General features: G+C 67.2%; 53 protein-coding genes and 2 pseudogenes (1 of these 55 only partly in view). 18 read left to right on the plus strand and 37 right to left on the minus strand.

All coding sequences use genetic code 11. From position 1 onward, the window contains the following. Window positions 1-56: 56 nt before the first annotated feature. From QMO14_RS15105 to QMO14_RS15115, 3 genes are all read right to left on the minus strand, one after another. On the minus strand, window positions 57-809 hold the full coding sequence (locus QMO14_RS15105) for an alpha/beta fold hydrolase (RefSeq protein WP_301508027.1): 753 nt from the start codon (window positions 807-809) through the stop codon (window positions 57-59). Window positions 810-898: 89 nt separating this feature from the next. Then, a complete protein-coding gene (locus QMO14_RS15110; RefSeq protein WP_301508028.1) occupies window positions 899-1,477 on the minus strand; it encodes a DUF1569 domain-containing protein in 579 nt (192 codons plus the stop codon). A 63-nt stretch (window positions 1,478-1,540) separates the two neighbouring features. Beyond that, window positions 1,541-2,086: a MarR family winged helix-turn-helix transcriptional regulator gene (locus QMO14_RS15115; protein WP_301508029.1), complete on the minus strand. Its 546-nt coding sequence runs from the start codon at window positions 2,084-2,086 to the stop codon at window positions 1,541-1,543. A 327-nt stretch (window positions 2,087-2,413) separates the two neighbouring features. Between QMO14_RS15115 and QMO14_RS15120 the strand changes: the two genes are divergently transcribed. The 6 genes and pseudogenes from QMO14_RS15120 to QMO14_RS15145 form a co-directional block, all read left to right on the plus strand. Next, the gene (locus QMO14_RS15120) at window positions 2,414-3,382 is read left to right on the plus strand and encodes a LysR family transcriptional regulator (protein ID WP_301508031.1); all 969 of its coding nucleotides are present in this window, start codon (window positions 2,414-2,416) and stop codon (window positions 3,380-3,382) included. Between the two features lie 635 nt (window positions 3,383-4,017). Then, window positions 4,018-4,695, plus strand: coding sequence for a hypothetical protein (locus tag QMO14_RS15125; protein ID WP_301508032.1), 678 nt, complete (start codon window positions 4,018-4,020; stop codon window positions 4,693-4,695). Continuing rightward, the gene (locus QMO14_RS15130; protein WP_301508033.1) at window positions 4,692-5,234 is read left to right on the plus strand and encodes an ATP/GTP-binding protein; all 543 of its coding nucleotides are present in this window, start codon (window positions 4,692-4,694) and stop codon (window positions 5,232-5,234) included. Before QMO14_RS15125 ends, QMO14_RS15130 begins: the two co-directional genes overlap by 4 nt. Continuing rightward, the gene (locus QMO14_RS15135; protein WP_301508034.1) at window positions 5,231-5,626 is read left to right on the plus strand and encodes a roadblock/LC7 domain-containing protein; all 396 of its coding nucleotides are present in this window, start codon (window positions 5,231-5,233) and stop codon (window positions 5,624-5,626) included. Before QMO14_RS15130 ends, QMO14_RS15135 begins: the two co-directional genes overlap by 4 nt. 98 nt (window positions 5,627-5,724) lie before the next feature. Continuing rightward, complete coding sequence (locus tag QMO14_RS15140) at window positions 5,725-6,084, plus strand: hypothetical protein (RefSeq protein WP_301508035.1); 360 nt, start codon at window positions 5,725-5,727, stop codon at window positions 6,082-6,084. A gap of 44 nt (window positions 6,085-6,128) precedes the next feature. Next, window positions 6,129-6,516: pseudogene (locus QMO14_RS15145) on the plus strand (LysR family transcriptional regulator); the annotation flags it as partial. 67 nt (window positions 6,517-6,583) lie between these two features. Here the strand turns inward: QMO14_RS15145 and gnd are convergent. Further along, the gene (gene gnd / locus QMO14_RS15150; RefSeq protein ID WP_301508036.1) at window positions 6,584-8,008 is read right to left on the minus strand and encodes a decarboxylating NADP(+)-dependent phosphogluconate dehydrogenase; all 1,425 of its coding nucleotides are present in this window, start codon (window positions 8,006-8,008) and stop codon (window positions 6,584-6,586) included. Between the two features lie 161 nt (window positions 8,009-8,169). Here gnd and QMO14_RS15155 point away from each other — a divergent pair, with 161 nt between their 5' ends. Together QMO14_RS15155 and QMO14_RS15160 are read left to right on the plus strand one after the other, a co-directional pair. After that, window positions 8,170-9,138, plus strand: a complete 969-nt coding sequence (locus QMO14_RS15155; protein WP_301508037.1) for a helix-turn-helix domain-containing protein — start codon at window positions 8,170-8,172, stop codon at window positions 9,136-9,138. A gap of 100 nt (window positions 9,139-9,238) precedes the next feature. Beyond that, complete coding sequence (locus QMO14_RS15160; RefSeq protein ID WP_301508039.1) at window positions 9,239-9,967, plus strand: alpha/beta fold hydrolase; 729 nt, start codon at window positions 9,239-9,241, stop codon at window positions 9,965-9,967. A gap of 10 nt (window positions 9,968-9,977) precedes the next feature. Here the strand turns inward: QMO14_RS15160 and QMO14_RS15165 are convergent, their stop codons facing one another. From QMO14_RS15165 to QMO14_RS15210, 10 genes are all read right to left on the minus strand, one after another. Next, on the minus strand, window positions 9,978-10,598 hold the full coding sequence (locus tag QMO14_RS15165) for a 3'-5' exonuclease (protein ID WP_301508040.1): 621 nt from the start codon (window positions 10,596-10,598) through the stop codon (window positions 9,978-9,980). Next, window positions 10,595-11,053, minus strand: coding sequence for a TfoX/Sxy family protein (locus tag QMO14_RS15170; protein WP_301508041.1), 459 nt, complete (start codon window positions 11,051-11,053; stop codon window positions 10,595-10,597). Before QMO14_RS15170 ends, QMO14_RS15165 begins: the two co-directional genes overlap by 4 nt. A gap of 61 nt (window positions 11,054-11,114) precedes the next feature. Further along, on the minus strand, window positions 11,115-11,504 hold the full coding sequence (locus QMO14_RS15175; protein ID WP_301508043.1) for a VOC family protein: 390 nt from the start codon (window positions 11,502-11,504) through the stop codon (window positions 11,115-11,117). 29 nt (window positions 11,505-11,533) lie between these two features. After that, complete coding sequence (locus QMO14_RS15180; RefSeq protein WP_301508044.1) at window positions 11,534-12,028, minus strand: N-acetyltransferase; 495 nt, start codon at window positions 12,026-12,028, stop codon at window positions 11,534-11,536. A 51-nt stretch (window positions 12,029-12,079) separates the two neighbouring features. After that, the gene (gene fghA / locus QMO14_RS15185; RefSeq protein ID WP_301508045.1) at window positions 12,080-12,958 is read right to left on the minus strand and encodes an S-formylglutathione hydrolase; all 879 of its coding nucleotides are present in this window, start codon (window positions 12,956-12,958) and stop codon (window positions 12,080-12,082) included. After that, a complete protein-coding gene (locus QMO14_RS15190; protein ID WP_301508046.1) occupies window positions 12,955-13,884 on the minus strand; it encodes an alpha/beta fold hydrolase in 930 nt (309 codons plus the stop codon). The genes fghA and QMO14_RS15190 overlap by 4 nt, the downstream gene beginning before the upstream one ends. Window positions 13,885-13,902: 18 nt before the next feature. Further along, window positions 13,903-15,009, minus strand: coding sequence for an S-(hydroxymethyl)glutathione dehydrogenase/class III alcohol dehydrogenase (locus QMO14_RS15195; RefSeq protein WP_301508049.1), 1,107 nt, complete (start codon window positions 15,007-15,009; stop codon window positions 13,903-13,905). A 38-nt stretch (window positions 15,010-15,047) separates the two neighbouring features. Next, window positions 15,048-15,698 carry a glutathione S-transferase family protein gene (locus tag QMO14_RS15200; protein ID WP_301508050.1) on the minus strand — a complete coding sequence of 217 codons (651 nt, stop codon included), beginning with the start codon at window positions 15,696-15,698 and terminating at the stop codon, window positions 15,048-15,050. Then, entirely contained in the window at window positions 15,695-16,546 is an 852-nt protein-coding gene (locus QMO14_RS15205) for an aromatic ring-hydroxylating dioxygenase subunit alpha (protein WP_301508051.1), read from the minus strand. Before QMO14_RS15205 ends, QMO14_RS15200 begins: the two co-directional genes overlap by 4 nt. A 13-nt stretch (window positions 16,547-16,559) precedes the next feature. Further along, on the minus strand, window positions 16,560-17,234 hold the full coding sequence (locus tag QMO14_RS15210; RefSeq protein WP_301508052.1) for a Rieske (2Fe-2S) protein: 675 nt from the start codon (window positions 17,232-17,234) through the stop codon (window positions 16,560-16,562). A gap of 120 nt (window positions 17,235-17,354) precedes the next feature. Here QMO14_RS15210 and QMO14_RS15215 point away from each other — a divergent pair, with 120 nt between their 5' ends. Further along, window positions 17,355-18,323, plus strand: a complete 969-nt coding sequence (locus QMO14_RS15215) for a LysR family transcriptional regulator (protein WP_301508053.1) — start codon at window positions 17,355-17,357, stop codon at window positions 18,321-18,323. 37 nt (window positions 18,324-18,360) lie between these two features. Then, window positions 18,361-18,801 carry a type II 3-dehydroquinate dehydratase gene (gene aroQ, locus QMO14_RS15220; protein ID WP_176667144.1) on the plus strand — a complete coding sequence of 147 codons (441 nt, stop codon included), beginning with the start codon at window positions 18,361-18,363 and terminating at the stop codon, window positions 18,799-18,801. 18 nt (window positions 18,802-18,819) lie between these two features. Here aroQ and QMO14_RS15225 read toward each other — a convergent pair whose 3' ends face one another. From QMO14_RS15225 to QMO14_RS15235, 3 genes are all read right to left on the minus strand, one after another. Further along, window positions 18,820-20,373, minus strand: coding sequence for a SpoVR family protein (locus QMO14_RS15225; protein WP_301508054.1), 1,554 nt, complete (start codon window positions 20,371-20,373; stop codon window positions 18,820-18,822). Beyond that, window positions 20,370-21,662, minus strand: coding sequence for a YeaH/YhbH family protein (locus tag QMO14_RS15230; protein ID WP_301508055.1), 1,293 nt, complete (start codon window positions 21,660-21,662; stop codon window positions 20,370-20,372). Before QMO14_RS15230 ends, QMO14_RS15225 begins: the two co-directional genes overlap by 4 nt. 140 nt (window positions 21,663-21,802) lie before the next feature. Further along, window positions 21,803-23,725, minus strand: a complete 1,923-nt coding sequence (locus QMO14_RS15235) for a PrkA family serine protein kinase (protein WP_301508057.1) — start codon at window positions 23,723-23,725, stop codon at window positions 21,803-21,805. Window positions 23,726-23,768: 43 nt separating this feature from the next. On the opposite strand from QMO14_RS15235, the gene QMO14_RS15240 reads away from it, so the two are divergent. Continuing rightward, a complete protein-coding gene (locus QMO14_RS15240) occupies window positions 23,769-23,987 on the plus strand; it encodes a hypothetical protein (RefSeq protein ID WP_301508058.1) in 219 nt (72 codons plus the stop codon). Between the two features lie 557 nt (window positions 23,988-24,544). On the opposite strand, the gene dnaJ is transcribed toward QMO14_RS15240, so the two are convergent. The 15 genes and pseudogenes from dnaJ to QMO14_RS15315 form a co-directional block, all read right to left on the minus strand. Further along, window positions 24,545-25,678, minus strand: a complete 1,134-nt coding sequence (gene dnaJ, locus QMO14_RS15245; protein ID WP_301508059.1) for a molecular chaperone DnaJ — start codon at window positions 25,676-25,678, stop codon at window positions 24,545-24,547. Between the two features lie 108 nt (window positions 25,679-25,786). Next, on the minus strand, window positions 25,787-27,724 hold the full coding sequence (dnaK, locus tag QMO14_RS15250; RefSeq protein ID WP_301508060.1) for a molecular chaperone DnaK: 1,938 nt from the start codon (window positions 27,722-27,724) through the stop codon (window positions 25,787-25,789). A gap of 123 nt (window positions 27,725-27,847) precedes the next feature. Beyond that, window positions 27,848-28,420: a nucleotide exchange factor GrpE gene (gene grpE / locus QMO14_RS15255; RefSeq protein ID WP_301508064.1), complete on the minus strand. Its 573-nt coding sequence runs from the start codon at window positions 28,418-28,420 to the stop codon at window positions 27,848-27,850. Between the two features lie 224 nt (window positions 28,421-28,644). After that, window positions 28,645-28,995, minus strand: coding sequence for an FKBP-type peptidyl-prolyl cis-trans isomerase (locus QMO14_RS15260; RefSeq protein WP_013540334.1), 351 nt, complete (start codon window positions 28,993-28,995; stop codon window positions 28,645-28,647). A 246-nt stretch (window positions 28,996-29,241) separates the two neighbouring features. Further along, a pseudogene (locus QMO14_RS33385) lies at window positions 29,242-29,523 on the minus strand (winged helix-turn-helix transcriptional regulator); the annotation flags it as partial. Window positions 29,524-29,702: 179 nt separating this feature from the next. Continuing rightward, window positions 29,703-30,554, minus strand: a complete 852-nt coding sequence (asd, locus tag QMO14_RS15270) for an archaetidylserine decarboxylase (protein ID WP_301508070.1) — start codon at window positions 30,552-30,554, stop codon at window positions 29,703-29,705. Window positions 30,555-30,666: 112 nt separating this feature from the next. Continuing rightward, window positions 30,667-31,662, minus strand: coding sequence for a tripartite tricarboxylate transporter substrate binding protein (locus QMO14_RS15275; protein ID WP_301508071.1), 996 nt, complete (start codon window positions 31,660-31,662; stop codon window positions 30,667-30,669). A 40-nt stretch (window positions 31,663-31,702) separates the two neighbouring features. Continuing rightward, entirely contained in the window at window positions 31,703-32,767 is a 1,065-nt protein-coding gene (locus QMO14_RS15280; protein ID WP_301508072.1) for a beta-propeller fold lactonase family protein, read from the minus strand. 11 nt (window positions 32,768-32,778) lie between these two features. Beyond that, window positions 32,779-33,759 carry a tripartite tricarboxylate transporter substrate binding protein gene (locus QMO14_RS15285; protein WP_301508073.1) on the minus strand — a complete coding sequence of 327 codons (981 nt, stop codon included), beginning with the start codon at window positions 33,757-33,759 and terminating at the stop codon, window positions 32,779-32,781. Between the two features lie 49 nt (window positions 33,760-33,808). Further along, window positions 33,809-35,386 carry a galactarate dehydratase gene (garD, locus tag QMO14_RS15290; protein WP_301508075.1) on the minus strand — a complete coding sequence of 526 codons (1,578 nt, stop codon included), beginning with the start codon at window positions 35,384-35,386 and terminating at the stop codon, window positions 33,809-33,811. 19 nt (window positions 35,387-35,405) lie between these two features. Next, window positions 35,406-36,758 carry a TRAP transporter large permease gene (locus tag QMO14_RS15295; RefSeq protein WP_301508076.1) on the minus strand — a complete coding sequence of 451 codons (1,353 nt, stop codon included), beginning with the start codon at window positions 36,756-36,758 and terminating at the stop codon, window positions 35,406-35,408. Further along, window positions 36,749-37,243 (minus strand): TRAP transporter small permease, encoded by a 495-nt coding sequence (locus QMO14_RS15300; RefSeq protein ID WP_301508077.1) that lies wholly within the window; start codon window positions 37,241-37,243, stop codon window positions 36,749-36,751. Before QMO14_RS15300 ends, QMO14_RS15295 begins: the two co-directional genes overlap by 10 nt. A 12-nt stretch (window positions 37,244-37,255) precedes the next feature. Further along, window positions 37,256-38,233, minus strand: coding sequence for a TRAP transporter substrate-binding protein (locus tag QMO14_RS15305; protein ID WP_301508119.1), 978 nt, complete (start codon window positions 38,231-38,233; stop codon window positions 37,256-37,258). A 75-nt stretch (window positions 38,234-38,308) separates the two neighbouring features. After that, window positions 38,309-39,199, minus strand: a complete 891-nt coding sequence (locus QMO14_RS15310; protein WP_301508078.1) for an SMP-30/gluconolactonase/LRE family protein — start codon at window positions 39,197-39,199, stop codon at window positions 38,309-38,311. Next, on the minus strand, window positions 39,189-40,007 hold the full coding sequence (locus tag QMO14_RS15315) for an NAD(P)-dependent oxidoreductase (RefSeq protein WP_301508079.1): 819 nt from the start codon (window positions 40,005-40,007) through the stop codon (window positions 39,189-39,191). The genes QMO14_RS15310 and QMO14_RS15315 overlap by 11 nt, the downstream gene beginning before the upstream one ends. A 238-nt stretch (window positions 40,008-40,245) precedes the next feature. Between QMO14_RS15315 and QMO14_RS15320 the strand changes: the two genes are divergently transcribed. The 5 genes from QMO14_RS15320 to QMO14_RS15340 all read left to right on the plus strand — a co-directional run bounded on the left by QMO14_RS15320 (window position 40,246) and on the right by QMO14_RS15340 (window position 46,215). Next, window positions 40,246-41,112, plus strand: a complete 867-nt coding sequence (locus QMO14_RS15320) for a FadR/GntR family transcriptional regulator (protein WP_301508080.1) — start codon at window positions 40,246-40,248, stop codon at window positions 41,110-41,112. A 115-nt stretch (window positions 41,113-41,227) separates the two neighbouring features. Next, complete coding sequence (locus tag QMO14_RS15325) at window positions 41,228-42,235, plus strand: tripartite tricarboxylate transporter substrate binding protein (RefSeq protein ID WP_301508081.1); 1,008 nt, start codon at window positions 41,228-41,230, stop codon at window positions 42,233-42,235. A 154-nt stretch (window positions 42,236-42,389) separates the two neighbouring features. Continuing rightward, window positions 42,390-43,301: a 5-dehydro-4-deoxyglucarate dehydratase gene (kdgD, locus tag QMO14_RS15330; RefSeq protein ID WP_301508083.1), complete on the plus strand. Its 912-nt coding sequence runs from the start codon at window positions 42,390-42,392 to the stop codon at window positions 43,299-43,301. Between the two features lie 8 nt (window positions 43,302-43,309). After that, complete coding sequence (gudD, locus tag QMO14_RS15335; protein WP_301508084.1) at window positions 43,310-44,635, plus strand: glucarate dehydratase; 1,326 nt, start codon at window positions 43,310-43,312, stop codon at window positions 44,633-44,635. A gap of 143 nt (window positions 44,636-44,778) precedes the next feature. Beyond that, on the plus strand, window positions 44,779-46,215 hold the full coding sequence (locus tag QMO14_RS15340; RefSeq protein ID WP_301508085.1) for an aldehyde dehydrogenase family protein: 1,437 nt from the start codon (window positions 44,779-44,781) through the stop codon (window positions 46,213-46,215). A 28-nt stretch (window positions 46,216-46,243) separates the two neighbouring features. Here QMO14_RS15340 and QMO14_RS15345 read toward each other — a convergent pair whose 3' ends face one another. Beyond that, on the minus strand, window positions 46,244-47,800 hold the full coding sequence (locus QMO14_RS15345; RefSeq protein ID WP_301508086.1) for a glycine betaine ABC transporter substrate-binding protein: 1,557 nt from the start codon (window positions 47,798-47,800) through the stop codon (window positions 46,244-46,246). Between the two features lie 111 nt (window positions 47,801-47,911). Here QMO14_RS15345 and QMO14_RS15350 point away from each other — a divergent pair, with 111 nt between their 5' ends. Beyond that, window positions 47,912-48,997, plus strand: coding sequence for an ROK family protein (locus tag QMO14_RS15350; RefSeq protein WP_301508087.1), 1,086 nt, complete (start codon window positions 47,912-47,914; stop codon window positions 48,995-48,997). A 6-nt stretch (window positions 48,998-49,003) separates the two neighbouring features. On the opposite strand, the gene QMO14_RS15355 is transcribed toward QMO14_RS15350, so the two are convergent. The 4 genes from QMO14_RS15355 to QMO14_RS15370 all read right to left on the minus strand — a co-directional run bounded on the left by QMO14_RS15355 (window position 49,004) and on the right by QMO14_RS15370 (window position 54,390). Then, complete coding sequence (locus QMO14_RS15355; protein ID WP_301508088.1) at window positions 49,004-50,770, minus strand: Ig-like domain-containing protein; 1,767 nt, start codon at window positions 50,768-50,770, stop codon at window positions 49,004-49,006. 381 nt (window positions 50,771-51,151) lie between these two features. After that, complete coding sequence (locus QMO14_RS15360) at window positions 51,152-52,528, minus strand: phospholipase D-like domain-containing protein (protein WP_301508089.1); 1,377 nt, start codon at window positions 52,526-52,528, stop codon at window positions 51,152-51,154. A 46-nt stretch (window positions 52,529-52,574) separates the two neighbouring features. Beyond that, window positions 52,575-53,240 (minus strand): glutathione S-transferase family protein, encoded by a 666-nt coding sequence (locus tag QMO14_RS15365; RefSeq protein ID WP_301508090.1) that lies wholly within the window; start codon window positions 53,238-53,240, stop codon window positions 52,575-52,577. A gap of 28 nt (window positions 53,241-53,268) precedes the next feature. Next, on the minus strand, window positions 53,269-54,390 hold the full coding sequence (locus tag QMO14_RS15370; protein WP_301508091.1) for a 5-methyltetrahydropteroyltriglutamate--homocysteine S-methyltransferase: 1,122 nt from the start codon (window positions 54,388-54,390) through the stop codon (window positions 53,269-53,271). Between the two features lie 150 nt (window positions 54,391-54,540). On the opposite strand from QMO14_RS15370, the gene QMO14_RS15375 reads away from it, so the two are divergent. Next, a protein-coding gene (locus QMO14_RS15375; protein WP_301508092.1) for an aromatic ring-hydroxylating dioxygenase subunit alpha crosses the window boundary here: on the plus strand, window positions 54,541-55,140 show its 5' portion. It continues 507 nt past the right edge of the window; the window shows 600 of its 1,107 coding nt (coding positions 1-600); its start codon is at window positions 54,541-54,543; its stop codon lies off the right edge, out of view.

Raw genomic sequence — 55,140 nt, forward strand, 5'->3', positions numbered from 1 at the left:
ATTGGCCCAAGTCGCCGAAGTCGCCATACCGATCCGCAGGATCGAAGAGCTGCKCGTCAGCTGAAGGACGCCATCCAGTCCCAGACCTGCGCGGGCGCCTCGACCATCACGTTGTGCCCGTGCGAACCGAGGTCGCGCGCTTCGGCATCGAGCGAGCGGGTCTGCTCCAGCGTCACCATCGCATCGTCGCCTCCGCGCGCGAGATGAACGGGGCAGCGCGCGAGCGCCATCAGCTCCGATAGCGGCGGCTTGCCCACCGCGTTGGCGCGCGGGTCCATCGCAAGGCGCCAGCCGCCGTCGCCGTGTGCGATGCCCCGTGCGGCCACCGAAGCCGGTGCACCGGCCACCGCGGCGAGGCCCGACACCTTCAGGTATCGCTCGCGCGCTTCCTCTTCGGTGGCGAACAGCTTCGCGGGCTGAAGCGCCAGCGAGTCCAGGCGGCGCACTTCCTCGTCGCTCCACGCGATCTTGATGCCGGCCGCGAAGACGCGATGCGGCAGGAGGCCGAACCAGCCCGTGGCGAGCGCGAGGCCGATCACGCCGCCCAGCGAATGCCCGAGCACCACCAGGCGGCCCTCCGGTTGCAGATGCGGCAGCACGGCGCGCGCGACGCTCGCTGCATGCTGGCCTATGGCATAGGAGTCCTGCCTGCCGGAGCCGCCATGGCCGGGCAGGTCGAGCGTGAGCCAGCGGCCTTTCCAGCGAGTGCCGGCATCGGCGCACAAGGGCGACCACGCGGCGCCCGTCGCGCCCATTCCGTGCAGCAGGAGAAGCAGGTCCGGGCCTTCGCCGCCTTGTTCCGTGTACATGTCCGCCGTCTCCATCGGTCTTCGATGGATCGAGAATACCCGGACGCATCCGACGGGTGCCCTGGCCACCGGCGACGCAGGGGCCCGTCTCAGCCGGCGTCCACCAGTTCCCAGTGATTCGCCAGGTGCATGAGATGCGCCCGGGTGTACTCCGGCTTGCTCAGCGCGCCGTAGGCGAAGTGCGGTGCGAGCGCTGTGCCGTGCCGCTCGAAGCGGGCCAGCGCGGTCATCAGGTGGTCCACGGCGGCATCGAGCGGCTGGCTCGATGCGATGGCCGGCGCGCCGGGGATGGGCTCTTCGAGCCCGTGGCTCATCCGGCCGCGCGCCGAGAACACGGCGAACGCCATGCTGCCGAGCGAGGCGCGGAACCACGCGGGCTTGAGCTGGGGGAAGCCGTCCAGGGAGTATTCGACGCTCTGCGCGCTGTGGTGCAGCACCTGGGCCAGGTCCCAGCCGGAGCGGGTGCGCAGCGGCGTCGTGCGCAGGCGCTCGAGGGTGCGCATGGCGCGGGGCAGGTCGGAGAAATCGTCCATGGCGATGGTCTGGTCGGAGTGGGTGAGGACGTAGCCGGCGCCCGCGGCTGCGGCGCCGGCCAGCAGTACGCCGCCGGTCAGCAGGGTGCGCCGGGTGCGCGACGCACGGTTGTCGTCCTTGTTGTGGGTGTTCATGTGGTGCCGGATGGTAGGCACCGGGCCGCGCCGGAACTGTCAAATTTCCGACGATCTCCGTATTCAGGCGCTGCGCCCCGGCCACCTGTGGCGCGTGCCGCCCGAGCGGCGGTCGGCCTTCTCGGACACCGCGCCCAGCGCGCTCAGTTCCTTGCCGCGCAGCTCGAGGCGGCGCAGGCAAATGAGGAAGACGTCGAGGTGCTCTTCGTCGATGGCTTCAAGCAGGTCCATGTTGAGGCGCGCGATCCGCGGGAACACCGAATCACACAGCTCCCGGCCCGCGGCGCTCAGCCGCACATGGACCTCGCGGCCGTCGTCGGCATCGCGCCTGCGTTCCACCAGCTTCTTCTCGGCCAGGCTGCGCAGGCCGCGCGAGGTACGCACGCGGTCGAGCTGCAGGCGCTCGGCGAAGGCCGATGAAGTGATCTCGCCGATCTGCGCGAGCATGCCGATCATTCCCCACTCGCGGTGCGTGATGCCGAAGCCGCCTTCGACGAGGCGCGTCGCCATGCCGCTGCCCGGGCGCATGGCGCGGGAGAGGCGGTACAGGAGCAGGTCGTCCAGGGAGCGCGGCGAGCGCAGGGCCTGGGCATCGGGGAAAGCTTGCATTGGAAATCCGGACGCGAGGTCTTGGGGTGGCCGACCGACCTCGATGGTGGGTGATGGATTAGATCAATCGTTTGTTGATATTTATAAACTGCCGGGCAATGAATATTGCCGAAATGTCATTGAGATTCCCGGCATTTATCCATTGAACGTCCGCCAATTACGGAAAGTCAGCCGGTGCTCAGTATTCGCCGCTGCGCTTTTGCGAAGAGTCGGCATATCGCACCGCTATTCGCGCCGGATTGATCGCAATTTGGATATCGATCGATAGCAATAGCGGAATTGATGGACCCCAAGCCTTTTACAGCCGTCATTCAAAGAAGGACTCCCTTGCTCGATCTGAACGAAGTCGCCATGTTTGTCCAGGTGGCGCGCCTGGGCAGCTTCGCGGAAGCCGCGCGGCACCTGCGCATGCCCTCGGCCACGGTGAGCCGGCGCATCCAGCAGCTCGAGGCGCGCCTGGGCACCCGGCTGATGCAGCGCTCCACCCGCAAGCTCACGCTGACCAGCGCGGGTCAGACCTTCCACGAGCGCTGCGGCCCGGCGGTCGAGGAACTGATAGAGGCCGGGCAGTCGCACGTGGCGGTCCACAAGGAGCCCAGCGGCGCGATCCGGGTGGCGGCTTCGGCCAGCTTCTTCGAGTATTTCGACATGGGCTGGGTGTCGGCCTTCCTGGCCGCGCACCCGCTGGTGCAGATCGACTTCGTGCTCAGCGACCTGCCGGCCGACCTCATCGCCGACCGCGTCGACGTGGCGTTCCACATCGGGGCGCTCGAAGATTCGAGCTACGTGGCACGCCGGATATTCACGAGTTACGGCGGCCTCCTGGCCAGCCCCGCCTACATCGCGGCGAACGGCGCGCCGCGCGACCTGCGCGAACTGAGCGAGCACGAGTGCGTGACGCAGCCGCCGGCCACAGGCAGTTTCGCCACCTGGCGCCTGCAGGGGCCCGACGGCACCGAGGAAGACGTCCGTGTGCGCGGCCGCTTCAGCAGCAACACCCACGTGGCGCTGCGCGAGGCCGCCTGCGCCGGACTGGGCATCGTCGCCCTGCCGGCAATCCTGACCTCGGCCGAGCTGGCGTCGGGCCGGCTGGTGCCGGTGCTGCCCCAATACGTGCGGGCAGGTCGCGGCATGAGCGTGGTCTACCCGAGCCGCCAGCAGCGGCCGCTGGCGGTCACGGCGTTCGTGGACATGGCGGTCGAAAAACTCAGCCTGCAGGAATGGACGCCGCTCCCAGCCGAGACGATGAGCGAAAGCCGGTTGGAGCGGCCTCTGGATTCTTCGGCCTGCCGCTGAGCTACGGCGCGCAATTTTGATTGCTCTTTTTCGTCGATTGCGCTTGCACCACATGAGTGCAATTCGCCTTTGTTTGGTGCAATTCATTCGGACAAATCGTGTGGATTGCATCGAAAGCCGATCGGCTGAAACTCATTTTTTGCGCCAATGGAGTACGAAATATTTCGTAAATAATTGTCGCAGGGACTTTGGGCTGGCATGCAATTCGGCACTTCTGCATTGCGCGCCACGCAAAAAATTCATTCATTTTCATCATTCCCATATAGGGAAATGGATCTTTCAGGTTACGGCAAGGGGAACGGGTTGAATCCACGGTCGACGAGTGCAGCGAAACAACACGCGGGCCAACGGCTTTCGCGCCGAGCCAGAGGGTTCACGCTGATTGAATCTGCGGTCCTTCTGGCTTGCTTCGCCGTGGCCGCATCCGCCGTGCCGCCCCACTGCAGGAACGAGGTCCCGAGCGGACGACCGCTCGGTGGATCGGACGGCCTCGTGGCATCCCACGTCGGCATGCAGCGCTTCCACCGGGCCGCCGCCGGGGCGCTGGAACGCATCTTTGCGCCGCGCCCGCAAGGCTGGCGCGACACGGCCCCGATGAACTGACCGGGCATGGCCGCGGCGCAGAGGACACATCCATGCTGAGGCTAGGCGTGCACAAGCTGCCCATGGCGGAGGTCGTCCTGATCCACACGATCATGAGGCTCTCGGCGGGCCAGCCCGGCTTTGCCTGGCAGTTGGTCGATGCGCCGCCCTACGACGCGCTGCTGGTCGACGGCTCCTCGGCGGAGCATGAATATCCCGGGGCGGTCGGCAGCATGGCCGCGGCCGTGCTCAGGCTCACGCGCATGAACGCGGGCTGGCAGCCCGGCACCATGGAGCGGCCGATCCGCGCCGACAGGCTGCAGCAGTGGCTGCGCAGCATCGAGCAGGCGCTGCGCGAGGCGCAGTCCGGCGGCCTCACGCTGCACGAGCAGACGGCGCTGGAAGTAGAGGTGTCCGACGCGGAGCACTTCATGCTGCGCCGCTGGCCGCCGTCCATGCTGCTGCGCAACGACCTCGACAACATCCGCATGGCGAGCCTGCTGTCGCGCCGCGCGTTGAACGCGATCGAGCTGTCGGACATCAGCCAGCTGCCTTTCTCCCAGTGCGTGGCTTTCCTGCTCGAACTGCGCAAGGCCGGCGTGCTGGAGCTGCGCGTGGCGCCGGCCCTGCCGCCGGCCATGCCCCGCGGCGACAGGGCGCTGCGCAGCCGCGATCTGGCGCGCAGCTTCATCGATGGCATCCGCCGCCGGCTGGGCCTGCGCGTGCCATGAGGGAGCACAAGATCCTCGTCACTGGCACCGTGGGTGCCGGCAAGACGACGGCCATCGGCCTCGTGAGCGAGGTCGCGCCCATCGTGACCGACGTGCGCAATTCCGACGCGTCCATCGACAAGGCCCGCACCACCGTCGGGCTGGACTACGGCCAGCTCACGCTGGACAACGGCGACATCGTCCGCCTCTTCGGCACGCCGGGGCAGGCCCGCTTCGACTTTCTCTGGAAGATCCTCGCGAGGAACGCGCTGGGCCTCATCGTGCTGATGGACAACTCGCGGCCCGATCCGCTCGCCGACCTGTCCGTGTACCTGGACGCATTCGCCGAGCACCTGCGCACGCTGCCATGCGTCGTCGGCGTGGGGCGGATGCACTCCCATCCCGTGCCCACCCTCGACGACCATGCCGGGCGGCTCGCATCCACCGGCCGGGTGTTTCCCATTCTCGAAGTGGACGTGCGCCGCCGCAGCGACGTGCTTCTGCTGATCGACACGCTGCTCATGCAACTCGAAGCCGACATGCGGGGAGACGAAGAGTGAGTTCCATACACGGCCTGTCCAGGACGGCCACGGCGCATGCGCAGCGTGAAGTGCGCAGGCTGGTCGAAGAGCTGACCGGCGTGACCGCGGCGGTGGTCGCCACCGCGGACGGCTTCGACGTGGCCTCCGCCTGCGTCAGCGACGCGGACCCGGCGCGCGTGGCCGCCATGGGCAGCTCCATCGTGGCGATCGGCGACGTGGTCTCGCAGGAGGCCCGCCTCGGCCGCCGCGAGAGCGTGATGGTGCTCACGGACTCGGGCTTCGCGGTGTTCCACAGCGTGCATCGCCGCGACACCGATCTCGTGATCAACGTGCTGGCGCGAGACAGCGCCGTGCCCGCGATGGTGGCGTACCGCGCCGCCCAACTCGCCAGGACCCTCGCCGAGGTGTGACCACCGATTCCTCCCGCGCGCGTCTGCGTGGCGCGCGGGTCTCTTCCCGTACGCAGCAATTCCTTCTTTCAACTTCAACGATTTCCCTGGAGAAAAAATTGGCTTCCATCAAGCAGACGCTCGACGACATCCTCACCATCGACGGTGCCATGTGCGCTGCCGTCGTCGACTCGGGCAGCGGCATGATCCTCGGCAGCGAGGGGGCGGGCGTGGACATGGAGATCGCCGCGGCCGGCAACACGGAAGTGGTGCGCGCCAAGCTCAAGACCATGCGCGCGCTCGGCCTGAGCGACGTGATCGAGGACATGCTCATCACCCTCGGCAGGCAATACCACATCCTTCGGCCCTCGTCGGTGAAGGAGGGGCTCTTCCTCTACGTGGTGCTCGACAAGCAGCGCGCCAACCTCGCGCTGGCGCGCCGCAAGACGCAGGAAGTCGACAAGCTGATGGATTTCTGAGAAGAAACCGGCACACACAAGCGCCGTCAGAGGGAAAAAACGAAGTGCTGGATCTGAACGAAGTCGCGATGTTCGTGCAGATGGCGCGGCTGGGCAGCTTTGCCGGGGCCGCGCGGCATCTGCGCGTGCCTTCGGCCACCGTGAGCCGCCGCATCCGCCAGGTCGGGGCGCACCTCGGCACCCGGCTGCTGCAGCGCTCGACCCGCAAGCTGGCGCTGACCAGTGCGGGCCAGGCGTCCATGAACGGTGCATGCCGGCGGTGGAGGAACTCATCGGCGCCGGGCAGCGGCAGATCGCGGGCGGCCAAGAGCCGGGCGGGCCGGTGCGCGGGCTGCGCCGGCCCGCTTCTTCGATTTCTTCTCCATCGAATGGGTGAGCGGCTTTCTGGCCGCGCATCCGCGCGTGCGGCTGGATTTCGTTCTCGGCGACGCGGTACAGGCGGGCGGGGCGCGACCGGCGTGGACGCGATCGGCGCCAGCTTCCGGACAGGGGGGGCGGATCAGCCGATCACTTCAGGCCAGTCGGTGTGGAAGAACAGCCCTTCGGGCCTGTCCACGCGCTCGTACGTGTGGGCGCCGAAGAAGTCGCGCTGCGCCTGCAGCAGGTTCGCGGGCAGGCGCTCGGTTCGGTAGCTGTCGTAGTAGGCCAGCGACGCGCTGAAGGCCGGCACCGGGATTCCATTGCTCACGGCCAGCGCCACCACTTCGCGCCAGTTCTGCTGCGTGCGATTGAGCAGGTCCTTGAAGAACGGATCGAGCATCAGGTTGGCCAGCGCCGGGTCGGTGCGGAAGGCGTCGGTGATGCGGTTGAGGAAGCGGGCGCGGATGATGCAGCCGCCGCGCCAGATCGAGGCGATGCCGCCGAGGTCGAGGCCCCAGTTCTTCCTGTCGCCCATGGTCTTGATGAGGTCGAAGCCCTGCGTGTAGCTGATGACCTTCGAGGCGTAGAGCGCGTCGTGCACCTTGGCCACCAGCGCCTTCTTCTCCACCGGCAGTTCGATCTTCGGCCCCTGCAACTGCTTGCTGGCGGCCACGCGCGCCTTCTTCTGCGACGAGAGCACACGCGCTTCCACGGCGGCGTTGATGGTGCTGATGACCACCGCGTTCTCGGCGGCGTTGATCAGCGTCCACTGGCCCGTGCCCTTCTGGCCGGCCTTGTCGAGGATGACGTCGACGATCGGCTTGCCGGTTTCCGGGTCTTTCTGCTCCAGCGCCTTGGCGGTGATCTGGATCAGGTAGCTCTGCAGCTCGCCCTCGTTCCATTCGTTGAAGATGGCGGCCATCTCGTCGGTAGTGAAGCCGGCTGCCTTGAACAGGCTGTAGGCCTCGCAGATGAGCTGCATGTCGCCGTATTCGATGCCGTTGTGCACCATCTTCACGTAGTGGCCCGCGCCGCCGGGGCCGATGTGGATCACGCAGGGCTCGCCGTCCACCTTGGCCGCGATGCTCTCGAAGATGGGCTTCATCACCTCCCAGGTGGAAAGCGGGCCGCCCGGCATGATCGACGGGCCCTTGCGCGCGCCTTCCTCGCCGCCCGAGACGCCGGCGCCGATGAAGCGCAGGCCCTTGCTGCCGAGATACGCGTCGCGGCGCTCGGTGTCGGTGTAGAGGCTGTTGCCGCCGTCGATGACGATGTCGTCCTTGTCCAGCAGGGGAATGAGCTGCTCGATCACCTGGTCGACCGGCGCGCCGGCCTTCACCATGATCTGGATCTTGCGCGGCCTGGCCAGGCTCTGCACGAACTCCTCCAGCGTCTTCGCGTCGACCAGCTTCTTGCCGGGGTTGGCGGCGATGAAGGCCTCGGTGGTGGCCTCTGTACGGTTGTAGACGCTGACCTGGAAGCCGCGGCTTTCCACGTTCAGAACGAGGTTCTGGCCCATCACGGCCAGGCCGATCAGTCCGAAGTCGCTTTGCTTGTTGCTCATGGCCTGTGGTGTCCTTCCTTCGTGTGTGTGCAAGCGGGGCGGGCGCCCGGCGCACTGGTTTGGTTCGAGGACCATTGTGCCGATGCGGCGCCCGGCGGGGCGTCGGAGACGGTCTAAACCCGATTGGCAAGCGGGTCCGCCTTGGCTATGTTCATGTCCGCATGAGCCACGACGCCATCCTCCGCTGGTCCACCGACGCCGTGCCGCCCGCGCAGCGGCTGGACTATTGGGTGGGCGCGGTCTGCGAGGGCTTCCTGGAGATGGACGTGACCAGCCCCATGGCCGGCAGCTTCGGCGCCACGCTCGAATCTGCGCCGCTCGGGCCCATCGTGGTCAACCAGGTGCGCGGCAGCGCGCAGGACGTCTACCGCACCCGCCGGGCCATCGCCCACAGCCGCAACAACTACTTCTACCTGCTGTGCAAGGCCGACTCGGCCTGGGTGGCGGTGCAGGACGGCCGCTCGGCGCGGCTGCTGCCTGGTGACGCGGTGCTGGTCGATTCGCGCCGGCTCTATGAATTCCACCTGCTGCAGTCGGCCGACACCATCTCGCTGGAGTTGCCGACCGCCTGGGTCGACGCATGGATTCCCGACGCTGGCGACCAGGTGGCGCGGCGCATCGACGGGCATTCGGGCTGGGGCGGCGTGCTGTGCGGCTTCGTGCGGCAGCTGACGCCCGAGCTGGCGGCGAAGCCGCCGATGCCCGCCGAGCTGCTGAGCGACCAGCTCGGCGGCCTGCTTGCACTGGCCACCGGCAACGGCTTCGCGGACGCACCCGACAACTGCCGTGCCGCGCTGCGCCGCCGGGTGCTCGACGCCACGCGCGAGCGGCATGCCGAGTGCGGGCTCACGGCGGCGAGCGTGGCGCGCGGACTGGGTATCTCCGAGCGCAGCCTGCACCGCTGCCTGGCCGCCGGAGAAGGCGGCGCGGAAGGAGCCACCACCTTTGCCGCCGCGCTCGCTGGTTTCCGCATGGCGGCCGCGCGCCGCATGCTGGCCGATGCACGTTTCGACCGTCTGGGCATCGCCCAAATCGGGTATCGCGTGGGGCTGGCAGATGCCTCACACTTTGTTCGCCAATGCCGCGCGCACCTGGGCGCCACACCCGGCGAACTGCGGCGCCGGCGCTGAACTGGCGCGAACCGGCCATCCGCGTGGCGGGCATCGGCCATTCGCGGCATCGCCCCGTTCCTAAAGTCCCTCTTCATCGCAACAACGAAAGAGACCTCCCATGTCCGATACCTATGTCCTGATCCACGGCGCGTGGCACACCGGCGCCGAGATCGAAGCCGTCGCCGATGGCGTTCGAGCGGCCGGCCACACCGTGCACTGCCCCACGCTTGCGGGCAACAACCCCGGCGACGACCGCGCCGCCACCGGCCTGGAGGACGCCATCGCCTCGGCCGTGCGCTACATCGAGGAAAAGGACCTCACGCAGGTGCGCCTCGTCGGGCACAGCTATGGCGGCATGGTCATCTCGGGCGTGGCCGACCGCATTGCGCATCGACTCAAGCGGCTGGTGTACATCAACGCCTTCGTGCCGCTGGACGGCGAATCGCTCAACGACATGGTGCCGCCGCACTACGTGACGATGTTCGACGCCGTCGCCGCGGCCAGCGGCAACGCCGTGACGCTGCCCTTCGAGATCTGGCGCGAGGCCTTCATCAACGACGCCGACTTCGCGACCGCGCAGGCCGCCTACGAAAAGCTCAACCCCCATCCGTATCGCACTTTCACGGACAAGATCCGTCTGAGCCAGCCGCTGGCCGCGCTGGCGCTGGGCAAGTCGTACCTGAACTGCCAGCAGGACACCGCGATGCCGCACGGCATGCCGTGGCATCCGCGTCTGTCGGAGCGGCTGGGCCTTTTCAGGCTGGTGGAGTGCCCGGGCAGCCACGAGATGTTCTTCTCGAACCCCAAGCGCCTCGCGCAGGCCATCATCGAGGCCGGGCGCGACTGAGCCCGGAAGTTCAGCCGCTGCCGCCGAAGAGCGCGTCGTACACGCGGATCGACGCCCATGCGTCGTTCGCGGCGTATCTGATCTGCGCCTCGGTGAGCTGCCGGTTGGCCCAGTTCGAGGTGGTCGCCTTGCGCGACTTGACGAAGCGGCGGTCGAACACCAGCGCCACCGCCGCCTTCACGCCCACCGACCTGCGGTAGCCCCGGCGGCGGAATTCGTCGTCGATGTCGAACACCGCCTTCGGTTCGATGTTCAGGCGGTTGCGGATCAGCGTCAGGTCGCCCGAAAGGCCGAAGCCCACCTTGCGCAGTTCGGTGGAAGCGATCAGCGCGGCCACCACCGGGTTGCACTCGGTGCGGTGCAGCTGGAACAGCCAGGCCGTGTCGCGCGTGGCGAACTGCACCACGTGCGGGCCGCCCGACACCTCGTTCTTCGCGAAAGTGGGCTTGGATTCGGTGTCGAAGCCCGCGATGCCTGCCGCCAGCAGCGTGGCGGCGGCGCGCTCGGCCTCCTGCGGCGTGGAGACGACCACGATGTTCGCGGCGACCAGGCTTTCGAAGGGGTCGAGCAGCGCGATCTGTTCGCGCTCGGGCAGGGGCGGGAGCGCGGGGGTGTTGCGGCGCTCGTTCACCGGGCTGCTGCTTTCGTCGTCGGCTTCTTCTTTTTCACGGGTGCTTTCTTTGCAGCGGTTTTCTTTGCCGCTGTCTTTTTTGCTGCGGCCTTCCTTGTGGCCGGCGCTTTCTTCGGTTTTTTCGGCTTCGGCGGCTGGCCCGAGCGCAGCGCCGCCTCGTAGGCGAGCCGGCCCCAGCGGGCGGCTTCCTCGCGGTCCTCGAAGAGATCCGCGGGCGCGAGCCGATACGACATCGGCATCGCCTTGCCCTGGCGCATGTAGGTGAAGGGCTGCAGGTTCAGCCTGTCGAAGTGCGGGGCGCTTTCGGCGTCGGACTTCAGGTAGAGCGTCTCGTTGGCCACCAGCGCGATCATGCGGCCCTCGTGCCATACGCCATGGCCGCCGAACATGCGCTTCGTTTCGATGCGGCCCAGGCGCTCGAAGATCTCGTGCAGGCTTTGGACGAAGACGCTCATCGCAGTACCTTCGTGCTTCGCATTGCGGCGCGATCTTGCCTGGGGCGGCCCGGCGCGGCGCTCATGCGGTGATCTCGATGCGGTTGCCGTCCGGGTCGAGCACCACGCTCTCGTAGTAGCCGTCGCCAGTGCGGCGCGGGCCGTCGAGCAGCGGATAGCCGTCGGCCTTCAGGCGCCGGGTGAGCTCGTCCACCGCCGCGTCGGAGCCCACGCTGATCGCAAGGTGCGTCCAGCCCATGCGCTGCGCGCCAGCCTCGGCCGGCACGGGCGAGAGCGTGCTGGTGGTCATGGCCTCGATGCGCGCGCCGTCGCCCAGGCTCAGGAAGCAGGAGGCGAAGCCCTTGGCCGGATTCACGTAACCCGCACCGGCGGTGGCGCCGAAGTAGTCGACGTAGAAGCGCTTGCAGCGCTCGAGATCGGTGGTCCAGAGTGCGATGTGGTCAATGCGCATGTGGCAGCGAAAGATGGGATGGCGGCCGTTCAGCCGATGCGCCACGGCGGGCGCGATGGCGACCAATGGTAGGCGATGCGCTCGCGTCCGCTGGTGGGGTGGCGGTCGGCCGCGCCGCGCTCCAGCCCGTAGCGCTCGTAGAAGCGCTGCGCCGACGTGTTGGTGGCCGCCACGTGCAGCCGCCAGCCGGAGGGAATGCGCACGCAGGCCTCGTCGAGCAATGCCTTGCCCAGGCCCTGGTTGCGCAGATGAGGCTCGACGAAAAGCTGGGCCACGTACTCGCGCTGAGCCAGCAGCACCATGAAGGCCAGCACCTGGGCTTCGCGCTCGGCCAGTACCACCTCGGCGGGAGGGCCGAACTCGGTGTGCACGCGATGCAGCCAGTGGGCGATGGGTTCGACGTGCGCAGCGTCGCGGTTGGCCGCGATCCACGCGCGACGCCAGATGCCCGCCAGCACCATGCCTTCCTCGGCGCCGCCTTCGCGCGATCGCAGGTGGAAAGCCGGAATCTGGGCGGCGGGCATGATGCGTTTCATGATACGGCGCGGGGCCGCCGCAGTCGATGAGGCAGTACGCTAGGCCCGCAGGGTCTGCGCGTGATGCGCGATGTGGTCCGCCATGAAGCTCTGGATGAAGTAGTAGCCGTGGTCGTAGCCCGCGTGTCGGCGCAGCGTGAGCGGCTGGCCGGCGGCAAAGCAGGCGGCCTCGAAGACCTCGGGATGCAACTGCTCGGCCAGGAATTTGTCGTCCAGGCCCTGGTCGATGAGGATGCCCTGCGGATAGGGCGCCGTCACCTGCGACTTCATGAGTGCGCTGGCATCGTGCGCCAGCCATTGCGCGCGGTCGGCGCCGGGCTCGCCCAGGTAGCCCGCGAAGGCCTTCTCGCCCCATGGGCATTGCGTGGGCGCGCAGATAGGCGCGAAGGCCGACAGCGACCTGAAGCGCCCCGGATGCCGCAGCGCCAGCGTGAGCGCGCCGTGCCCGCCCATCGAGTGGCCGAAGATGCCGATGCGCTCGCCGTCGATGGGGAAGTGCCTGGCGACCAGCGGCAGCAGCTCGTGCACGATCCAGCTTTCCATGCGCCAGTGCGTGGCCCAGGGCTCCGCGAGCGCGTCGAGATAGAAGCCGGCGCCGATGCCGAAGTCCCAGTTGTCCCTGGCGCCCGGAATGGCTTCCGCCTCCGGGCCGCGCGGGCTGGTGTCGGGCGCGATCAGCGCGATGCCCAGGCTGGCCGCCATGCGCTGCGCGCCGGCCTTGATGGGGAAGGTTTCCTCGTTGCAGGTCAGCCCCGCAAGGTAGAGCAGGGCCGGCACGCGTTCGTGCGCGACCTGTGGCGGCAGGTAGACCGAGAAGCGCATCGGCAGGCCGATCTCGAGCGAGCGGTGTTCGACGAAGCGCTGCAGGCCGCCGAAGGCGCGGTGCTCGGAAAGGGGCTTGGGGGTGTTGTCGGTCATTGCGGATTCTTGTCGTTGTCGCGCAGCGCGGGCACGAGTTCGAGCACGGCGTCGGCGAAGGTACGCGGCGCTTCCTGCGGCAGGTTGTGGCCGGCGCCGGGCACGAGCCGGTGCGAGCGCGGGCCGCCGAAGCGGTGCGCATGGGCGGAGGCATCGGCGGGCGGACGCACGCCATCGTCGATGCCGTCGAAGGTGATGGCGGGCACGTTGATCGTGGGCTGGGCCGCGAGGCGGCGCTCGATGTCGGCATAGGCCGGGTCGCCAGCCACCAGGCCGAAGCGGTGGCGGTACGACTGGATCACCACGTCCACGAAGTCGGGATGGTCGAAGGCGGCGGCGCTGCGCTCGAAGGTGGCGTCGTCGAACTTCCAGGTGGGCGACCAGAGCTTCCACAGCAGCTTCGTGAGCGCCTTGCGGTCCTTCTGGAGACCGGCGCGCCCGCGCTCGCTGTGGAAGTAGTACTGGTACCAGAGGCTGTGCTCGTTGTCCGGCGTGTCGGGTTCCATCGCCTTCGCGATGTTCTGGATGTTGTAGCTGTTGAGGGACACCAGCCCCGCGCAGCGCCGCGGCCACAGCGCCGCGATCACGCAAGCCGCGCGGCCGCCCCAGTCGTAGCCGGCCAGTACGGCGCGCTCGATCTTGAGCGCGTCGAGCAGCGCGAGCAGGTCGGCACCCAGCGCAGCCTGCTCGCCCGAGCGCGGTGTCGCGTCGCTCAGGAAGCGCGTGGCACCGTACCCGCGCAGGTACGGCACGATCACCCGGCAGCCGGCCTCGGCCAGCATGGGCGCGACTTCGGCATAGGTGTGGATGTCGTACGGAAAGCCGTGCATCAGCAGCACCGGCGGGCCGTCGGCGGGGCCGGCCTCGTAATAGGCGACTTCGAGGACGCCCGCCTCGATCTTGCGCAAGGGCTCCATGCGGTTCATGGCGGGCATCTCCTGGCGTCAGTAGATGACCACGCCGCGGATGGACTCACCGCGCTTCATCAAGTCGAAACCCTTGTTGATGTCTTCCAGCGGCATCGTGTGCGTGATCAGGCTGTCGATGTCGATCTTGCCTTCCATGTACCAGTCCACGATCTTCGGCACGTCGGTGCGCCCGCGCGCGCCGCCGAAGGCCGAGCCTTCCCACTTGCGGCCGGTGACCAGCTGGAACGGCCGCGTGCTGATCTCCGCACCCGCTTCGGCCACGCCGATGATGATGCTGCGGCCCCAGCCCTTGTGCGTGCACTCCAGCGCCTGGCGCATCACCTTGGTGTTGCCGATGCACTCGAAGCTGTAGTCGGCGCCGCCGTCGGTCAGCTGCACGATCGCGTCAACGATGTTCTCGTGGTCCTTCGGGTTCAGGAAGTGCGTCATGCCGAACTTGCGGGCCATGGCCTCGCGCTCGGGGTTCAGGTCGATGCCGATGATCTTGTCGGCGCCCACCATCTTCGCGCCCTGGATCACGTTCAGCCCGATGCCGCCGAGGCCGAACACCACCACGTTGGCGCCGGCTTCCACCTTGGCGGTGAAGATCACCGCACCGATGCCGGTGGTCACGCCGCAGCCGATGTAGCAGACCTTGTCGAAGGGCGCGTCCTCGCGGATCTTCGCCAGCGAGATCTCGGGCGCGACGGTGTAGTTGCTGAAGGTCGACGTGCCCATGTAGTGGGCGATGGGCTTGCCGTCGAGGCTGAAGCGGCTGGTGCCGTCGGGCATCWGGCCCTTGCCCTGSGTGCCGCGGATGAGCTGGCACAGGTTGGTCTTGCGGCTCAGGCAGAACTTGCACTGGCGGCATTCGGGCGTGTACAGCGGAATGACGTGATCGCCCTTCTTCAGCGTGGTGACGCCGGGGCCGACGTCCACCACGATGCCCGCGCCTTCATGGCCCAGGATGGCGGGGAAGATGCCCTCGGGGTCGGCGCCCGAGAGCGTGTAGTAGTCGGTGTGGCAGATGCCGGTGGCCTTGATCTCGACGAGCACTTCGCCGAACTTCGGGCCTTCCAGGTCCACGGTTTCGATGGTGAGCGGGGCGCCGGATTTCCAGGCGACGGCGGCTTTGGTCTTCATGGTGTTCGATCTCGGAAGCGGGGGATGGGAGAGGATTCTCAGGCAGGGCCAGCAGGGAAGATACCCGACATGCCGATGAACCCAGGCAGGTGGCGGAAATCCCAGACCCAGTTTCGCAGCGCCGGAAACTCGTCGAGCGCGATGCCGCCTTCGCCCGCCAGCGCCACGTAGGGAAAGCAGGCGAGGTCGGCAATGGTCGCATCGGGGCCCGACGCGAGCCAGCGCAGGCCTTCGGCGGCGCGTTCGGCAAGGTGGTCGTCGAGCACGCGGAACACGGCGCGCGCGCCGGCGCGGCAGGCGTCGATGTCGAGGTGGTGATAGCCCAGCGCGTCGTGCAGCCGCGCGGCCGAGGCGGTGCGGGTGATCTCGTCGGCGGTGGCGAGCCACTGGGCGACTTCGCCGCGCAGCCTCGCGTCGGCGGGATACCAGCGGCCCCGCGGGTCGTGGCGGCTTGCGAGGTAGACCAGGATCGCCTGAGCGTCGCGCAGCACGAAGCCGTCGTCGTCGATCACCGGGAGCTGGCCCAGCGGGTTGATGTTGGCGAGGAAGGCTGCGGACTTGTGCTCGCGGCCGGGAAAGAAATCGACCGGCACCGACTGGTACGCAACGCCGAGCCAGGCCAGCATCTGCCGCACCTTGAAGCAGTTGCCCGAGAGCGGGTAGTCGTAGAGCTTCAGCATCGTCGTCATGCCGCGGCCCTCACGCCGAAGCGCATGCCGCGCTCGCGCAGCCATCGCCGGTAGGTGACGGAGGAGGTGTCGCCGCGCGTGGGCGTCTCGGCGCGGCCTTCCAGCGGCATGCGCTTGAAGGCGTGGTTCTCCAGGATGGGTTTGTCCTGCCCGAAGATGGTGTGCTGGAAGGCGATGAGCTCGGCGTCGGTGGAATGGTCGTCGTAGCAGGCCAGCAGGGTGTGGGCGATCACGTGTTCCTCGTCGACGGGCTGCAGGAAGATGCCGATCGCGTCGAGCGCGCCCGCGCGGAAGCTGCTCTTGTAGAGCATGGCCGAGAAGGGCTGCATCACGCGGTACTTGTAGAGCACCTCGCTGCCCGACGAATCGTGCGCGGCGGAAGCGCGCGGCTGCCAGAAGCGGCAGTCGGTGGCCCAGATCTCGCCGGTGGCGGGCTCGACCTGCACCTGGTACTGCGCCACCTCGGTGTGCGGCACCTTGCCGAGGTAGTCGGCGTGCACGAAGGGAAAGTGCGCCATGTCGAGGAAGTTCTCGATCACGCGCAGGCCCGACACCGCGACACCGATGCCGCCGCAGTCGACGCGGCGGCGGCCGGGCTCGCCGTATTCGGGAAAGTCGAACAGCGGGCGGGCGGGGCGGCCGCTGGGGCAGACCCAGAGATAGCCGTAGCTGGATTGCACGGCGAGCGGGGTGTCGCCGAGGCAGCAGCGGGGCGTGCCGTCGGCATCGGTGGAAAGCCGCACGGTTTCGCCGAGCAGGCGTGTGTCGCGCGAGGCCGATGGAGCCGGCGCCGGGCCGACGACCAGCCAGTCGTCGAGCATGTTGGGGTCGTCGGTGACGAAGGGCATGGTTTCTCTTTCTTCAGCCTTGGTGGGGCAGGGCTTCGATGTCGGTGCGCAGCTGGCGGGCTGCCGCGTGCAGGGCCTTCATGGCGGCCGAGCCGGGGGCGGCTTCGGTCCACAGGTGGATGAAGGCGAGGCGTGTTTGGGCGTCGAGGATGAGGGCGACGGTTTCCGTGCCGCCGAGTCGGCCGCGCCAGGCAGGGGAGGCCATGCCGTGGCGTGCCAGCTCTTTCCGCACCGTGCCGGCGGATGCGCGAACGGTCAGCGTGCGGCAGAAATGCCAGCCGGCGGGGACGGCATTGCGCAGTTCGTCGGGAACCGGCGGCGCCTCTGGCGACAGATGTACCCACAGCATCCCCGCCGCCTCCGCCGTGCCGAAGGTCTTCGCACAGACATTGCGCGGCGCCTGCATGGCCGGATGCGCCGGAATGCTGGCGCACTGCCCGCTGCCCGCCTCGTACTGCCAGCCGTGGTACGCGCAGGCCAGGCGGTTGTCGATGACCTGCCCGAGCGTGAAGCGCACGCTGCGGTGCGGGCAGCGGTTCTCCCAGGCCTGGGCGGTGCCGTCGGCGGCGCGCCAGAGCGCGAGTTCCTGGCCTTCGGCGAAGCCGGCGACGATGTTGGCGCCCGGGCGGAGGTCTGCCGAGCGCGCGACGGGGTGCCAGGTGGCGGCGGTGTTTTCTGGGGTATTCATGTGTCGGTGGGAAAAGCGCGGAAAGGACGGCTGCGCGCCGGTGATACCGTAACGTTTCCGCCGCACCGATGAAAGTCACATGAAGAGACGCTGCTTTTCATTCCTGCAACGCTGGGCCGCATGAGCCGCATCGATCTCGCCCTGGTCGAGGCTTTCGTGCTGATCGCCAGGAGCGGCAGCCTGACCAAGGCCGAAAGCCTCTCCGGCGTTTCCAAGGCCACGCTGAGCCGGCAGCTCACGCGGCTGGAGGAGCTGCTGGGCGCGCAACTGCTCCTGCGCAGTCCGCGCCGCATCTCGCTCACCGAGGCCGGCCGCGCCTTCCTGGTACGCGGCGAAGGGCTGCTCGACGAGGTGAAGGGCCGGCTCGAGGAGGCCAGCACCGAAGTCCATGCGTTGACGACAGGCGTGTCGGGTAGCCTCTCGCTGCTGTCGGACACGCAGTTCAGCACTTCCTTCGTCTGCCACGTGGTCAAGCTGTTCCTGGAGGCGCATCCGGATGTGCGCTGCCAGCTCGACGTGGCGAACGGCTTCCACGCGCCGCAAATCGGCGACGTCGACTGCTATGTGTGCTCCGAGCCGCCCGATGCGCCGAACCTCGTGGCGCGGCTGCTGGGGCGGCTGAACTACGGGCTGTACGCGAGCCCGCAGTACCTGGCGCGGCACGGCACGCCCTCGTCGCCCGGGGAACTGGCGGCGCACCAGTCCATCGTGATGAAGGAGCCTTCGGAGCGCTCGCAGGTGCTGCTGGTGTCGGGCACGGCCAGCTTCGCCTTCAGCCCCGAGCCGGCCTTCCAGACCAACGACCACTGGGTGATGAAGACCTTCTGCATCGACGGCCTGGGCATTGCGCTTCTGCCGGCCTTCTTCGTGCGGCCCGAGCTGGAGCAGGGCGTGCTGGTGCCGGTGATGCCGCAGTGGCAGCCGGAGCCCCGGCGCATCTACTGCGCCTACCAGCGGCAGCGCTACATGGGGCAGAAGCTGCGCTCCTTCGTCGACCTGATGGCGCGCTGCGTGGTCGACATCGATTCGTACAACTACTACGTCGGCTCGTCCGCCGCCCGGCGGCGCAGGGCGGCCGCGAGAACATAATCGGCCTCCGTTCGCCAGATTCCGCCAGACAACCATCATGAAGAAGATCCTCGTCCTCAACGGCCCCAACCTCAACCTGCTCGGCACGCGCGAGCCCGAACAGTACGGACGCGACACGCTGGCCGACGTCGAACGCCTGTGCAAGGAAACGGGCGCCAAGTTCGGCGTCGAGATCGAATGCCGTCAGTCGAACCACGAGGGCGTGCTGATCGACTGGATCCAGGAAGCCGGCCGCGAGGTGGCGGCGGGCAACATGATCGGCGTGGTGATGAACCCCGGCGCCTACACCCACACCTCGATCGCGCTGCACGACGCCATCAAGGGCGCGAGCGTGCCGCTGATCGAGCTGCACATCTCGAACGTGCACGCGCGCGAGGAGTTCCGCCACCACTCGTACATCTCGCCAGCGGCCAAGGGCATCATCGTGGGGCTGGGCGTGAAGGGCTACATCCTCGCCATCACGGCGCTGGCGACCTGACCCGGGCCTTCGGCGCCGTCAATAGAGTTGTTTCGGCGCCGAGGCCTTCCAGCTGCGGCTGATGCGGCCCTGGCTGTCGATGCTCTCCAGGTGCACGTCGAAGCCCCAGAGCCGCGCGACGTGCTTGAGCACCTCTTCGGCCGTGTCGTGCAGCGGCAGGTTGTTGCGCTGCGTGTGGCGCAGCGTCAGCGAGCGGTCGCCGCGCATGGCCACGTTCCACACCTGGATGTCCGGCTCGCGGCTGCCGATGTCGTACTGGCGTGAGAGCGATTCGCGCAGTGCGTGGTAGCCGCTGTCGTCGTGGATGGCCGACACCTCCAGTTCCGACTCGCTCTGGAAGTCGCGGATCGAGAACAGGCGGAAGTCGCGCATCGTCTTCGGGCTCAGGAACTGGCCGATGAAGCTCTCGTCCTTGAAGTTGCGCATCGCGTAGTCGATGGTCCGCAGCCAGTCGGTGCCGGCGAAGTCGGGGAACCAGCGGCGGTCTTCCTCGGTGGGCTTCTCGCAGATGCGCCGCAGGTCGGTGTACATCGCGAAGCCCAGTGCGTACGGGTTGATGCCGCTGTAGGCGCGGTGGCCCACCGGCGGCTGGAAGATCACGCCCGTGTGCGAGCTGAGCCATTCCATCATGAAGCCGTCGGCGAGCTGGCCGCGGTCGTACATGGTGTTGAGCAGCGTGTAGTGCCAGAAGGTGGCCCAGCCCTCGTTCATGACCTGGGTCTGGCGCTGCGGATAGAAATACTGCGCGATCTTGCGCACGATGCGCACCACCTCGCGCTGCCAAGGCTCCAGGAGGGCTGCGTTCTTCTCGATGAAGTAGAGCAGGTTTTCCTGCGGCTCCGCCGGAAAGCGCCTGGCGGCATCGGCCTCGGCCGCCTGCTCGCTCTTGCGCGGCAGCGTGCGCCATAGGTCGTTCACCTGCTGCTGCATGTGGCGCTCGCGCTCGGCGCGCTGGGCGGCCTCCTGCGCCAGCGATCGCTTCTGCGGACGGCGGTAGCGGTCGACGCCGTAGTTCATGAGCGCATGGCAGGAGTCGAGCAGCTCTTCCACCGCGTCGAGGCCGTGGCGCTCCTCGCACTCGGCGATGTAGTGCCGCGCGTAGACCAGGTAGTCGATGATGGACGAGGCGTCGGTCCACATCCGGAAAAGGTAGTTGCCCTTGAAGAAGCTGTTGTGGCCGTAGGCCGCGTGCGCGATCACCAGGGCCTGCATGGCCATGGTGTTCTCCTCCATCAGGTAGGCGATGCACGGGTCGGAGTTGATGACGATCTCGTAGGCCAGGCCCATGTGGCCGCGCTTGTAGTTCTTCTCGGTCGAGATGAACTGCTTTCCGTATGACCAGTGGCGGTAGATCATGGGCATGCCCACGCTGGCGTAGGCGTCCATCATCTGCTCGGCCGTGATGACTTCGAGCTGGTTCGCGTACACGTCGAGGCCATAGCTCCTGGCGGTCCTGGCGATTTCGGTGTGGTAGGTCTCGATCAGCTCGAAGGTCCAGTCGGAAGGGCTGGGCAGGCGTTCCAGCCGGGGGAGGCTGGTGGCCGCAGGAGGGGCGGTGATGGCGGTGTTCATGACGTGACCCCTTCCTTCTTGAACAGGTCGCGGAAGACCGGGTAGATGTCCTGTGCGTCGGACACCTTGCGCATCGCGAAGTTGGGCTCCACGCCTTCGAGCTGCTGGTATTCCTGCCACAGGTTCTGCTCGGTCTCGGCTACCTGCACGTAGGCGTAGTAGCGCACCACCGGCAGGATGTTGTCGACCAGCAGCTCGCGGCAGCGGCCGCTGTCCTGGTGCCAGTTGTCGCCGTCGCTGGCCTGCGCGCCGTACACGTTCCATTCGCCGCTGGGGTAGCGCGCCTTGATGATCTCGTCCATCAGCACCAAGGCGCTCGACACCACCGTGCCGCCGGTTTCGGTGGCGTGGAAGAACTCTTCCTCGCTCACCTCCTGCGCCTGCGTGTGGTGGCGCAGGAAGACCAGGTCGATCTTCTCGTAGTGCCGCGTGAGGAACATGTACAGCAGCATGAAGAAGCGCTTGGCCATGTCCTTGCGCGCCTCGTCCATCGAGCCCGACACGTCCATGAGGCAGAACATCACGGCCTTTGCGCTGGGCACCGGCGTCTTCACGCGATTGCGGTAGCGCAGGTCGATGGGGTCGATGTAGGGCACGTGCCGCATGGTGCGGCGCACCTCGGCGATGCGCTCCTCGGTCTCGCGGATTTCCTTCTGGATGAAGGGCTGCTCGACCTGCGGATGCCGTTGCAGGCTCTCGAGGTGCGCTTCGAGCCGCTTGAGTTCCTTGCGCGGCTCGCCGCCCAGCGCGATGCGGCGGGCGAGGGCGCCGCGCATCGAGCGCACCACGTGCAGGTTGTTGGGCGAGCCGTCGCTGGTGAAGCCTGCGCGGTGGCTCTTCCACTCGGGCACGTCGGCGATCTGGGTGCGGATGAGGTGGGGCAGCGCGAGGTCGTCGAAGAAGACGCGCATGAACTCCTCGCGCGTGAGGCGGAAGACGAAGTCGTCCTCGCCTTCGCCGCTGTCGCTGGCCTCCCCGCTGCCGGAGCCGCCGCCGCCCCCGCCTTCGGGGCGCTTGATGCGGTCGCCCTTCAGGTATTCCTGGTTGCCCGGGTGCACGTATTCGCGGTCGCCGCCGCGGGCATGGCCGAACACGGGCTCGGACACGTCGTGGCGCGGCAGGGTCACATCTTCGCCTTGCTCCAGCTCGCGGATGTTGCGGCCGCTGACGGCGCGCCTCACCGCTTCCTGGATCTGCCCCTTGTAGCGCCTGAGGAAGCGCTCGCGGTTGCCAATGGACTTGTTCTTGCCCGATAGCCGGCGGTCGATGATCTGCTGCAGGATGGCCAAGATGTCTGCTCCCTTAATGACGGATCACGCGTTCCTTCGTGAAACGCCGCGGAACCGGCCTTGCCGGGCCGCTGGCGTTGCCCCCTGCAAGGGGGTTGGCGAAGCGACACGAAGTGCGCGAAGCCTGGGGGTGTGCCATGTCAAGAGCTCTTGCGCACCCGCAGATACCACTCGCAGAGCAGGCGAACCTGCTTCGACGTGTAGCCCTTCTCGACCATGCGGGTCACGAAGTCCTCGTGCTTCTTCTGCTCGTCGGCGCTGCTCTTGGTGTTGAAGCTGATCACCGGCAGCAGCTCCTCTGTGTTGGAGAACATCTTCTTCTCGATCACCGAGCGCAGCTTCTCGTAGCTGGTCCACGCCGGGTTGCGCCCCGCGTTGCCGGCCCGCGCGCGCAGCACGAAGTTGACGATCTCGTTGCGGAAGTCCTTCGGGTTGCCGATGCCGGCGGGCCGCTCGATCTTCTCGAGTTCGGCGTTGAGCGATGCGCGGTCGAAGACTTCGCCGGTGTCCACGTCGCGGAACTCCTGGTCCTGGATCCAGTAGTCGGCGTAGGTCACGTAGCGGTCGAAGATGTTCTGGCCGTACTCGCTGTAGCTCTCGAGGTAGGCGGTCTGGATTTCCTTGCCGATGAACTCGGCATAGCGCGGCGCCAGCAGCTCCTTGATGTAGCTGATGTACTTCTGCTCGACTTCCGGCGGGAACTGCTCGCGCTCGATCTGCTGCTCGAGCACGTACATCAGGTGCACGGGGTTGGCGGCCACCTCGGAGCTGTCGAAGTTGAAGACCTTGGAGATGATCTTGAAGGCGAAGCGGGTGGAAACGCCGCTCATGCCCTCGTCGACGCCCGCGTAGTCGCGGTACTCCTGGATCGACTTGGCCTTCGGGTCGGTGTCCTTGAGGTTCTCGCCGTCGTACACCTGCATCTTGCTGAAGGTGCTGGAGTTCTCGGGCTCCTTCAGGCGCGTGAGCACCGAGAGCTGGGCCATCATGCGCAGCGTTCCGGGGGCGCAGGGGGCGTTGGCCAGCGAGGAGTTGCGCACCAGCTTCTCGTAGATCTTGATTTCCTCGGAGGCGCGCAGGCAATAGGGCACCTTGACGATGTAGATCCGGTCGAGGAAAGCCTCGTTGTTCTTGTTGTTGCGGAAGGCCTTCCACTCGCTCTCGTTGCTGTGCGCCAGCACGATGCCGTCGAAGGGGATGGCGCCGAAGCCTTCGGTGCCCTTGAAGTTGCTTTCCTGCGTGGCGGTCAGCAGGGGGTGCAGCACCTTGATGGGCGCCTTGAACATCTCCACGAACTCCAGCAGGCCCTGGTTGGCCAGGCACAGGCCACCGGAGTAGGAGTAGGCGTCGGGGTCGTCCTGGGCGAAGGTCTCGAGCTTGCGGATGTCGACCTTGCCGACCAGCGAGGAGATGTCCTGGTTGTTCTCGTCGCCAGGCTCGGTCTTGGCGACCGCGATCTGCCGCAGCACCGACGGGTAGCGCTTGACAACCTTGAACTGGCGGATGTCGCCGCCGTACTCCTCGAGTCGCTTGACGGCCCAGGGAGAGAGAATTCGATTCAGGTAGCGGCGGGGGATGCCGTATTCCTTTTCAAGAATCTCGCCGTCTTCGACAGTATCGAAGAGGCCGAGGGGCGATTCGTTCACCGGCGAGCCCTGGATGGCGTAGAAGGGCACGTGCTCCATGAGCTGCTTCAGGCGCTCCGCTATGGAGCTCTTGCCGCCGCCCACCGGGCCGAGCAGGTAAAGGATTTGCTTCTTTTCCTCCAGCCCCTGCGCGGCGTGGCGGAAATAGGACACTACCTGTTCTATGGCGTCTTCCATGCCATAGAACTCCTTGAATGCCGGATAGATCTTGATGACCTTGTTCGCGAAGATGCGCGAAAGGCGGGGGTCGTTGCGGGTGTCGACCAGCTGGGGCTCTCCGATGGCCTTGAGCATGCGCTCGGAGGCTGTGGCGTAAGCCATGGGATCGCGCTTGCAGATGTCCAGGTAATCCTGCAGCGAGATGACTTCCTCGCGGGTGCGCTCGTAGCGGGCGGCAAAGTTGCTGATCACATCCATGGTCACGCCTCCTTCAGGTCGGTGGGCTTTTAGGCCCGATGGCGTGCAGCAAGCGCTTGGCGCAACATTTAAAGGTGTGCCTGCCCCTGGCTGCATGCCGCGGAAAACTCCCTTACAACAATCTGCTAACAATCAGCATAAAGCAAAGATTGAACCCGGCAAATCATTTGTTAATTCAGAACCACGACGCCAAGTAAAGTTCCAGAAAAAACAAGGAACAAATTTCCGGATTTCAGGTAAATTCAAAGGCTCGCTTTCTTGATTCTCTCCGGGTGAAAACGCCTATGCCGAATGGCCATCGTTCGTTTTTGCCTTTTCTCCGGGAAAAAATCGCCTATTGAGCTTCCAAGCTCAAAAAACAGGCGTTGCTGTTGCAATAACGCGCGATCTGCCGTTTGGTTTATTGCCCAGCCCAAAGAAATATAAAAGCAAACCCTGAGCCACTCTGGGATAGGTGGCTTGCGTGATCTGGTGTCGGTGCCGGGCTTGGGAAGGAGTGGGTGTGTTCCTCGAAGGTGCGCGAGGCACTGTTTGCGTGCCTGCGGCGGCGCTCAGAGGCCCGTGCGCACCGGTTCGAAAACTCGGGTGTGGATAGCGGTCATGAAGTGACCGGTGCCGGCGACAAAGCTATCGCCGAATGAGGTCCCCGGTGCTACATGGCAGACAGGGAAGCAGGGCGGAGCGCCGGATTGCAGCCGGATGGCCGCGAGATCCGGGCCCATCAGCTGGACCTGCACATCCTTGGTGCCCGCCCGACGCTTGCCAGCCCGAAACACGACGCCAGGTCCCTGTGGAGGGAGCTTGGCGTGCGCGGAGTGATCAGCTGAAGAATTCTTTCGCTTTGTCGAACCAGCCCTTGTCGGTGGGGCTGTGCTTCTCGCCGCCCTTCTTGAGCGATTCGTCGAGTTCCTTCATCAGCTTGCGCTGGAACTCGGTGAGCTTCACGGGCGTCTCGACGCGCACGTGGCAGTACAGGTCACCCGGATAGCTCGAGTTCACTCCCTTGATGCCCTTGCCGCGCAGGCGGAACTGCTTGCCGCTTTGCGTGCCTTCGGGAATGTCGATGGCCGCCGCGCCCTTGAGCGTGGGCACGTTGATCTCGCCTCCGAGCGCGGCAGTGGTCACGCTCACCGGCACCACGCAGTGCAGGTTGTCGCCGTCGCGCTCGAAGATGTCGTGCTTCTTCAGGCGGATCTCGATGTACAGGTCGCCCGGAGGGCCGCCGTTGACGCCGGGTTCGCCGCTACCGGTCACGCGCATGCGCTGGCCGTCGTCGATGCCGGCGCGGATCTTCACTTCGAGCGTCTTGTTGCGCTTGATCTTGCCCTGGCCGTGGCACGCGGTGCAGGGCTCGGGAATGATCTTGCCGCTGCCGTGGCAGGTGGGGCAGGTCTGCTGCACGCTGAAGAAGCCCTGGCGCATCTGCACCGCGCCCGCGCCGTGGCAGGTGGTGCAGGTGATGGGCTTGGTACCCGGCTTCGCGCCCGAGCCGTGGCAGGTTTCGCACTCGTCCCAGGTGGGGATGCGGATCTCGGTGGTCTTGCCCTCGGCGGCTTCCTCGAGCGTGATCTCCATCGCGTAGCTCAGGTCGCTGCCACGGAAGACCTGGCGGCCGCCGCCTCCGCGGCGTCCTCCGCCGAACACGTCGCCGAAGATGTCGCCGAAGGCTTCCGCGAAGCCGCCGAAGCCTTCGGCGCCCGGGCCGCCGCGCATGTTGGGGTCGACGCCGGCATGGCCGTACTGGTCGTAGGCCGCGCGCTTCTGGCCGTCGGACAGCATTTCGTAGGCTTCCTTGACCTCCTTGAACTTGGCCTCGGCCTCCTTGGAGGTGTCGCCGTGGTTGCGGTCGGGATGGTGCTTCATCGCAAGCTTGCGATAAGCCTTCTTGATTTCTTCCTCGCTCGCGTTCTTGGGGACGCCGAGGGTTTCGTAGTAGTCGCGTTTGGTGGCCATGGCAGGTCGATCGGGAGATCAGGGAAGCAGCGGGAACTCGGGAAACTTGAAGCGAGAAAGGCTGGAGCACCCTTTCAGGTGTTCCAGCCTTGGTCGGCGGGCTGGAGATCAGCCCTTCTTGACTTCCTTCACTTCGGCGTCGACCACGTTGTCATCAGCCTGTGCATGTGCAGCAGCTTCCGCGCCAGCCGCCCCGGCTGCAGCCGAGGCGCCGGCCGCGGCCTGCGATTCGGCATACATCTTCTCGCCGAGCTTCTGGCTTGCGGTCATCAGCGTGTTGGTCTTTTCCTCGATCGCGGCCTTGTCTTCGCCCTTCAGCGCTTCCTCGAGGTCCTTGATCGCGGTCTCGATCGCTTCCTTCTCGGCGGCTTCGAGGCTGGCGCCGTGTTCGCCCAGCGACTTCTTGACGCTGTGCACCATGGCTTCGCCCTGGTTGCGGGCCTGCACGATCTCGAGCTTCTTCTTGTCGTCGGCGGCGTTGAGTTCGGCGTCCTTCACCATCTTCTGGATCTCGTCTTCCGACAGGCCCGAGCTCGCCTTGATGGTGATCTTGTTTTCCTTGCCGGTGCCCTTGTCCTTGGCGCCGACGTGCAGGATGCCGTTGGCGTCGATGTCGAAGCTCACCTCGATCTGCGGCGTGCCGCGCGATGCCGGCGGAATGCCTTCGAGATTGAATTCGCCCAGCAGCTTGTTGCCCGCGGCGATGTCGCGCTCGCCCTGGAACACCTTGATGGTCACGGCCGGCTGGTTGTCCTCGGCGGTCGAGAAGGTCTGCGCGAACTTCGTCGGAATCGTGGTGTTCTTGGCGATCATCTTGGTCATGACGCCGCCCATGGTCTCGATGCCCAGCGACAGCGGGGTCACGTCCAGCAGCAGCACGTCCTTGCGGTCGCCCGAGAGAACCTGGCCCTGGATGGCGGCGCCGACGGCCACGGCCTCGTCGGGGTTCACGTCCTTGCGCGGTTCCTTGCCGAAGAAGGCCTTCACCTTTTCCTGCACCTTGGGCATGCGGGTCATGCCGCCGACCAGGATCACGTCGTTGATGTCGCCCACGCTGATGCCGGCGTCCTTGATGGCCAGTCGGCAGGGAGCGATGGTGCGCTCGATCAGTTCGTCGACCAGGCTTTCCAGCTTGGCGCGGGTCAGCTTGATGTTCAGGTGCTTCGGACCCGAGGCATCGGCCGTGATGTAGGGCAGGTTGATGTCGGTCTGCGCGCTGTTCGACAGCTCGATCTTGGCCTTCTCGGCGGCTTCCTTCAGGCGCTGCAGGGCCAGCACGTCCTTGCTCAGGTCGACGCCCTGTTCCTTTTTGAACTCGCCGATGATGTAGTCGATGATGCGCTGGTCGAAGTCTTCGCCGCCCAGGAAGGTGTCGCCGTTGGTCGACAGCACTTCGAACTGCTTCTCGCCGTCGACGTCGGCAATTTCGATGATCGACACGTCGAAGGTGCCGCCGCCGAGGTCGTACACGGCGATCTTGCGGTCGGCCTTGTCCTGCTTGTCCAGGCCGAAGGCCAGGGCAGCGGCGGTGGGCTCGTTGATGATGCGCTTGACGTCGAGGCCGGCGATGCGGCCGGCGTCCTTGGTGGCCTGGCGCTGGGCGTCGTTGAAGTAGGCCGGCACCGTGATCACGGCTTCGGTCACGGTTTCGCCGAGGTAGTCTTCGGCGGTCTTCTTCATCTTGCGCAGGATGTCGGCGCTGACCTGCTGCGGGGCCATCTTCTTGCCGCGCACTTCCACCCATGCGTCGCCGTTGTCGGCCTTGGCGATGGTGTAGGGCATCAGGTCGATGTCCTTCTGGACTTCCTTTTCCTCGAACTTGCGCCCGATCAGGCGCTTGATCGCGTACAGCGTGTTCTTGGGGTTGGTGACGGCCTGGCGCTTGGCCGAGGCACCGACCAGCACTTCACCGTCTTCCTGGTACGCGACGATCGACGGCGTGGTGCGGGCACCTTCCGAGTTCTCGATCACACGCGTGGTGTTGCCTTCCATGATCGACACGCACGAGTTGGTGGTGCCGAGGTCGATGCCGATGATCTTTGCCATGTTCTTACTCCTGAAAGCCTGAAAGTTGTGTTGTTATGAACGTGTGGATAACCCGTTGCGATTCAAGGGATGAAACGGGGATTTCCTGTGGGAATCTTGTGGGTCGGTGAACGCCGGGGCGGGTTACCTGGGCGCGCTGACGGTGACGAGCGCCGGGCGCAGCACGCGGTCGTTGATGGTGTAGCCCTTCTGCAGCACGCTCACCACGGTGTTGGGCTCCTGCTCGGCGGGCACCATGGAGATGGCCTGGTGCTGGTGCGGGTCGAACTTCGTGCCGGGGGCGGGCGCCACCTCGATCACCTTGTTGCGTTCGAGCGCGCTCTTGAGCTGCCGCAGCGTGGCTTCGGCGCCTTCGCGGATCTGCTCGGGCGTGGCGTCCTTGACGGCCAGGCCGGCTTCCAGGCTGTCGGTCACCGGCAGCAGGCTTTCGGCGAAGGCCTCCACGGCGAACTTGCGGGCCTTGCTGATTTCCTCGTCCGCGCGGCGGCGGGCGTTCTGCACATCGGCCTGGGCACGCAGGTACTGGTCGGCAAGTTCGGCATTCTTGGCTTGCAGCGCGGCGAGTTCGCCCTGGGCGACTGCCAGCGCGTCGAGCGCCTCGGCTTCGTTGGCGGCCTGGGCGGCCTCCAGTTCTTCGGGGCTTGGCTCGCCTTGCAGCATTTGAGAATTCTGTGCGGATTGTTGCGGGTCAGACATTTTTCAAAGAACCGGCGCGCGCCGGAAAACAAACGATAGCCAGCCACATGGGGCTGGCCTGAAGCTTTTCAAGCGAAAAAATGCGGCCAGGAAGGCCGCAGGAGTGCTGGAATTCAGGCTGTTCAGCCGGGAACACCGCGGAACCGGCCTTGCCGGGCCGCAGGTGTTGGCCCCGGTAGGGGGCGAAGCGGCACGAAGTGCGCGAAGCCTGGGGCGAGCCTTGTTCAGTGTGCGTCGAGCAACTCGACGTCGAACTTCAGCGTGGCGTTCGGAGGGATCACGCCGCCGGCGCCGCGCGCGCCGTAGCCCAGCGATGCGGGAATGATGAGGGTGCGCTTGCCGCCGATCTTCATGCCGGCCACGCCTTCGTCCCAACCCTTGATGACCTGGCCCGCGCCCAGCGAGAACGCGAAGGGGTCGTTGCGGTCGCGGCTGGAGTCGAACTTGGCGCCTTGCACGCCGTCGTTGTAGAGCCAGCCGGTGTAGTGCACATGCACGTGCTGGCCGGCCTTGGCTTCGGCGCCGGTGCCGACTTCGGTGTCTTCGTATTGCAGGCCGGAGGGAGTGGTGGGCATGGGAAACGCTCCTTGCGTCGATGTGAGATCCGTGGATCGAAGGCGCGGAGTTTACCGAGGCCCGGCGGGCCGCCCCGCCGTCCGTCAGCCGTGGCTGGTGTCGTCGCCGGTCGGCGCGGGCGTAGGCGCAGGCGCCGCGAGGGGTGCGGGGGAAGGGGCCGCAGCCGGCGGGACGGGGACCGGGGAAGCGTTCACGGCGGGCGCGGCAGGTGCCGTCGCCACGGCCTTCTTCAGCTGGCCGAGTTGCCATTTGCCCGCGAAGGCCTGCAGGTCGGACAGGCGCTTGAGCAGGTCCTGTCCGCTGAGCGTGAGGCTGTAGCCGTCGCTGCCGTGGCCGACGAGGCCGGCTTCGCGCAGTTCCTTGATGCGTGTGTTGAGCGTGTTGGGAGTGATGCCGCCCACGCTGTCCTGCAGCAGGCGGAAGGTCTGCGCGTGGCCGTCGCGCAGGGCCCAGAGCACGCGCAGCGCGTAGCGGGCTTCGAGCAGGGCGAGCAGCTGGCTGATGGCTGCGTTTTCCTTGGTACTCATCGACATCATCTCCTCGAAGCTGGGCGGACCGTCGACCTGGTGGGGGCAGGGCGATGCCTCGCGTTCTTGTGGTTGGTTATGAACCGTCTCGTTGGCCGGCGACTATATCGCAATCGATGAGGATGCTACTAGTTTTGTAGCTGTAAATACAGGCTGGATGCGGGCTGTGAGACAAAGCCTCACAAATTGGTGTATTCGGCCATGGCTTCGCCCAACCGGATCGCGCGGCCGGGCGCCCATTGCGGGTTGAAGGCCAGCGGGGGGGCCGGGAACAGCATGACGACGGTGGAGCCCAGCAAGAACCGGCCCATCTCGTCGCCCTTGCGGATGTCGATCTGCTGGTCGGTGTAGTGCCACTCGCGCAGTTCGCCCACGCGCGGCGGGTTGACCACGCCGTGCCACACGGTGGCCATGCTGCCGACGATGGTGGCGCCCACCAGCACCAGCACGAAGGGACCGTGCGCCGATTCGAAGACGCACACCACGCGCTCGTTGCGCGCGAAGAGGCCCGGCACGCCGCGCGCCGTGGTCGGGTTGACGGAGAACAGGTCGCCCGGCACGTGGATCATGCGCACCAGCCGCCCGTCGCAGGGCATGTGGATGCGGTGGTAGTCCTTCGGGCTCAGGTAGAGCGTGGCGAAGCTGCCGTGCGCGAACTTCGCGGCCAGCGTGGCATCGCCGCCCACCAGTGCCGTGGTCGTGTAGTTGTGGCCCTTGGCCTGGAAGATCTGGTCGCCTTCTATCGCGCCGAACTGGCTGATCGCGCCATCCACCGGGCAGACCAGGTCGGCCTGCGCGAGGGGCCGGGCGCCGGGCTTGAGTTCGCGCGTGAAGAACTGGTTGAAGCTCTTGTAGTGGCCGATGTCCGACTCGAGCGCCTCGCCCATGTCCACGCCGTACTTGGCCACGAAGCGCCGGATGATCCACGTCGTCACGGCGCCCCGCTCCTTGCCCGCGACCCAGCCGGCGAAATTGGTCAGGGCCTGCTTGGGAAACAGGTATTGGGGCAGTACGGCGGAGCGGTCGGACACGTGGGAATGATCTGGAAAGCGGATCGGAGGGGCATTCTATAAAGGGCTCCCAGCCCGGGACGTAGGAAGCTTCCCTTGGTTCCCCCGGCCGGCCCCCGCCGATCGCGCCGCATCAGTCGGGCTTGATCCCCGCCGCCTTGATCACCTGAGCCCACTTCTCCACCTCGGCCTTCTGGAAGGCCGCGATCTGCATGGTGCTCAGGTCGGCCGGCTCCATGCCGAAGCCCTTGAGCTTGTCCTGCATCTCCGGCGTCGCGAGGATCTTGCGGATCTCGGTGTGCAGCCGGTCGACCACCGGCGCGGGCGTGTGCGCGGGCACGAAGATGGCCTGCCACGACACCACCTCGAAGTCCTGCAGCCCCGGCACGCCCGATTCGGCCACCGTCGGCACGTCGGGCATCGAGGCCAGGCGCTTCGCGGAGGTGACGGCGATCGCGCGCAGCTTGCCGCTCTGGATGTGCGGGCCGGCTACCACCGTGGTGTCGAACATCATGTCGACCTGACCGCCGATCACGTCCTGGATCGCCGGGCCGCTGCCCTTGTACGGGATGTGCGTGAACTTCACGCCCGACTTGTAGGCCAGCAGCTCCAGCGCCAGGTGCTGCGAGGTGCCCGTGCCGGCCGATGCCGACGAGAGCCCGCCCGCCTTGCCCTTGCTGGCGGCGATCACGTCGTTCAGCGTCTTGTAGGGGCTCGCCTGGTTCACCACCAGCACCACCGGGTTGGTGCCGATCAGCGTCACCGGCGCGAACGACTTGATCGGGTCGTAGCCGAGCTTCGGATACAGGCTCACGTTGATCGCGTGCGAGCTGATGGTGCCGCCCAGCAGCGTGAAGCCGTCGGGCGCGGCGCGCGAGCCGATCTCCGAGCCCACGCTGCCGCCGGCACCGCCCTTGTTGTCGATGATCACCGTGGTGCCCAGCACCGGGCCCAGCTTCTGCCCGATCAGCCGGGCCAGCACGTCGGTGGTGCCGCCTGCCGGAAACGGCACGAGGTAGGTGATGGGCTTGCCCGTGGGCCAGTTGCTGTTGCCCTGGGCGAAGGCCGCCGGAAGCGCGACGGCGACCGAAGAGGCGAGGGCGGTGCGGATGAGTGTGCGGCGTTGCATGCGAAGTCTCCTTGGGTTGTCAGTTGGCGCCGGCTGCCGTTCAGGGCAGGTCGACGATCTCGATCCAGTTCGGGTTCTTGCCCACGTCGATGTGCTGGGGCTTGCCCAGCGCGCCGGTGGTGTTGTCGATGGTGTAGAGCGAGATGCCGTTCGATTCCTGCCCCGCCGCGATCAGGTAGCGGCCGGTGGCGTCGATCGCGAAGCCGCGCGGCCCCTTCTCGGTCGGCGTCTGGCCCAGCGGCTGCAACTGGCCGGTGGCGGCATCGACCTTGAAGGCCGAGAGCGTGCTCGAGGTGCGCTCCGATGCGTAGAGAAAGCGCCCGTCCGGCGTCAGGTGCAGGTCGGCGGCCCAGGGCTTGCCGGTGAAGCCGGCGGGCAGGGTGGTGGTGCTCTGTTCGAGCCTGAGCGTGCCTCGCGCGGCGTCCCAGGCGAACACGTGCAGCGCGGCGTCGAGTTCGTCCAGCAGGTAGACGTGGCGCTGTGCCTTGTCCCACACGAAGTGGCGCGGGCCCGACTTGGCGGCGGTGGTGGTCAGCGGCGGATCGTTGGGCGACAGCAGGCCCTTCTCCGCGTCGAAGCGCCAGCTCGACACGTTGTCGCCGCCCAGGCTGGTTGCGAGCACGAAGCGGTTGCTCGCGTCGGCGTGGATGGCGTGCGCGTTGGGCGCCGTCTGGATCAGCTGGTGGACGGGCCCCACCGTGCCGTCCTTGCCCACCGCGTTGACCGTGATCTTGCCCCCCTGGTAGGAGGCCGCGAACAGCCACCTGCCGCTCGCGTCGAGGTCGATGTTGGCCATGCTGTCGGCCAGCGGGGCCTCGCCCAGCTTCCGCAGCCTGCCGCTGGCGCCGTCGATCGAAAGGGCGGTCACGCGAAACGGCTGCGAGCGCAGCGCGGCATACAGCACGCGCTTGTCACGGCTCACCACCATCGGCATCACCGTGCCGCCGACGTTCAGCGTCTGTACCGGCTTGAGCGCGCCCTGGCCGCGGTCGAGCTCGAGCACCGAGATTTCCTGGCTGTCGGCGTTCGACACGTAGACCCAGGTGGCGGCCTGCGCGTGCGCCGTGGCGGCCGCACACACCAGCGAAGCGATGATTGCCTTCATGGCGAGCCGCCTCAGGGCTTGATGCCCAGCTTGGTGATGAGCTGCCTGAAGTACTCGTTGTCCTTCGCCAGCGTTTCCTTGAAGGCCGCGCCGTCGGTGTAGACGTAGCCCAGGTTCTGCTTGTCCATCACCTCGCGCAGCGCCGGCTCCTTCGCGGTCCTGGCAGCGATGTCGCGCAGCCTGGCCATCACTTCGGGCGGTGTGTTCTTCGGCGCGCCGAGGCCGCGCCAGGTGCCGATCGAGATGTCGATGCCGCGCTCCTTGGCCGTGGGAACCTTGTCGAAGGCGGGCAGGCGCTTGTCGGCCATCACCATCAGCATCTTGAGCTTGCCGGCCTGCACGTAGGTCGAGACCTCGGCCGGGCTCACGGCCACCGCGTCGACGTGGCCGCCCAGCAGCGCCAGCACCGCGGGGTTCGCGCCCTGGAAGGGAATGTGGTTGAACCTGGCGCCGGTCTTGTCCTCCAGCGCAGAGGCCGCCAGGTGCCAGATCGAGCCCGTGCCCGAGTTGCCCACGCCCATCTCGCCCGGCTTCTTCTTCGCCGCGGCGACGAATTCCTCGATGGTGTTGTAGGGCGAGTCGGCCTTCACCGTGATGGCGGCCGGGTCGGCGTTGAGCTGCGCGATGGGCTGGAAGTCGTCGTAGTTGAACTTGGCCAGGCCCAGGTGCGGCAGCGTCAGCAGTTCGACCGTGAGCACCGCGAGCTTGTAGCCGTCGGGCTTGGAATGGATCACCTCGTTCCAGCCGATGGCGCCGCCCGCGCCGGGACGGTTCACGATCACGATGCTCTCGGACATGTGCTTGCGGCTCGCGTCCGCGAAGGCGCGCGCCAGCGCGTCGGTGCCGCCGCCGGGCTGGTAGGGCACGACCAGCTCGACCACGTGGTTGGGGTAGTCGGTGCCGGTGGCATGGGCGGCGGACGCCGCGAGGCCGAATGCGAGGCATGCGGCGCCTGTGAGGGCCGCGAGCTCGCGCAGGAATTTTTTCGTCATCTGTCTTGTCTCTGTTGTGGTTCTGGTTTGCGATGGAAAGCGGTGCGGCTCAGGTCACGGGCGCAGGGTTGAACAGCACCAGCGCGTTGTGCAGCTTCCAGTGCTCGGCCCAGGTCTTGCGGCGGCCGCTGGCCACCTCGAGCATCAGCCGGAAGAGTTCCCAGCCCACGTCCTCGATGCTGGCCTCGCCGTCGGCGATGCGGCCCGCGTTCACGTCCATCAGGTCGTGCCAGCGGCGCGCGAGCTCGCTGCGCGTGGCGACCTTGATCACCGGCACCTCGGCCAGACCGTAGGGCGTGCCGCGGCCGGTGGTGAACACGTGCAGGTTGATGCCGGCGGCCAGCTGCAGCGTGCCGCAGATGAAGTCGCTGGCGGGCGTGGCTGTGTAGATCAGGCCCTTCTGCGTGGCCTTCTCTCCGGGCGCGAGCACGCCGCTGATCGGTGCGGAGCCCGACTTGACGATGGAACCCATCGCCTTCTCGACGATGTTGGAGAGCCCGCCCTTCTTGTTGCCCGGCGTGGTGTTGGCGCTGCGGTCGACCAGGCCCTTCTTCAGGTAGGCGTCGTACCAGGCCATCTCGCGGATCATGGCCTCGGCCACCTCGGGCGTGGATGCGCGCGAGGTGAGCTGGTCGATGCCGTCGCGCACCTCGGTGGTCTCGGAGAACATCACGGTGGCGCCGGCGCGCACCAGCAGGTCGGTGCAGAAGCCCACCGCCGGGTTGGCGGTGACGCCGGAGAAGGCATCGCTGCCGCCGCATTGCACGCCTACCACCAGTTCGCTGGCGGGCACGGTCTCGCGCTTGCGCGCATTGAGCCGCACGAGGTGCTCCTCGGCCTGTCGCATGACCGAATCGATCATCGACATGAAGCCGACGTGCGCGTCGTCCTGCAGGCAGACGACGTCGAGCGCGGCGTCGGGCACTGTGCCGCCGCGCTGGTCTGCGATGGGAATGCTGCCGGGCGGCAGCAGCCGCTCGGGCTGCAGCTTCTCGCAGCCCAGGCTCACCACCATCACCTCGCCGCCGAAGTTCGGATTGAGGCTGATGTTGCGCAGCGTGCGGATGGGCACGATGGCGTCGGGCGCATCGATGGCCACGCCGCAGCCGTAGGTGTGCTCCAGCGCCACCACGTCGTCGACGTTGGGGTACTTCGGCAGCAGCTCGGACTTGATGCGCTGCACCGCGAATTCGGTGACGCCCGCCACGCACTGCACCGTCTGCGTGATGGCCAGGATGTTGCGCGTGCCCACCGAGCCGTCGGCGTTGCGGTAGCCCTCGAAGGTGTAGCCCTCCAGCGACGGCAGGGCGGGGGGCCTGACGGTCGCGATGGGCAGGCCGTCGAGCTCCGGCGCCACCGGCATGAGCATCACGCGTTCGTGCACCCAGCTGCCGCGCGGCAGCGCCTTCTGCGCGTAGCCGATCACCACGTCGTAGCGGCGGATGGCGTCGCCTTCGGCGAGGTCGACCAGCGCGACCTTGTGGCCCTGCGGCACGTTGTCGACCAGCCGCAGGCCGTCGGGGAATTCCGCGCCGGCCTTCAGGCCGCCGTCGTTGGCGACGATGGCGACGTTGTCGCTGGCATGGATGCGGATGTAGAGCGGCGAGGCTCCGGTGGCGTTGCTCATCGTGCGAACCTCTTTTTGCTTACAGCACCTTGTGGCCGGTCAGCATCGTCGGCAGCCAGGTGGAGAAGGCCGGCACGTAGGTCACCAGGGTGATGGCGATGAAGATCGCCAGATAGTAGGGCCAGGCGGTTTTGGTCGCCTCCCCGATGGATATCTTGCCGATGGCGCAGCCGATGAACTGCACCGTGCCCACCGGCGGATGCACCAGACCCAGCGCGCAGTTCAGCAGCAGCATCATCCCGAACTGCACCGGGCCCACGCCCATCTGGATGGCCAGCGGCAGGAACAGCGGCGTGGTGATCAGGATGTGCGCCGCCATGTCCAGGAAGATGCCCAGGAAGATCTGGATGATGTTGATGTACAGCAGCATCAGCCAGGGGCTGGAGGTCGCGGCCAGCAGCACCGACTCGATGGCGTCCGGGATCTCCAGGTAGGCCATCTGGTAGCGCAGCATGTTCGACACGCCGATCAGCAGCAGGATCACGCCGGTGGTCTTCGACGCCTTGGCCAGCGACTTGAAGAGCTTCTCGCGCGTCATCGTGCGGTAGGCCACCACTGTGAGCAATAACGAATACGTCACCGCGATGGCTGCCGCCTCGGTGGCTGTTGCCACCCCCTGCATCACGCACACCAGGATGATCACGATCACCATCAGGCCGGGAATGGCCGACAGGAAGGTCTTGCCCACCATCCCCCAGCCGGGGAAGCGCTCGACCATGGTGCTGCCGTCGGTGCGCCTGGGGTAGCCGTGCTTGGCGGCCTGCCAGTAGGCGGCCACCAGCATGCACACCATGATCCAGAACACCGGGATCAGGCCCGCGAACATCAGGTCGCCGATGGACACGCCCTTGATGATGTGCCCGTCGATCGTGCCCACCGCGGCCTGCGCGGCGAAGGCGTAGATGATCATGTTGTGCGAGGTCGGCATCAGCGCGCCCGAGAGCGATGCGTGCGTGGTCACGTTCACCGCGTAGGCCGCGCTGTAGCCCTCGCGCTTCATGATCGGGATCATCACGCCGCCCATGGCCGAGGTGTCGGCCACCGGCGAGCCCGATACGCCGCCGAAGAGCGTGGACGCCACCACGTTGGCCAGCCMGAGGCCGCCCTTCCAGTGGCCCACCAGGCTGCGCGCGAAGGCGACGATCTTGTCGGCGATGCCGCCGTGCAGCATCAGCTCGCCCGAGAAGATGAAGAACGGAATGGCCAGGAACGAGAACACGTTCATGCCCGACACCATCATCTGGATGGCGGTCTCGAAGGGCAGGCCTTCGTAGGCGAAGGTGGCCAGGCAGCTCAGCCCGATGGCGAAGGCCACCGGCATTCCCAGCAGCAGGAACAGCACGAAGCTGAGGGACAGCACTGTCAATGCCATGATGGAACGACCTTCTGGCCGGTGAACTGAGCAGCCAGGTGCTCGATGGAGAAAAGAGTGATCAGCACCCCGGCGAAGAGGATCGGTACGTAGCGCACGGCTTCGGACAGGCCCAGCGTGGGAATCGTCGATTCGCGCGTGGACACGGCCATCTCGGCGCCGCCCGCGAACAGCGCCACGGCGAAGCCGATGGTCAGCACGCAGGTGAGCGCCTTGCACCAGAACTGGCCCTTGGGCGGCAGGGCCTTCACCAGCGAGTCGAGGCCGATGTGCCCGGCGTCCCGCACGCCGGTGGAGGCGCCGAACATGGCGACCGAGATCACCAGCAGCAGCGCGACCTGCTCGACATACGGCGGGGCGTCATTGAAGACGTAGCGCAACACCACGCCGTAGACGACGACCCCGAGCAGGCCGACAAGGCACACGCAGGCGATGTACATCGCCCAGCGGGAGAGCCGCGCGTTCAATGAGGTAAGCAGGCTCATTTGCGGCGCGCGTCACTTGGTGTTGACGATTTCCTGCACCAGCGCCTTCTGCTCCGGCGTGGTCGCGAACTTGTCCCACACCGGCTTCTCGACGTCGACGAAGCCCTTGCGGTCGATCTCGGAGGCCGCGACGATCTTGGCGCCGCCCTTGATGACGGCCGCCTTGGCGTCCTTCTCGCGCGGCTCCCACAGCTTCACGTAGTAGGGCACCGAGTCTTTCGCGGCCTTGCGGATCGCGACCTGCTCTTCCTTGGTGAGCGTGTCCCAGATCTTCTTGGAGAACACCAGCACCTCGGGCGTCATGACGTGCATGGTCTCGGAGTAGACCGGTGCGGCCTCGAAGTGCTTGGCCTCTTCGTACGACGGGTAGTTGTTCTCGGCGGCGTCCACCAGGCCGGTCTTCAGGCCCGTGTAGACCTCGGCGATGGGCATCGGCGTGGGCGAGGCACCCGTGGCGCTCACCAGGCTCACCATCAGGTCGGAGGGCTGCACGCGGATCTTCAGGCCCTTCATGTCGGCCACCGACTTGATCGGCTTCTTGGCGTAGACGGAGCGGGCGCCGCTTTCGTACATGCACAGGCCGATGAAGCCGGCCTTCTCGAACGCTGCGAGCACCTTGTCGCCGGCGGGGCCGTACATCGCCTTGCGGAAATGCTCGATGTCGCGGAACAGGAAGGGCAGCGACGGAATGACCGACTCCGGCACGATGCCGTGGAACGACGCACTGCTCACGCGCACCATGTCGAGCGCGCCGATCTTCACCTGTTCGACCGTGTCCTTCTCGGAGCCCAGCGAGCTGTCCGCGAAGATCTTGATGTTGTCCTTGCCACCCGTGGCCTTCGACAGCTCGTCGCCCATGAACTTCACCGCCTGATTGGTGGGAAAGTCCTTGGCGTGCACCTCTGCGGAACGGAAGGTTCGCGCCATGGCGGCGTTGCTTGCCGTGAATGCGATCAAACCGATCGCGATCAGGCCCGACAGCTTCTTCATTTGTAGTGATTTCATTTTTGATGCTCCTCGGTGGATGAAAAGAAAACGCAGCGGATGAATGGGTCGATAAACGGGTCAGATGTCGAAAGCGGGCTCCGCGAGGCCCTGTGCGCCGGGCCGCAGCGCGAACACGCCGCCAGCCAGTGGTTGGTCCGACAGGTCGATGCCGCCGGGTCGGATGGAGGTGACGAAGAGGGTGTCGAGCCCGGCGCCGCCGAAGGCGCACATCGCGGGCTTTTTCACCGGCACTTCGAGCGATCGGTCGAGCCGGCCGTCGGGCGTGAAGCGGTGCACCAGGCCGGCGTCGTTGCCGCAGATCCAGTAGCAGCCGTCGGTGTCCATGGCGGCGCCGTCGGGGCGCCCGGGCAGGGGCTTCATGTCGACGAAGAGGCGCCGGTTGCCCGGCGTGCCGGTGGCTGTGTCGTAGTCGAAGGCCCACACGGCCTGCACCGTGGGGTGCGAATCCGAGAGATACATCGTGCGGCCGTCGGGGCTGAAGGCCAGGCCGTTGGGCACGATGAGGTCGTCGAGGCGAAGGGCGGCGTTGCCGTCGCCCTTGCCGTAGCTGTAGAGGCGGCCGACGCGCGCACCTGCGGCCATGTCCAGCAGCATGGTGCCGGCCCAGAAGCGGCCCTGGCGGTCGCAGCGGCCGTCGTTGAATCGCATGGCCGGGGCGGCGTGTTCGACGGGCGCCAGGGAGGTGGCAGCCAGCGTGCCGTCGGCCTGCGGCTTCAACGAGAACAGGCCGCTTTCCATGCCGGCGATCCATTCGCCGGGCACGTCGGCGCGCGGCGCGATGCAGGCGATCATTTCGCCGGCGGTCCACTTCGCGTGGCCTTCGCTGGCATGCCAGCGGTTCAGCGTGCGTGCCGGAATGTCGACCCAGTAGAGCGCCTGTTCGCCCGCATGCCACACCGGGCTCTCGCCGGTGCCGTTGCGCGCGTCGAGAACGAGTTCAGCGCTCATCGCCGAACGGGCCTTGTGCGGTGAAGGCGCCGCCCTGGTAGATGGCGTTCGGGTCGGTCGGCGCGACGGGCGGCTGTGCCTCGACCTTGTCGCGGAACACTTCGGAGCTGTCCTGCGGCACGAAGCCCAGGTGCGCGGCCGCGCTGTTGTCCCACCACACGTCGCGGTTGTTCGACATGCCGTAGACCACCGTGTGCTTCACGTCGGGCGTGAACAGCGACTTCTCGATCAGCGAGGTCAGGTCGCGGTAGCTGAGCCAGGTGCTCATCATCCGGCGGTTGGCCGGCTCGGGGAAGGAGGAGCCGATGCGGATGCTCACCGTCTCGATGCCCCAGCGGTCGAAGTAGAACTGCGCCACGTCTTCGCCGAAGGACTTCGACAGGCCGTAGTAGCCGTCGGGCCGGCGCGCGGCATGGGCGTCGATGTGCTCGCTCTGCCTGTAGAAGCCGATCACATGGTTCGAGCTCGCGAACACCACGCGCTTCACGCCGTGGCGGCGCGCGGCCTCGTAGATGTGGAACACGCCCTTGATGTTGGCCTCGAGGATTTCCTCGAAGGGCCGCTCCACCGACACGCCGCCCAGGTGGACGATGGCGTCGCAGCCTTCCACCAGCGCATGCACCGCGGCCTTGTCCGCGAGATCGCAGGGCACGGTTTCCTCGTTCGCGCCGGTGGCCGGCGCCAGCGAGGCGATGTCGGACAGGCGCAGCACGCTGGCATATGGCTTGAGCCGCTCGCGCAGCACCTTGCCGAGGCCGCCGGCCGCGCCGGTCAGCAGGAGGCGGTTCATCTTTTTGTTGTCTGTCATGGTTGCGCGTCCTTGCATGCTGGGGTCATGGTTTCCGAGGGGCTGCCGTCGCGGCGGCTTCGCGGAAGCGGCCGGTACGATGCCGGTGAAGCAAGGTCGAGGTCGCGAGATCGAAAAGGCGCTGCATTTCGGTGCCGTGGAAACCGAAGGCCGCTGGCGGATAAGCCCGCGACGCTTGGGAGTTGAGTGATAAGTTATCTGTTGTCGTACAACTAGTTTGGAGATTATCATCGTGGCCATGGTTCAGACGACTGCGGGTAATCCCTTGGTGGCTGACGCTCCGGCGGAGGCCGCTTCTTCGGCGCCCTCTTTCGTGGGGCGTCCGCGACAGCGCGCACGCGGCCTCGCGCACGGGCTGGTCGAAGATCTGGGCGAGAAGATCCGCAGCCAGTCGCTGCGGCCGGGCGACAAGCTGCCGACCGAGTCGGCCATCATGCAGGCCTATGGCGTGAGCCGCACCGTGGTGCGCGAGGCGCTGTCGAAGCTGCAGGCCGCGGGGCTGGTCGAGACGCTGCACGGCGTCGGTACCTTCGTGCTGCAGCCGCGTACCGGGGGGGTGTTCCGCCTCGATCCGGGCGAGATCGCCGCATCGGTAGACGTGCTGGCCGTGCTGGAGCTGCGCATCAGCCTGGAGACTGAATCGGCCGGCCTTGCCGCCAGCCGCCGCACCGACGCACAGCTCGTGGCCATGCGCCAGGCGCTCGACGACTTCGAGCGCAACGTGGTGGTGGCGGGCGACACGGTGGGGCCTGACTTCCGCTTCCACCTGCAGATCGCCGAGTCGACCGGCAACCCGTACTTCGCGGACATCATGCGGCACCTGGGCACCACGCTCATCCCGCGCACCCGCATCAGCGCCATCCGCACCCACGAGGGCGGGGCGCCTTACCTGAGCCGCGTCAACCGCGAGCACGAAGAAATCTACGCAGCCATCGCCCGGCGCGACCCCGAGTCGGCGCGCGCCGCCATGCGCATCCACCTGACCAACAGCCGCGAGCGGCTGCGCATGGCGCAGGAGGCGGCGCAGCAGAAGGCGAAGGCCGATGCTGCTGCGGCAGGTGGCGACGCGGTCGTGCCATCGTCCGACGGCGCTTCGTCCCTCTGATATTTTTCTTGTCCCGCTTGCTGGACAACTTATATCTCTGGTTGTACGATGACTGATAACTTGTGCGGCCAGTCGCGCGCAAGGCCGTGACGACCATCGAACAACAGGAGGCAGCATGACCATCAATCGACGCGGCGCACTCGGCGCCGCACTGGCCACGACGCTGGCCGCCAGCCTGCCGGTGCGCTCCTTCGCGCAAGCGGCGGCCGGCGCGCAGGGCGGCACCGGCAACTGGCCCTCGAAGCCGATCCGGATCATCGTTCCGTACCCGCCGGGCGGTTCGTCCGACATCATTGCGCGGGCCATCAGCCAGCCGCTGTCCGAGGCGCTGGGCCAGTCGGTGATCATCGACAACAAGGCAGGCGCCAACGGCAACCTCGGCGCCGACCTGCTGGCCAAGGCGCCGGCCGACGGCTACACGCTGATGCTGTGCGACCTGGGCGCGCTGGCCATCAGCCCGTCGCTGTACCCCAAGCTGCCTTTCGACCCGTCGAAGGACCTGCGCAGCGTCTCGATGCTGGCCTATTCGCCGCACCTGCTGGTGGTGCATCCCTCGGTGCAGGCGAACACGCTGAAGGAACTGGTCGAGCTTTCGAAGAAGAGCGATCTCAACTTCGCCGTGACCGCCAGCGGCAGCACCGCGCACCTCGCGGGCATCGAGCTGCAGCGCCGCATCGGCGCCAAGTGGGAATACGTGCCTTACAAGGGCGGCGTGCAGGCCGTGCTCGACACCGTTTCGGGCCAGACGCAGGTGCTGATGAACGGCATGCTCGCCACCTACCCGCAGGTGCAGGCCGGCAAGCTCAAGCTCATTGCCCTGTCCAAGGCCACGCGCATGCCGCTGATCGGCAGCGTGCCCACCATCGCGGAGCAGGGCGTTCCCGGCTACGAGTCGGGCACCTGGCAGGGCATGGTCGCCGCGCGCGGGGTGCCCGACGCGATCATCAACCGGCTCAACCGCGAGCTGGTGCGCATCATCCGCACCGCCGACATCCGCGCCCGCCTCGCGGGGCAGGGCGCCGAGGTCGTGACCATGACCGCGCCCGAGCAGGACCAGTTCTTCGCCAAGGAGCGCGCGCGCTGGGCGCAGGTCATCAAAGAGGCGAACGTCAGGCTCGATTAGTCATGTCCGCCCCCCGGCTTTTCACTCGCTGCGCTCCGTGTAATTCGCCATCCCCCGAGGGAGAGGCACGGCCCGCCTTGGGTCGGCCCGGCGGCGGCCGCATTGCCTTCCTCATCTCTTTCTTCTTTTCCCAATCTTCACTGGACTCTTCCCGATGAACCCGCAAGAACTCAAGACCATCATGGGCTCCGGCCTGCTCTCGTTCCCGTTGACCGACTTCGACAGCAACGGCGACTTCAACAAGAAGGGCTACCAGCAGCGCCTCGAATGGCTGGCTCCCTACGGCGCGAGCGCGCTGTTCGCGGCCGGCGGCACGGGCGAGTTCTTCTCGCTGACCGGCGACGAGTACCCCGGCATCATCCAGACCGCGGTCGACACCTGCCGCGGCGTGGTGCCGATCATCGCGGGCGCGGGCGGCCCCACGCGCTTCGCCATCCAGTGCGCTCAAGCCGCCGAGAAGGCCGGCGCGCACGGCATCCTGCTGCTGCCGCACTACCTCACCGAAGCCGGCCAGGAAGGCCTGGCCGCGCACGTCGAGGCCGTGTGCAAGAGCGTGAAGTTCGGCGTGATCGTCTACAACCGCGCCACCAGCCGCCTGAAGCCCGACACCCTGGCCGCGCTGGCCGAGCGCAACCCCAACCTCGTCGGCTTCAAGGACGGCGTGGGCGACATCGAGGCGATGGTCGCCATCTACCAGAAGATGGGCGACCGCTTCGCCTACCTGGGCGGCCTGCCCACCGCCGAGGTCTACGCAGCCGCCTACAAGGCGATGGGCACGCCGGTGTATTCGTCGGCCGTCTTCAACTTCATTCCGAAGACCGCCATGGACTTCTACAAGGCCGTCGCCGCCGACGACCTGCCGACCCAGCACCGCCTGCTGAAGAACTTCTTCATGCCCTACCTCGAGCTGCGCAACCGCGTGCCGGGCTACGCGGTGAGCATCGTGAAGGCCGGCGCAAAGATCGTCGGCCACGACGCCGGCCCCGTGCGCGCGCCGCTCACCGACCTGAAGCCCGCCGAGATGGAGCAGCTCAAGGCGCTGATCGACGCGCTCGGGCCGCAGTGAGCCGGGCCATGAGTACGCCCACCGTCACCGGCATGCGCGTGGTTCCCGTCGCGGGCCACGACAGCATGCTGATGAACCTGAGCGGTGCCCACGGCCCGTTCTTCACGCGCAACCTGCTGATCCTGACCGACAGTGCCGGCCATACCGGCGTGGGCGAGGTGCCGGGCGGCGAGAAGATCCGCCAGACGCTGGAAGATGCGCGCGACCTCATCGTCGGCCAGCCCATCGGCCGGCACAACGCGATCCTCAACAGCATGCGCAGCGCCTTCGCCGGGCGCGACAGCGGCGGGCGCGGCCTGCAGACCTTCGACCTGCGCGTGACCATCCATGCGGTCACGGCCGTCGAAGCCGCGCTGCTCGATCTGCTGGGCCAGTTCCTCGAAGTGCCCGTGGCAGCCCTGCTCGGCGAGGGCCAGCAGCGCGACGCGGTGCAGATGCTCGGCTATCTCTTCTACGTGGGCGACCGCAGGAAGACCGACCTGCCCTACGAGAGCGACCCCGGCGCCGACAACGACTGGTTCCGCCTGCGCCACGAGGAGGCGATGACGCCCGAGGCCATCGTGCGCCTGGCCGAGGCCACGCACGCGCGCTACGGCTTCACCGACTTCAAGCTCAAGGGCGGCGTGCTGCGCGGCGAGGAGGAAGTCGAAGCCATCCGCGCGCTGCACGAGCGCTTCCCGCAAGCGCGTGTCACGCTCGACCCGAACGGCGGCTGGCTGCTGCAGGACGCCATCCGCCTGTGCCGCGACCTGCACGGCGTGATGGCCTATGCCGAAGACCCGTGCGGCGCCGAGGGCGTGTTCTCGGGCCGCGAGGTGATGGCCGAGTTCCGCCGCGCCACCGGCCTGCCCACCGCCACCAACATGGTCGCCACCGACTGGCGCGAGATGGTGCACAGCCTTTCGCTGCAGTCGGTCGACATCCCGCTGGCCGATCCGCATTTCTGGACCCTGCAGGGCTCGGTGCGCGTCGCGCAGCTGTGCCAGGCCTGGGGCCTGACCTGGGGCTCGCATTCGAACAACCACTTCGACGTGTCGCTCGCGATGTTCACGCACGTGGCGGCGGCCGCGCCGGGCAAGGTGACGGCCATCGACACGCACTGGATCTGGCAGGACGGCCAGCACCTGACCAAGGCACCGCTGAAGATCGAAGGCGGCTTCGTGAAGGTGCCCACGCGCGGCGGCCTCGGTGTGGAACTCGACATGGACGAAGTCGAGAAGGCGCACCAGCTGTACCTGAAGCACGGCCTGGGCGCGCGCAACGATGCGCAGGCGATGCAGTACCTGATTCCGGGGTGGACCTTCGACAACAAGAAGCCCTGCATGATCAGGTAGAGAATCACGCCCAGGCTTGCCCGCTCCCCGCGGCCGCCAATCCCCCCTTGCTGGGGGCAATACCTGCGGCCCGGCAAGGCTGGTTCCGCGGTATTCCCGAAACGACTGGCGCTTCTTCGAACCGCATTGAAAAAGGACCCAAGATGCAGAACTTCGACAACCTCATCGGCGGCGAATGGCGTGCAGGCGCCGGCTACAGCCCCAACGTCAATCCGAGCAACCTGTCCGACGTGATCGGCCAATACACGCAGGGCGATGCATCGCACGTCGACGCGGCCGTGGCGGCCGCCACCGCCGCCTTCCCGGCCTGGGCGACCGGCAGCGTGCAGGCGCGCTCCGATGCGCTCGACAAGATCGGCAACGAGATCCTCGCGCGCAAGGAAGAGCTGGGCACGCTGCTGGCACGCGAAGAGGGCAAGACCAAGGCCGAGGGCATCGGTGAGGCCGCGCGCGCGGGCTACATCTTCAAGTTCTTCGCGGGCGAGTGCCTGCGCCTGTCGGGCGAGCTGCTGCCCTCGGTGCGCCCGGGCATCGGGGTGGAGATCACGCGTGAGCCGGTCGGCGTGGTCGGCCTCATCACGCCGTGGAACTTCCCGATCGCCATTCCGGCCTGGAAGATCGCGCCCGCGCTGGCATTCGGCAACTGCGTGGTGCTCAAGCCCGCCGACCTGGTGCCGGGCAGCGCCTGGGCCCTGAGCGAGATCATCAGCCGCTCGGGCATTCCGGCCGGCGTGTTCAACCTGGTGATGGGGCGCGGCAGCGTGATCGGCAATGCGCTGGTCAACCACCCCGGCATCCATGCGATCAGCTTCACCGGCTCGGTGGGCGTGGGCCGCAACATCGCGGTGCAGTGCGTCACCAACCACAAGAAGGTGCAGCTCGAGATGGGCGGCAAGAACCCGCAGGTGGTGCTGGACGACGCCGACCTCGCGCAGGCCGTGGAACTCAGCGTGCAGAGCGCCTTCTACTCGACCGGCCAGCGCTGCACCGCGTCGAGCCGGCTCATCGTGACCGAAGGCATCTATCCGAAGTTCATCGCCGCCATGAAGGAGCGCATGGCGAAGATCAAGGTGGGCAACGCGCTCGCGCAGGGCACCGACATGGGCCCGGTCTCGTCGAAGTCGCAGCTCGACCAGGACATGGAGTACGTCGCCATCGGCAAGAGCGAAGGCGCCACGCTGGCGGCCGGCGGCGAGCTGCTGAAGCTGGAGACCGACGGCTACTACATGTCGCCGGCGCTCTTCAGCGAATCGGCCGCGGCCATGCGCATCAACAAGGAAGAGATCTTCGGCCCGGTGGCGAGCGTGATCCGCGTGAAGAACTACGAGGAAGCGCTGGCCACGGCCAACGACACCGAGTTCGGCCTTTCGGCCGGCATCGCCACCACATCGCTGAAGTACGCCACGCACTTCAAGCGCCACAGCCAGGCCGGCATGGTGATGGTCAACCTGCCGACGGCGGGCGTGGACTACCACGTGCCCTTCGGCGGCCGCAAGGGTTCGAGCTACGGTCCGCGCGAGCAGGGACGCTATGCGCAGGAGTTCTTCACCACGGTGAAGACGGCGTACACGCTGGCCTGACCGGTCTCCCCGATCTTCCAGCCCGTCTTCAGGCGGGCGGGAGCGAAGACGGCGGCGCACGCCGGCGTCTTCGCATCAGGTATTCGACCAGCTCGAACACCCCCTCGCTCAGCAACGCCAGCGCCGCCGCAGGCAGCGCGCCTGCCACCAGCAGCTCCCGGTCGTTGAGCGCCAGCCCCGTCACGATGCGCTCGCCAAAGCCACCCGCGCCGATGAAGGCCGCGATGGTGGCGGTGCCGATGGCGATCGCCGTGGCGGTGCGCACGCCCGCCAGCAGCGTGGGCAGCGCGAGCGGCAGCAGCACCAGCCGGAGGCTCTGCGGCGGTGTCATGCCCAGCGCGGTGCCGGCCAGCCGCAGGCCGTTGGGCACCTCGGCCAGGCCCGTCACGGTGTTGCGCATGATCGGCAGCAGCGAGTAGAGGGTGAGCGCGATCAGCGCCGGCAGCGCGCCGATGGCGCCCAGCATCGAGATCAGCACGGCCAGCAGCGCCAGCGAGGGCACGGTCTGCAGCAGGCTGGCGAATCCCAGCACCACCGCGCGCAGCCGCATGTGCGGAAACACCAGGATCGCGACAGGCACGCCGATGAGGATCGCGATGCCCACCGACAGCGCCACCAGCAGCAGGTGCTGCCGTGCGAGCTTCCACAGGTCGGGTCCGAACAACTTGGCCATGAAGCCGCGGCGCGCTTCCCGCGGCTGCGCATTAGCGCCGCCCTTGCCGGTGCTGGCGATGAAGTCGCGCGCGATCGCGTCGAAGGGCACGCCTTGCAGCTCGGCGCGCGCGTTCATCGCGATCATCGCGTGCTCGTCGATCTTGCCTTCCAGCGTCTGCAGCGCGGCCCAGGCCTTGGGCAGGCGCCTGGGCAGGTCGAGCTTGTAGAGCACCACGGCGTCGTAGCGCGGAAAGTACTTTTTGTCGTCCTCCAGCACGCGCAGGCCGAGGTGGTCGATCTTGGCGTCGGTGGTGTAGATGTCGATCACGTCGATCTGCTTCGCGGCCACCGCGTCGTAGGCCAGCCCGTGGTCGAGGCCGGTGGGCGTCTGCGTGAAGCCGTAGCGCCCGGCCAGACCCTTCCAGCCGTCTGCGCGTCCGATGAATTCGTTCGACAGGCCGAACTTCAGCTCGGGGTGCTTCGCCAGGTCGCTCAGCGTGCGCAGGCCCAGCCGGTCGGCATCGGCCGCGCGCACCGCGAGCGCATAGCCGTCGTTGAAGCCCAGCGGAATTGCCACGCCCAGGCCCATCGGCGCGAGCGCGGCGTTCATCGCTTCGCGCGTCTCGGCCGGCGCGCCCTTGAGGATTTCGAGCGCGATGGTGCCGGTGTATTCGGCGTAGAGGTCGATCGCTCCCGAGCGCAGCGCCTCGTAGACGATGGCCGTGTTGCCCAGCCCCTGCCGCACGACGGGCGGCGTGGCCATGTGCGGCGCGGCCGTCTGCGCCAGCAGCTCGGCGAGGATGTACGACTCGGTGAAGCGCTTGGAGCCGACGCGCAGCGTCTCGTCCGCCGCCCGCGCGATGCCGCAGACGGCAAGCCAGGCGAGGGCGAAGAGCAGGGCGGCGCGCAGGAGGCTGCGGGGCAGGTGCATCCGGGCCAGTGTATAGACAAGCTCCCGCTGCGCGTACCCGTCGATCTCCTACAAGCCGTGGCGCGCGGAGCCGATGGGGCCGGTCGCCCAACGGGCTCACAGTGGGCGGCAATGAAGAAAAAGACCCGGAAAAAGACCCAACCCGACAGAGGCGACAACCTCCCCGGCCCCGACGTCCACGGCCTGCGCGAACTGCCCGGCCTGCAGGTCGACGGCTACAGCCTCCAGCTGCGCGACAAGGACGGCTTCGTCGGCGACCAGGCCAGCCAGACGGCATTCCGCGAGCTGCTCGAACGCTGGCGCAAGCGCCGCCGCAGGAAGGGCAAGGACCCGCTGGGCCTCTCGCATTCGCGCGACCTCGCCAAGAAGGAGCTCGACCGCGCGCTGCAGGAGAAGAAGGCGTCCGAAGCCACCGACCTGATGCACGTGGCCATCGAGGAATTTGCGCTGGAGCTTGCTCAGGTGATCCAGCGATTCATGCGCCAGCCTTCATGGAAGCAGGTGCAGCGCATCGTGATCGGTGGCGGCTTTCCGGAGAGCGACGTGGGCGAGCGCGCCATCCTGCAGACCGGCGCCATCCTCGAGGAGATGGGCCTGCACGTGCAGATCGCCCGTCTCTCGCATGACGTGGACGATGGCGGCCTGATCGGCTGGGTGCACCTCGTGCCGCCCGCCATGCTGAAGGGGCACGACGCGATCCTCGCGGTGGACATAGGCGGCACCAACGTGCGCTGCGGCATCGTGAAGACGCGCCACCGCAAGGCGCCCGACTTCTCGCTCGCGAAGGTGGTGCGCCGCGAGAAATGGCGCCACGCGGACGAAGGCCCCAACCGCGCAGGCATGGTCGATCACATCGCCGGCATGCTGGAAGACATGGTGCGCTACAGCGAGCGCAAGAAGATCCGGCTCGCGCCCTTCGTCGGCATCGGCTGCCCGGGCCTCATACGGCCCGACGGCTCCATCGCGCGCGGCGCGCAGAACCTGCCGGGCGACTGGGAAGGGCACGCCTTCCACCTGCCCAGCCAGCTGTGGCGCCGCATGCCGATGATGGGCTCGGGCCCGACGCTGGTGCTGATGCACAACGACGCGGTGGTGCAGGGCCTGAGCGAACTGCCCTTCATGCGCGAGGTGCGGCACTGGGGCGTGCTCACCATCGGCACGGGGCTGGGCAACGCGAGCTTCACCAACAGGGACTGAGCCAGGTCAGAGGTCCTCGGCGCGCAGGCCTTCGATGCGCATGCTGGCGGAACTGCTGGCCACGTTGCCCGCCGCATCCATGGCGCGCACTTCGACGTTCGCCGAGCCGGGCCGCTTCGGCGTCCACGCGCACACGTAAGGCGCCGCGCGCAGCGTGCAGGCGGTCTTGCCGTCGATGATGAACTTCAGCTCGACCACGCCGACGTTGTCGGACGCGCCGGCGGAGAGCCTTGCGGCCACGCCAGCGGGCACGTTCGGGGGCACGGCCAGCGAAACGGCCGGCGGCACGGTGTCTGAAGGCGCGTTGACGATCACGTTGGCCGAAGCCACCGCCGAGTTGCCAGCCGCATCGAGCGCGATCACGCGAATGGTCTGCACGCCGGGCGCGCTCGGCGTCCAGCTGCAGGTATAGGGCGGGGCGGTGAAGGTGCAGATCGGAATGCTGTCGCGGCCCATCACCTTCACGCCGACGATGGCCACGTTGTCGACCACCGCGGGCGCGATGACGGTGAGCTGCCCCATGGTGGCCATCGAAGGCGCCGCCACCGATACCGAGGGCGGCGTCGCGTCGGGGCTGCCGAGCGCGAGGTCGATGGTGAACATCGGCTGTCCGTGCACCGCTTTCTGCTCGAACGCATCGAAGATGGTGAACCAGGTCGCGCCGGGCGCACGGTTGGCCGCGCGCGCCTTCACCAGCAGCGTGGTCTTGCCGACGGCGAAGCAGCTGAAGCCGCAGTCCCAGTCGAACTGGTAGCGGCCCGAGGCGTCGGCCACGCCGGTCGACAGCATCACCAGCGGTTTGCCGAGGCCGGGGTTGCGCCACACCGACACCTGCGCGCCGGGCAGGACGGCGCCGGTGTCGCGATCGGTGATTCGCACCTGCGTGGCGGTGGTGCCCGCCATGAACTTCGAGCTGCCGAGCTTGGGCCAGTCGGTCCAGTCGGTATTGATGTTGGCCCGGGTGCCTTCAGTGAAGCGGATCATCTCCAGCGTTGCCACGCGGTTGGCGGCCGGGTCGCGGCGCTGCTCGAAGACCGTGCCCAGCAGCGGGTCGAGCCGCCAGTGCTGGCGGCTCCACCAGTAGCGGTCGCTGTCGCTGGCCAATGCGAGGTCGGCAATGGGCGCGACGCCGGTGGTGTCGGCCACGGCGACGCTGTTGTAGTACTCGCCCGAGCCCGCGCCGAACACATGCTCCAGCTCGTGCAGCAGGGTCTTGAGCTGGCGGGCGAGGTAGTCCTTCTCGGTGGACTCGGGCGCGCCGGGCGTGGGCGCGCGCGTCAGGCGCAGCGGGTCGTGGATGGCGATCCAGTTCAGGTTCCAGGTCACGCCCTTCTGCGGAAAGGTCCAGCTCGTGGAAAGCCCGCCGTGGCTGTAGCCGCGGGTGGACTTCGACACGCACACCACCACCTCGCCATTGACCAGCCCGTTGTAGCTGCACTGCGGCGCGTTGGCGGGCGCGGTCAGCTGAAGGTCGGCGGCCGGGTCGAAGGAGAAGCTGCGCACCGTCTCGCGCGTGAACACGGTGTTGACGTCGGCCACGTACTGCGCGAGACGGCGGGCCGCTTCGGCGGGACCGATGTCGGTGGCCAGCTCGGGGTCGACGATGAATTTCAGGCGGTGGGTGCTTGGCGCGGCCCGGCCGATCTCGTCCATGGCGGCGAAGGCGGTCGACGGGATTCCGGACAGTGCGAAAAGCGTTGTCGTCAGCATCAGCGCCGATTTCGCCAGACTTGCCAGATTCGCCAGGGTACGCAGCGAGAAGAAAGCTCGCATCGGTTTTCCCCAGGAGTGGGGCGGAAGACTCCAACGAACGGCGCCCTGGCCGGCCCCGCGAGAGGCCGTGCCCGGGCGGGCTACCCCGCCAGGCAGGGGGTGCCGGGAGATCCGTCAGCGTCCGTCCGGGGTGAGCCGGCGGGGCTGGAAGGTTTGTCAATCCCCGAAACCGGTGGGTATTTTAGTGTGCTTGTTCAATTGGTTTCATATTTGTTGCATTTGTACATCCTGGATTACAGACCCACTCCTGCATTTGGGCGCCTGGGGTGAATCGGCATTCGGACGGGGCCAATCCGCAGGCAAGGGCGAATGCCGGGCGCATTGCGGTGCTGCGCTTCGCTCGCGCAGCCGAGCTGCTTGGCGCTCACCGCGCCTTGCGTCCTAGAGCTGGAAGGCAACAGTCAGCAGCAGCCCCTCGGCCACGTCGCGCAGCAGGCCTGGTCGCCGCGCGCGGTAGGGCTCGCCGGCCGAGGCGGTGGTCTCGATCCACTCGGCGAGCCATTCGATGTCTTCGTGGCCGTAGAACACCACGGCCGCCTCGTGGTTCAGCAGCAGGCTGCGCAGGTCGAGGTTGATCGATCCGCACATGGCGAGTTCATCGTCGACCACCACCGCCTTGGCGTGTGCCATGAAGGGCAGCATGCGAAAGCTCACGCCCGCGCGCGCCAGGTCGCGCATGGCGCGTGCGCGCACGAAGTCGGCCAGCCGGTGGTTCGAGCGGGCAGGCATCGCGATGGTCACCTGCACGCCCCGGCGCGCGGCCAGTCGCAGGGCATCGCGCAGGCCGTCGCCGGGCACGAAGTAGGGCGTGATGGCGAGGATGCGGTGCTCGGCGCGGAAGCAGGCGTCGATCAGCAGCGCATGCGCCGTGTCCTCCGTCTGGTCGGGGCCGCTCGGCAGGAACTGGGCCATGGCCGTGCCCGGGCCTTCCGCATCGGGCGCGGTGATGGCGCGGGCCTTGCGGCTTCGCACCGAGGCCCAGTCGTGGTCGAACTGGCGTGCCGCCGCGGCCGCCACGCTGCCGCGCAGGTCGAAGGAAAGATCGCGCCAGGCCTGTGGGTGCTTGTCGTTGCCGGTGAAGTATTCGCCGGCGAGGTTGCGTCCGCCCGACCACAGCCAGCGGTCGTCGGCGATGGTGAACTTGCGGTGGTTGCGCAGGTTGCGCGGGCCGATGCGGCGCAGGCTGAAGAAGGGGCGGAACACCGCCACCTCGCCGCTCGCCGCGCGCAGCCGGTCGAAGTGATGGCGCGGCAGCGACAGCGCGCCGAAGCCGTCGAGCAGCACCCGCACCTTGATGCCCTCGCGCGCCCGCTGGGCGAGCCGCTCCAGCACCGCGTGGCCCAGCGGGTCGTCGCCGATGATGAAGGTGCACACGTCGATGCGCTCGCGCGCGCCGTCGATCACCTCCCACAGCGCCTCGCGCGCGGCCTCGCCGTCGGCGTGCATGCGGATCGCGCAGCGCCCCGGCGGCGCGAGGCCGAAGCTCTCGATCAGGTCGGCGGCCCAGTGGCCCGGCGGCACCGAGCGCGGCGGCCGGGGCGAACCCGCCGGGCGCAGCTTGCGCTGGCCGAACAGCAGGTACATCGGCAGGATGAAATAGGGCATCAGCACCAGCCCCATGACCCAGGCGATGGCGGTGGTGGGGGCGCGCTGCTCGCGGCGCGCTCGCGTGGTCAGCACGTAGACCAGCAGTGCGAAAGTGACGACGAGAAAGTGCTGCGAGGGAGAAGGCAGCCAGTCGAACTCTTTGGACGGCATGAACCGATGATGCCTGAGCGCCCGGCGCGTCGCCTTCAGTGGCCCTTCAGCGTTGCAGGAAGGAGGGCACGCCGCGTCCCTGCGAGGCGAGGAAACGCATCATCGGATGGACCGACGCGCGCACCGCGGGCCGGTCGCCCACGCGCGTGCGCCAAGCGAGCAGGCGCGGCGTGGCGTCGGTCATGCCCGCGCCCTTGCGGTCCGCGAAGATGCAGGCCATGTAAAAGGCGATGTCGGCGAAGGAATAAGGGCCGGCCAGGTACTCGCGCGTGGCGAGCAGGCTTTCCATCTCTTCGTAGAAGCGCGCGCAGCCGGCGCAGGCCGCGATCGCGGGAGCGCTCTGCATGGCTTCCTGCAGGCCGAAGAGCTTGATGACGTTCGGGAAGAAGACCTCGTCGGACTTCTGCTCCAGCTGCCGCGCGCGGGCCCGCTCGGCAATGCCTTCGGGCCACAGCGCGGGGCTGGGATAGCGGTCTTCCAGGTACTCGAAGATCTGCGTCGAGTCGAAGAGCGAGACCTCGTCGTCGACCAGCACCGGCACCTGCTGCTTGACCGGGTTGACCCGAAGCACCTCGGGGTGCTTGGGCTCGTAGAAGTCGCCTTCGATGAAGGGCACCATGACCAGTTCGAAGGGCACGCCTTTCTCGCGTGCCGCGATCTCGACCTTGGCGCCGAACATGCTGAGGGGGCCTGAGTAGATGTGAGTCGTCATAGGCCCTGACTTCAACAGAAAGCGGGCGTCAGGTCGAGCCCCAGACCTCCTGCGCGGTCTCGACCACCAGGCGCAGCTTGTTGCGCTGCGCTTCCACCGCGATGTTGTTGCCGTGCACGGTGCTGGAGAAGCCGCACTGCGGCGACAGCGCGAGCTGGTCGAGCGAGGCGTACCTGGCGGCGTCCTCGATCCGGCGCTTGAGTTCGTCCTTGTCTTCCATCTGGCCGAACTTGGTGGTCACCAGGCCGAGCACCACGGTCTTGCCCTTGGGCAGGTAGCGCAGCGGCTTGAAGTCGCCCGAGCGGGCGTCGTCGTATTCCATGAAGTAGGCGTCGAGGTCCATCTCCTTGAGCAGTGCCTCGGCCACGGGCTCGTAGTTGCCGGCGGCGGCGTGCGTGCTCTTGAAGTTGCCGCGGCACAGGTGCATGGCCAGCAGCATGCCTGGCGGCTTCTGCGCGACCACCTTGTTGATGAAGGCGGCGTAGCGGTGCGGCAGTTCGTTCGGGTCGTCGCCGCGCTTGCGGGCGGCTTCGCGCATGTGCTCGTCGCACAGGTAGGCGAGGTTGGTGTCGTCCATCTGCACGTAGGTGCAGCCGGCGGCGGCCAGCGAGCGCAGCTCGTCGCCGTAGGCCTTTGCCACGTCGTCGTAGAACGCCGGGTCGAGCTCGGGGTAGGCGTCCTTGCTGATGCCGGCGCGCCCGCCGCGGAAGTGCAGCATGGTCGGCGAGGGGATCGTCACCTTCGGCGTGCGGCCTGCCGAGACCTGGCTCTTGAGGTACTGGAAGTCGGCGAGCTGGATGTCCTTGACGTGGCGGACCTTGTCGATCACGCGCATCGCGGGCGGCGCCAGTTCTTCGGTGCCGTCGGGCTTGCGGATGGTGACCGGAATGTCGGTCTTCACGCCGCCGAGTTGGTCGAGGAAGTCGATGTGGAAATAGGTGCGGCGGAATTCGCCGTCGGTGATGCTCTTCAGCCCGATGTCTTCCTGGAACCTGACGATCTCGGTGATCGCCTTGTCCTCGACGAGGCGAAGCTGCTCGGGCGTGATCTCGCCCTTGGCCTTCTGCTCGCGGGCTTCGAGCAGGTACTTGGGACGCAGGAAACTGCCCACGTGGTCGTAGCGGGCGGGCAATGCGGCGTGCTGTGTCATGGATGGCTCCGTCGTGATCTTGAGGGGGAACGAACGGAACATCGTATCGCCTGCGAAATGTCTATCGCTGTATACATCGATCTCGGTGTTTACCCTTGAATTCGGCAAAAAGACTGGAAAGTTTCGCATTTCTGTATACATTGAGTATTCATGAAAACGCCCACGCCTGCCTTCCCCCTGAACGCCTGGTATGCCGCCGCCTATGACGTCGAAGTGCGACACGCGCTGCTGCCACGCACCATCTGCAACCAGAAAGTGGTGCTGTTCCGTCGTGCCGACGGGCAAGTCGCCGTGCTGGAGGACGCCTGCTGGCACCGGCTGATGCCGCTGTCGCTCGGCCGCCTCGAAGGCGACGAGGTGGTGTGCGGCTACCACGGCCTCGTGTACAACAGCCAGGGCCGCTGCACCCACATGCCGAGCCAGGAAACGCTCAACCCGTCGGCCTGCGTGCGCAGCTTCCCGGTGGTCGAGAAGCACCGCTTCGTGTGGATCTGGCCCGGCGACCCGGCCAAGGCCGATCCGGCGCTGGTCCCCGACATGCACTGGAACGACGACCCCGCCTGGGCCGGCGACGGCAAGATGATCCGCGTCAACTGCGACTACCGCCTCGTGGTCGACAACCTCATGGACCTCACGCACGAGACCTTCGTGCACGGCTCCTCCATCGGCAACCGCGAAGTGGCCGAGGCGCCCTTCGTGGCCACGCACGGCGACCGCTCCGCCACCGTTACGCGCTGGATGGAGAACATC

The sequence above is a fragment of the Variovorax sp. CAN15 genome, assembly GCF_030462475.1.
In the GTDB taxonomy this organism is placed as follows: domain Bacteria; phylum Pseudomonadota; class Gammaproteobacteria; order Burkholderiales; family Burkholderiaceae_C; genus Variovorax.

Excerpts from the sequence above, each read along its gene's own strand:
- QMO14_RS15105 (WP_301508027.1), bottom strand. The coding sequence starts at position 809 with ATGTACACGGAACAAGGCGGCGAAGGCCCGGACCTGCTTCTCCTGCTG.
- QMO14_RS15110 (WP_301508028.1), bottom strand. The coding sequence starts at position 1,477 with ATGAACACCCACAACAAGGACGACAACCGTGCGTCGCGCACCCGGCGC.
- QMO14_RS15115 (WP_301508029.1), bottom strand. The coding sequence starts at position 2,086 with ATGCAAGCTTTCCCCGATGCCCAGGCCCTGCGCTCGCCGCGCTCCCTG.
- QMO14_RS15125 (WP_301508032.1), top strand. The coding sequence starts at position 4,018 with ATGCTGAGGCTAGGCGTGCACAAGCTGCCCATGGCGGAGGTCGTCCTG.
- QMO14_RS15130 (WP_301508033.1), top strand. The coding sequence starts at position 4,692 with ATGAGGGAGCACAAGATCCTCGTCACTGGCACCGTGGGTGCCGGCAAG.
- gnd (WP_301508036.1), bottom strand. The coding sequence starts at position 8,008 with ATGAGCAACAAGCAAAGCGACTTCGGACTGATCGGCCTGGCCGTGATG.
- QMO14_RS15155 (WP_301508037.1), top strand. The coding sequence starts at position 8,170 with ATGAGCCACGACGCCATCCTCCGCTGGTCCACCGACGCCGTGCCGCCC.
- QMO14_RS15160 (WP_301508039.1), top strand. The coding sequence starts at position 9,239 with ATGTCCGATACCTATGTCCTGATCCACGGCGCGTGGCACACCGGCGCC.
- QMO14_RS15170 (WP_301508041.1), bottom strand. The coding sequence starts at position 11,053 with ATGAGCGTCTTCGTCCAAAGCCTGCACGAGATCTTCGAGCGCCTGGGC.
- QMO14_RS15175 (WP_301508043.1), bottom strand. The coding sequence starts at position 11,504 with ATGCGCATTGACCACATCGCACTCTGGACCACCGATCTCGAGCGCTGC.
- QMO14_RS15180 (WP_301508044.1), bottom strand. The coding sequence starts at position 12,028 with ATGCCCGCCGCCCAGATTCCGGCTTTCCACCTGCGATCGCGCGAAGGC.
- fghA (WP_301508045.1), bottom strand. The coding sequence starts at position 12,958 with ATGACCGACAACACCCCCAAGCCCCTTTCCGAGCACCGCGCCTTCGGC.
- QMO14_RS15190 (WP_301508046.1), bottom strand. The coding sequence starts at position 13,884 with ATGAACCGCATGGAGCCCTTGCGCAAGATCGAGGCGGGCGTCCTCGAA.
- QMO14_RS15200 (WP_301508050.1), bottom strand. The coding sequence starts at position 15,698 with ATGACGACGATGCTGAAGCTCTACGACTACCCGCTCTCGGGCAACTGC.
- QMO14_RS15205 (WP_301508051.1), bottom strand. The coding sequence starts at position 16,546 with ATGCCCTTCGTCACCGACGACCCCAACATGCTCGACGACTGGCTGGTC.
- QMO14_RS15210 (WP_301508052.1), bottom strand. The coding sequence starts at position 17,234 with ATGAATACCCCAGAAAACACCGCCGCCACCTGGCACCCCGTCGCGCGC.
- QMO14_RS15215 (WP_301508053.1), top strand. The coding sequence starts at position 17,355 with ATGAGCCGCATCGATCTCGCCCTGGTCGAGGCTTTCGTGCTGATCGCC.
- aroQ (WP_176667144.1), top strand. The coding sequence starts at position 18,361 with ATGAAGAAGATCCTCGTCCTCAACGGCCCCAACCTCAACCTGCTCGGC.
- QMO14_RS15225 (WP_301508054.1), bottom strand. The coding sequence starts at position 20,373 with ATGAACACCGCCATCACCGCCCCTCCTGCGGCCACCAGCCTCCCCCGG.
- QMO14_RS15235 (WP_301508057.1), bottom strand. The coding sequence starts at position 23,725 with ATGGATGTGATCAGCAACTTTGCCGCCCGCTACGAGCGCACCCGCGAG.
- dnaJ (WP_301508059.1), bottom strand. The coding sequence starts at position 25,678 with ATGGCCACCAAACGCGACTACTACGAAACCCTCGGCGTCCCCAAGAAC.
- dnaK (WP_301508060.1), bottom strand. The coding sequence starts at position 27,724 with ATGGCAAAGATCATCGGCATCGACCTCGGCACCACCAACTCGTGCGTG.
- grpE (WP_301508064.1), bottom strand. The coding sequence starts at position 28,420 with ATGTCTGACCCGCAACAATCCGCACAGAATTCTCAAATGCTGCAAGGC.
- QMO14_RS15260 (WP_013540334.1), bottom strand. The coding sequence starts at position 28,995 with ATGCCCACCACTCCCTCCGGCCTGCAATACGAAGACACCGAAGTCGGC.
- QMO14_RS15275 (WP_301508071.1), bottom strand. The coding sequence starts at position 31,662 with ATGCAACGCCGCACACTCATCCGCACCGCCCTCGCCTCTTCGGTCGCC.
- QMO14_RS15280 (WP_301508072.1), bottom strand. The coding sequence starts at position 32,767 with ATGAAGGCAATCATCGCTTCGCTGGTGTGTGCGGCCGCCACGGCGCAC.
- QMO14_RS15285 (WP_301508073.1), bottom strand. The coding sequence starts at position 33,759 with ATGACGAAAAAATTCCTGCGCGAGCTCGCGGCCCTCACAGGCGCCGCA.
- garD (WP_301508075.1), bottom strand. The coding sequence starts at position 35,386 with ATGAGCAACGCCACCGGAGCCTCGCCGCTCTACATCCGCATCCATGCC.
- QMO14_RS15300 (WP_301508077.1), bottom strand. The coding sequence starts at position 37,243 with ATGAGCCTGCTTACCTCATTGAACGCGCGGCTCTCCCGCTGGGCGATG.
- QMO14_RS15305 (WP_301508119.1), bottom strand. The coding sequence starts at position 38,233 with ATGAAGAAGCTGTCGGGCCTGATCGCGATCGGTTTGATCGCATTCACG.
- QMO14_RS15310 (WP_301508078.1), bottom strand. The coding sequence starts at position 39,199 with ATGAGCGCTGAACTCGTTCTCGACGCGCGCAACGGCACCGGCGAGAGC.
- QMO14_RS15315 (WP_301508079.1), bottom strand. The coding sequence starts at position 40,007 with ATGACAGACAACAAAAAGATGAACCGCCTCCTGCTGACCGGCGCGGCC.
- QMO14_RS15320 (WP_301508080.1), top strand. The coding sequence starts at position 40,246 with ATGGTTCAGACGACTGCGGGTAATCCCTTGGTGGCTGACGCTCCGGCG.
- QMO14_RS15325 (WP_301508081.1), top strand. The coding sequence starts at position 41,228 with ATGACCATCAATCGACGCGGCGCACTCGGCGCCGCACTGGCCACGACG.
- kdgD (WP_301508083.1), top strand. The coding sequence starts at position 42,390 with ATGAACCCGCAAGAACTCAAGACCATCATGGGCTCCGGCCTGCTCTCG.
- gudD (WP_301508084.1), top strand. The coding sequence starts at position 43,310 with ATGAGTACGCCCACCGTCACCGGCATGCGCGTGGTTCCCGTCGCGGGC.
- QMO14_RS15340 (WP_301508085.1), top strand. The coding sequence starts at position 44,779 with ATGCAGAACTTCGACAACCTCATCGGCGGCGAATGGCGTGCAGGCGCC.
- QMO14_RS15345 (WP_301508086.1), bottom strand. The coding sequence starts at position 47,800 with ATGCACCTGCCCCGCAGCCTCCTGCGCGCCGCCCTGCTCTTCGCCCTC.
- QMO14_RS15350 (WP_301508087.1), top strand. The coding sequence starts at position 47,912 with ATGAAGAAAAAGACCCGGAAAAAGACCCAACCCGACAGAGGCGACAAC.
- QMO14_RS15355 (WP_301508088.1), bottom strand. The coding sequence starts at position 50,770 with ATGCGAGCTTTCTTCTCGCTGCGTACCCTGGCGAATCTGGCAAGTCTG.
- QMO14_RS15360 (WP_301508089.1), bottom strand. The coding sequence starts at position 52,528 with ATGCCGTCCAAAGAGTTCGACTGGCTGCCTTCTCCCTCGCAGCACTTT.
- QMO14_RS15365 (WP_301508090.1), bottom strand. The coding sequence starts at position 53,240 with ATGACGACTCACATCTACTCAGGCCCCCTCAGCATGTTCGGCGCCAAG.
- QMO14_RS15370 (WP_301508091.1), bottom strand. The coding sequence starts at position 54,390 with ATGACACAGCACGCCGCATTGCCCGCCCGCTACGACCACGTGGGCAGT.